Origin of the sequence: Neobacillus vireti (genome assembly GCF_036962345.1) — a bacterium.
GTDB lineage: Bacteria > Bacillota > Bacilli > Bacillales > Cytobacillaceae > Neobacillus > Neobacillus vireti_A.
Map to the genome: position 1 here is coordinate 230,686 of NZ_JBALNB010000009.1, position 57,671 is coordinate 288,356.

Consider the following 57,671-nt stretch of genomic DNA (forward strand, 5'->3'; position numbering starts at 1 on the left):
CGAAGGAGCATTATAATACGGATGCTCCGAAAGAAGATATTAACTGCGTCTTCCCTATCGACCGCCTGCGGGAAATGGTAGAGGATGGGGATCTTGGCGGGGTGGCTGAGAAACATATGACCATGATGGGTTATTCCATGCGATTAAATATTATTAATAAAGAAACAATCCCTGCGCTGGTAAAAGAAGTGGTTCGTTCCAAAGCAGACGCTGTTCTTTTAACTGCCGGCTGACCTCTCTGTCATCGCACTGTAGTTACAGTGCAGCGCGGCATTGAATCACAGGGAATTCCAACAGTATTAATTACGTTGGATGTTGAACAATCAAGCTTGATGAGGCCGCCACGGGCTATCCATCCTGTGGGATTCGAATTCGGACATTCGCTAGGAAAGCCTCATGATAAAACAACACAAATGAAAGTATTAATGGCAGCACTGGCAGAACTAAGTGAAAGACAAGAGCCAGGAAACATCCATGATGCTCATTTTCCATCTTATTAAGGAATTAAAAGGGACGGCTTGATGGCCGTCCCTTTTTTATGTCGAAATTTCTTGGATTGAGGACTAATCATATGTTGCGCAAGATGGATTTGTTCTTTATCCAGGTGATTGAGTCTAATCCACATGAGTTGCGAGCTGGTTTTGTCCTTAATCCGGGGGATTAAGGACTAATCTTCACGGGCCACTAGATGATTTTGTCCTTAATCCGGGGGATTAAGGACTAATCTTCACGAGCCACTAGATGATTTTGTCCTTAATCCGGGGGATTGAGGACTAATCTTCACGAGCCACTAGATGGTTTTGTCCTCAATACAGGAGATTGAGGACTAATCTTCACGAGCCACTAGATGGTTTTGTCCTTAATCCTGGGGAGTGAGGACTAATCTTCACGAGCCACTAGATGGTTTTGTCCTTAATCCTGGGGAGTGAGGACTAATCTTCACGAGCCATTAGATGGTTTTGTCCTCAATCCAAGGGAGTGAGGACTAATCTTCACGGGCCACTAGATGGTTTTGTCCTTAATCCGGGGGATTGAGGACTAATCGTAAGAGCCACCTACATAAAAAACGCTCTGTTAAGTTATAAAAAATAAAGGCTGTCGAGACTTTCTCGACAGCCTGAGAAGGGATGGCTTGGTCACCATCCCTTTTTGTATGTTACTTTTCAGGAATTTCACAGCCATCGTCATCGCAGATAACTCCGTCTTGGCTGTTTAGTACAGTGATTTTATTTTCTGCAATGACCTTATTCAACGCCTGAACAAACGTCTCCGTTGGCTGGGCACCGGTAAGGGCATATTTTTTATTAATCAAGAAGAATGGCACACCTGTAACCCCATATTGTTTTGCCGTCTGTTCATCGGAACGAACCGCATCTGCCATTCCCCCGCTTGCAAGCATGTTAGCTACATCTTCCCTGTTCAATCCTACTTCTACTGCAAGATCCGTTAAGGTTTCGTGATCGCCAATATGTTTGGATTCGGTAAAATAGGCACGGAGAATTCGCTCTGTCATCTCTTTCATTTTTCCCTGAGTTTTTGCATACAACGTTAAACGGTGTGCATCAAAGGTGTTCGTTTGGATGAGAGTATCCATGTGATAATCCAATCCAACTTCCTTCGCCATTTGTACTACTCTGTCAGTATTTGCCTTCGCCTGCGCAATACTCATGCCATATTTCTTGGCTAGCATTTCGTACATCGTTTCTTTTACATCCCGTCCCATTGTCGGATCCAATTCATAGCTTCGATACGTCACTTCAATGGGGTGGTCAATCTGTTTAAGAGCGTCCTCCAGACGCTTCTTGCCAATATAGCAAAATGGTCAAGCAAAATCCGTCCACATTTCAATTTGCATAATCTTTCCCTCCTAATCCAATGTTCTCGTTTAGTATAGGGGAAATGCGGAAATTTTACACGTTATTGGACTTATACCAATAAAAAACAGTTATTGAATTGAACCTTTAGGTTCTAATGAAAAAATTATAGGTAGCCTTTTGAACACCTCAAAATCTAGATTATTTCTTAACCCCTCCCAAAGCATTTCAGGAGCAGCTACTCCTGCATACTGACAACAATCGAAAAATTTCTTTTTAACTTCATCAACAGGTGTTTCAGGAAGAATCCGTTCTATCAGTCGTTTAGTTTCATGGGCGGTTACGACGGTAATATCACCTAAAGGAATTCCTGGTGTATTTGATTGGGTTTTCTCTATTTTTATACGATTAGCAAGTTCTAGAACCTGAGTATCCGCAAGGGCTACCTCCGTCAGATTATTCAAGTGAACGCTCCCGTGAACAAAGGCAAAGGCAACCATAAAAGGAATACTAAATTTAGCATCTTGTAATGTTTTAGGATGACAACGTTCCACGAGTGGCTGACATAACATACCTGCTGTATCATTAACACCTATCACAATTTGGTCAATTTCATTAAGCCCAAAATGGTTTCGAAGAACAAAGGCTGATTTAATAAATGAATGTGAGTAACGGCAACTAGGAAAAAGTTTAATAGATGTATCGGAAAAAGCCCATGTTTCAGTGTCTAATAAGACACTTCGTTGTTTTTCGTTTAAATTTATTCCAAAATAATTGAGAAAAAGACCTGTTTTACCATCCAAACAACTTGCAGGAGCAGTAACCCCTTCTCGCGCTAAAAAAGCTGCTTGAACACCACCCATGGATGAAAAGGCTGGATAAATGGATCTTGCTTGGGAACCAGTTCCCACTCCCGGCTCTTTACCGCCAGCAGCTTGCATATAGGCCAGCCCTAGCGCATGTTCTAACTCCTTATCATTTAACCCCAGTACAAGTCCTGTTGTGATTGCGGCACCTAAATAACCAAATAGTTGACTTAAAAACCATTTGGAATCCGCACCCGTGCCCTTGGGCTCAATTGCATAACCTAGCCGGCACAATAACTCGTTTCCTAGTCCAACAGCTGTAATAAGGTCCGTACTCCTTGTATCACAAGCGTCAGCAGCTGCTAATGCGGCCGCTAATGTAACAGGAGTTGGATGAATTCTAGCCCAATCATTGATATCATCATAGTCTAAGGCATGTGCTAGAGCTGTGTTCGCGAATGCTGCATAAGCGGGAGGTAATCGCCGCTCACTTCCTATTACTCGGCCTGTCCCACCTTTTACACCTATAGATAGACCCGCGATAGATTGTAAAGCGATCGGTGCTCCTTTATAAGCAGCTAAGGAAATGCCAATCGTATCACAAATATGGAGAATCACCTTTCCACGAATTTCCTCTGGTAATCCTCGTTTCTGTCTTAGACGGATAGCTTGGACAATCTCATGGCTTAATGACAAAAGAGCTCCCCTCCTAGAGTTAAATTAGAATTTATAATATTCAAAAAAATATATGTATACTTATTCATACTCTTTTACTAGAATCCGTTATTAGCATTTTATTGGTATACATTTTTTGATTAGTTATATTTTATCATAAAAACTAGGACTAAAAATCGCTAACATCCTAGTTTAGAACTCTTAATGCATGCTGTCCGAACATCCCATTTGACAAGTCTAGTGGACGTCGCCTTTTTTCCAAATCCCCTTAATGAAAACGATACAGAGTTGTGTTAACCTTTAGATATTAAAGGAGAGGAGTGTTAGTTTATGGAAATTAGTATTCCAGAGATTACCTTAAATGATGGATTAACTTTGCCCGTGATTGGTTTTGGTACATACCCCCTTAAAGGAAAGGATGGAGTAAATGCCATCGTAAGTGCGATCAATAATGGCTATCGCCTTATTGACTCAGCTTATAATTACGAAAACGAAGGAACGGTTGGGGAAGCTGTTCGCCGCAGTTCTGTACCAAGACATGAATTACTCATTACCTCCAAACTTCCAGGTCGCTATCAGGAATACGACAAAGCGGTAGCAACCATTCAAGAATCTCTATACCGAGCTAACCAAGATTACTATGATTTATACCTCATACACTGGCCGAACCCTAACCAGGATAAATATGTAGAAGCTTGGCAGGCTTTAATTGACGCTAAAAAATGGGGACTCATTCGTTCAATCGGGGTTTGTAATTTCTTACCTGAACACCTGGATCGTTTGGAAAAAGAAACCGGCGTCAAACCAAGCATAAATCAAATTGAGTTACATCCATTCTTTAACCAGGCTGAACAAAGAAAATATCATGAAGAGAAAAATATTACGACAGAATCTTGGAGCCCTTTCACTCGCGGATTCAAAGACTTAGAAATTGATACACTACAAACAATTGCTGTCCATCATAACAAAACGATTCCACAAATCGTTTTACGTTGGCACTATCAGCTTGGAGCGATTTCAATTCCTAAATCAGCATCACCAGTCCGCCAATTAGAGAACATTTCCATTTTTGACTTCTCACTGAATGAAGCAGAAATGGCTATGATTTCAGCCTTAAGCACCCCTGATGGAAGGATTGCTAATCAGGATCCTGCGGTTTATGAGGAATTTTAATTAGGTTCGCTGAGTTCACTCTCATCTCATTCATCTTACATTGAGTCAATCACGCAATTAATATAATTGTAACCTGGTATTTACAGTAATACTCAGGTTGCGTCACTCCAGCACCTATGAAAAAATTTAACCTCCTAGCCATCATTGACTAGGAGGTATTTTATGATATAAAACATCAACCCTACAAATTTTCTTGATTGCATGGGAATTGAATTCATAAACCTGAAAAAAGATTGACTTTTGACAGCTAGTAAACAGCCACACTCTTAAATTCTTCTATTAATAATGGAATCACTTCATATAAGTCTCCAACGATTCCATAATCAGCAATGCTGAAAATATTTGCTTCAGGATCCTTGTTAATCGCAACAATCACCTTTGAATTGGACATCCCGGCTACATGCTGGATTGCCCCTGATATACCACAGGCAATGTATAAATCTGGTGTAACAACTTTACCTGTTTGACCGATTTGAATGGAGTAATCACAGTATTCAGCGTCACAAGCACCGCGTGAGGCACCCAAGGCCCCACCCAACAAGTCTGCGAGCTCTTGTAGTGGCTTAAAACCATCTTTACTCTTAACCCCACGGCCTCCAGCAACAACAATTTTTGCTTCTGAAAGATCAACCCCAGTTGTCGCTTTACGGACAACATCCTTAACAATAGTTCGTAAATCCTTTATATCAACATCCATGGTGATCACTTCACCAGAACGTGTTTCATTCTTTTGCAGGGATGAAATATTATTTGGCCGAATGGTGGCCATTATCAATCCATCCGTAATCATTTTCTTTTCAAAAGCTTTCCCGGAATAGATGGGACGAGTAAAAACAACCTGTTCTCCAATCATTTCAAAACTTGTAGTGTCTGAAATAAGTCCAGATTTTAGTTTCGCGGCAATTCGTGGTGAAATATCTTTACCTATTGATGTATGGCCTAATATAATTCCCTTCGGATTTTCATTCTCAATCACTTGCATAACCGCCTGTGAGTAAGCATCAGATGTGTAGGATTCTAAATTGCTGTGGTGTGCGATTATGACACGGTCTGCACCATAATGAATCATGGAGTCGGCAAGGCTTTGTGATACATTGCCAAGCAATAATCCCACCACTTCTCCTCCATCTGAAATTTGCTTGGCCGCTGCAATGGCTTCAAAAGAAACATTTCTAAGTTCACCTTGACGAACTTCACCTAATACCAACACTTTTTTTCCCACGTTGTTCAGCCCCCTTTAAATGACCTTTGCTTCAGATTTTAATAGAGAAATAAGTTCTTTTGCTTGCCGTTCGATGTCGCCTTCAAGAATTTTCCCAGCCCCTTTAACCGGCGGTAGAAATATATCAATTGTCTTTAATTTTGCCTCAACTTCCTCCTCATCTATATCTAAATCATCCAATTCCAAGATCTCCAGTGGCTTTTTCTTAGCTTTCATGATTCCAGGTAAGGAAGGATAACGAGGCTCGTTTAGTCCTTGCTGACACGTGACAACCAAAGGAAGTTTTGCTTCAATCACTTCCAAATCACCTTCTGCATCCCGTTCAATTGTTGCATTCTCACCATCAACGACAAGCTTAGTAATGGCAGTAACTACATCCATGCCTAGTTCTTCTGCAAGTCTTGGGCCGACCTGACCGGTACTGCCATCAACGGTTACATTTCCTGCCAAGACGATATCAGGATCTTTTTCTTTTAAAAATGCTGCTAATATAGTGGCTGTAGTGAATGGATCTCCCGCTACTACATCTTCATTATTAATGAGAACAGCTTTATCTGCCCCCATAGCAAGTGCCGTTCGCAGTTGTTTTTCAGCCTCGTCCTCACCGATTGTCACAACGGTTACTTCACCACCATGCTCTTCACGCAATTTAATGGCTTCTTCAATCGCATATTCATCATAAGGATTAATAATGAATTCTGCCCCATCCTCACTTACCTTGCCATCTTTTATCACAATTTTTTCTTCGGTATCAAACGTTCTTTTCATAACCACAAAAATATTCAAGAAATATTCCTCCTGTCTCTTTTAATATGGAAGGAAGCAAAGGAATCTGTCCCTTGCTTCCTAGCAATCTACTTTATTTCGCTTGGTACGACTGTATTTAATCGGTCAACTGCTTCAATAAATTCTTCCAGCATTTCTTCAATAACACGCTTCACGGTTTTCTCTTTTGTCATCATTCCGACAACCTGTCCAACGATTGGTGTCATCAGTTCCTTCGCTTTTGCCCGCTCGATTCGAATGTTTGGTTCTCTCCAAAGCATCATCTGCCTTGGTGCCCCAAGCGTTTTTGGCGCGTCAGGATCTGCCCAGGCATCGGTAATACTATTACGAATCATACGAACTGGCTTTCCTGACATATGTTTGGATTGGACAGTGTCACTTGCACTTGCTCGAAACATAATTTCCTTCTCCTCTGGTGTCGCTTCACTTTCCCTCGTTCCCAGCCAAATTGATCCACACCATACACCGGCAGCCCCCATTGCAAGTGCAGCTGCCATTTGATTCCCACGCCCAACCCCACCTGCTGCCAATACCGGGATATCTAGTGCTTCAGCTAGTTCTGGCCATAAAACCATGGAAGTTATTTGGCCGGTATGTCCTCCTGCTTCATAGCCTTGAGCAACGATCATATCCACTCCTGCTTCTCTACTTTTTAAGGCATGTTTGAGACTTCCCGCCAACGCCCCCACTTTAATTCCAAGCGAATGTGCACGCTCGATGTGATGCTTTGCAGGTGCTCCTAATGCACTTACAATCAACTTTACTTGTGGGTGACGATAGGTGACTTCCAATAATTCTGCGATAACTTCCGGTTCCATCTGTACCATACCAAGAATTCTTTGTCGAACTTCACCTTTTACATCATCTGGAAGTTCTGGTATATTTGCTTGTTCAAGAAGCTTATTAGCAAAGTCAACTTGCTCTTTTGGCAGTATATCTTCCAGTTTAATGTCCTTTCTAATAACATTCTTTTCATATGTGGCAGGCATAAGAAGGTCTACACCGTACGGCTTTCCACCAGTATGTTCATCAATCCACCTTAATTCTTGTTCCAACAATTCTGGTGAAAAACCAGTTCCACCAAGTACACCAAAGCCCCCTGCTTTTGAAACTTCCGCAACAACATCGCGGCAATGACTGAATGCAAAAATCGGTAATTCCATTCCTAGCATTTCTGTAGCTTTTGTTCTCATAAGATTCTCCTTTCAATTGTTAAATCTTCAACCTTATTCTGATTAAACTAACATAATAACGGAATAAGGTAGACACATAACTGTGTTTTAATATGAAAATAGCAGTTGACAATTGTAAACGCTTAACTATTTTCTTGATATTATCTTATTGAATTTTCAGATAACCTTCAATCATCACTTTTTCTACTAAAGTTTATTAATAGACAACTTGAATTAGAAAGTATATGAAAAGAAAGGATATAATAACAAAAAGGAGTATGATGATTACAGCCAATAAAATGTACCACCTCTGCCATGTTTTTCCGGCAATTGCCATGAAATGGACCGCTTGCTGCCAACGCGTTTACCAATAGGATAAATTCAATACAGTTTGTGCCTTCATACTGTCCCAGTATGGACTTGAGTCTGGTTTGCTACCCGGTCGCCTGGCTTAAAGTCTTTTACGGCGCTGCAGACTTCCTGTACGATTCCCACTGCTTCATGACCGATGAAGTTTCCAAACATGCTCTGAAAGCTGCCGTGTTCGACTAGATGCACGCCAGAAGTACAGGGAGCAACTGCTGTTACCTTGATGATTGCATCGGTTGGGTTCATAATAATGGGATCTGGCTTTTCAATGATTCCCGTTTGGCCTTTTCCAAGCATTGCAAATCCACGCATAATAATAACTCCTTTTTAAATTGATTTATTCGAACGTTTAAAGCAAAAGGAAGTGCTTTCCTCTATAACAACACTAGTGCCTTGAATTCAATTTATAAAAAGAAATTATGAGATGCGGTACAATTTGTAGATCTAACCATTTACAACAAAAAGAAAGCAGTCGACCTGTGGCCGGCTGCACTCCTGACTTAAAATTCATTTACTTGCAAACACCGGTGTTTTTTGTTTTGAAAGACCTTAGAATAAATAGTAACAAGCAAAGGGAAATTAATAACGTACTTAATATTACTTTAAGATAGTATTCTCAGATTCACGCTTTACATTAATGCCCTTGTTATTCAAAAAATGCATAACGAAAAAGAAAATCCCATTCATTATCGTAATTAATGCCATCAAAAAGAAAAGATTGCTATATACATTCCCAGATACGCTACTTTGTGCAAAAGGGTTAAATAAAATCTCAGCATGTTGATAGTCTAAAAATTTACCGATAATGGAGCCACTAAAAGCACCCGCAATAAAATTAGTAAGATTATAGATTCCCATGCCGGTCCCCAAGTGCTCTCCTTGAATTTCATTAGATATGATACTTGTCATTGAAGTTTGAATAAACGGAAAAGCAATCAAGCAAAAGATAAAAACACTACTTATTACAATGGGTGACAATCCAATAAATGAGGACAAAAACATGGTGCCTACGATAATCAATGATAAACCAATAAAGGTAATACGTTTCGGGCCAAAGTGATCTGTAGACCTGCCAGCGAGTCCCCCAATTAATGCACTTGCCATTGCACCAGGAAATAAAACGACACCAATTTGAATCGTATCTAAATGATTAACATCTCGAAGCATTTGCGGGAGAGCGAACATATTCCCGAACATAATAAACGAACATAGGAAACCTGAAATAATAGCTGCCGTGAACTGCCTGTTTTTAAACATGGCGGGATTAATGAATGGTGCTGTCCTTCTCTTTATCCACCAAACAAACAATACAATAAAGACAAGACTAATCATTAGGAGATTCCAATTAAACGAGGTGTTAAACAAGATAAATGCAACGATTGATACAGCTAAAATAATAGCCCCAATAAAATCAACACGTCCAGCTTTCTTTTTTTCTTTAGGAAGCAGAAATACCAATAGTGGAAGTGTACATGCTGCAAACGAAGAAAATAAAAAGATAAATTGCCAATTTAAAAACCCTGCAATTACGCCGCCCAAAACGGGACCTAACCCAGACCCGAATGCCAGTGTAGAAGAGAATAAACCTAACATTCTCCCTTTTTCCTTAGGAAATAAGCGCGCAGGAATGGTAAAAACAATGGCCGGAAATGAAGATGCTCCACAGGCTTGAATGATTCTTGCCAGCACAATCAAATAGAATTCTGACGCAAAAAAACCTAGCAGTGAACCTATTACAAACAAACTATTACCTATAATTAATAAAGTTCGTATTGAGTAAATATCACTTAAATTTCCATACAACATGGACCCAATTGCATAAAATATTATATAAGACGTTACCACCCAACTAACTTTAGATGGCCGGATTCCGAAGGATTCTGAAATATCAGGAATAGATACCATAAACATCGTAGCATTCATTACAGAAAACAATAATAAAATGCATAAAATAAGGACTAGCCGTTTTTTTTCAGAAATAGAAATATCATAACGATAGCCCTCCGTTGTACCTTCCACCAGATTATCCTCCTTTTTCGGCTTGCTTTCCATTAAAAAAAGTAAACATAAGAACCGTCCCCCTGTTTCTTGTAAATAGAAGGAAGCAAGGGAATCGGCCCCTAGCTTCCCGGCAAACTACTTTATTTCGCTGGGTACTACTGTATTTAAACGTTCGACCGCCTCAATGAACTCTTCCAACATTTCTTCGATTACACGTTTCACCGTTTTCTCTTTCTTCATCATTCCGACAACCTGTCCGACAATTGGTGTCAATAGTTCCTTCGCTTTTGCCCTTTCAATCCGAATTTGAGGTTCTCTCCAGAGGAGCACTTGTCGTGGAGCCCCAATTGTCTTTGGTGCATCTGGTGCTGCCCAGGCATCTGTAACACTGTTCCGAATCATCCGAACTGGTTTTCCTGTCATATGTTTTGACTGAACAGTATCCGCTGAACTTGCTTTGAACATAATCTCCTTCTCCTCTGGTGTTGTTTCACTTTCCCTAGTTCCCAGCCAAATCGAGCCACACCACACTCCTGCAGCCCCCATCGCGAGTGCCGCAGCCATTTGATTTCCACGGCCAACCCCTCCTGCAGCCAATACTGGGACATCTAGAGCTTCCGCGAGTTCTGGCCATAAAATCATAGAGGTAATTTGTCCGGTATGCCCCCCAGCTTCATAGCCCTGGGCAACAATTAGATCCACTCCTGCTTCTCTACTTTTCAAGGCATGTTTGAGACTACCTGCCAACGCCCCCACTTTAATGCCAAGAGAATGTGCACGCTCGACATGGTGTTTAGCAGGTGCCCCAAGAGCACTAACGATTAACTTTACTTGAGGGTGACTATATGTTACTTCTAATAATTGTTCGATTACTGCTGGTTCCATACTCATCATACCAAGAATTTCTTTTCGAACTTCTTCTCTTACATCCTCTGGCAATTCAGGGATATTTGCTTGATCAAGTAGCTTATTTGCAAAACCTACCTGCTCTTTTGGCAAAATATCTTCCAGTTTAATATCCTTTTTAAACACATTCTTTTCATATGTTGTAGGCATAACAAGATCTACGCCGTAAGGTCTTCCACCAGAATGTTCATCAATCCATCTTAACTCTTGTTCCAACTGTTCTGGTGTGAAGCTAGATCCACCAAGGACACCAAAGCCGCCAGCTTTTGAAACCTCCGCAACAACATCTCTGCAATGACTAAACGCAAAAATCGGTAGTTCCATTCCCAACATCTCTGTAGCCTTCGTTTTCATAACATTCCCCTTCCTTTGTTCAATTCGGAACCTTATTTCGCTTATAGTCCGCATCAAATAAGGCTACAAATGAAATAAATTTAGTTTGAAAATAGCAGCCAGGACTTGTAAGCGCTTAACTATCTTCTTGATTTAATAGTATTGAATATTCAGACAGCTATCAATCATCACTTTTTCTCCTAAAGTTGATTAATAAACAAGGTGGAATAGAATGTATTAGAAAAGAATGGATGTTATAACAAAAAGGTAAAGAATGATACAAATCATCGAACCCATTGTAAACGCTATCAATATGTGTTATATTATTAATTGTTATAATTTTTGAAATTTTCATTCTAAATAATAGGAGTTGCATTTAATGTCTAAAGAAATGTTAAAATCTCAAATTGACCTAATGAATGCACTTTTAAAAATCATGGCACAAACAGAATATCCCTCAATCACTGTATCACAAATATGTCATGTCGCTGGATATAATCGAGGAACTTTTTATCAAAATTATTCCAGTAAAGATGAGCTATTGCATGATACAATCGATACAAAACTCCAAGATATGTTTAAAATACTCAAAAAACCTACATATTCAATAAGTAAACAAGGTCTTAATAACACATATGAGCACTTATCACTCTATAACTTACTGATTTATGTGAAGGAAAATTATACATTTTTTAAAACGGTAATCGAAGACAAGCATATTATCGGTTTTCGTGCCAAAATATTTTTAAACTATCAAAATTATTTACAAGAAATGTTACTTAATCCCATTGAAAATCCTAATAAGGACTCCGACCTTGATAAAATTTATTATGTTTATTCAGCTGCTGCATCTATGGGCATTATTACATTTTGGATTAATCAAGGTTTGAAACAATCACCTGAATATTTAATTAGCCAGTTTTTAGCCATTGTTTATCAAAGACCACATGATTTAATTATCGGGAACTTTCCATTTAAACATATAAAAACAAAAGGTCGAAAAGAAAAAGACCCTAGAATTCTCCGCACACAAAAATCTCTTTCGAATTCACTTATCCAATTAATGGATGACTATAAATATAGTGAAATAAAAGTAAACGGGATCTTGGAGCATGCACATTATAACCGGTCCACCTTTTATTCTCATTACAAAAGTAAAGATGATCTATTTTTGGAAACGGTAATGGATTTCGTTGAAGAAATGATTAAATCGATTCGTAAGGTAAACGATGACCAATCCATCGGTTACAACAGCCCTTTAATCAATTTTTTTACATATATATATGAAAACTCAAAACTACTAGAAGTAATCGGTAAAAATAATCAAGTCCCTGGATTTTATCATAAAATCTATCAGGGATTAGTAGATTTTTTATGCGAGGAATTGAATGGCCGATTTGACTATGATATCGAAATTTATTCCAACTATCTTGCATCCACGTTATTAGGCGTCATCAGTTTGTGGGTTTACGAAGATTTGAAATATTCTCCCCGATTTATGGCAAAAGTATTTAAGCTTTACTTAAGTAAACTTCCAAAGGAATCGGACGTAAATCTTAGCATGATAAAGGCTTACACCAAAGTGTAAGCCTTTATTAGTCATTTCTATTTTAATTATTTGAAAGGATATCTCTACTTATTGGCGTTATCCTAAACAGCACGATAATAAATCTTCCCATCATGAACCTCTTTTATTAATTGGCCAATTGTCTCTAAATAAATTAATCTCGTAATGATCGCCATAAACTGTTCAAATAGGAAACCTTTGTTGCGATTTTCATACATATGCTCAAAAATCTGAGCCGCTGACATGCTCTCTTTTGTCAAAATATCCAAGATTTGGCCGAGTCGACGTTGGTGCCTTGATTTAATATCATCGATTCTAGTTGGTAAATTAGTAATTAATTGGCCATGTCCTGTTAAGGCTAGTTTTACCGGATAGATATTCATCTTGTCAAGGGAGGTAAAATAGTCTTTTAACGGATTTTCTCCTTCTTCTCCTCTAAGCTCAATCATTGGTGTGACAGCAGCCAAAACATGATCACTCACAATCATAATTTGTAGCTCACGATTATAGAAACAGAATTGATCTCGCGAATGTCCTGGCGTCCAGATTGCTTCAAACCAGGAATTTCCCAGCTTGATCTTTTCACCATCTTCATAAAAGTCACTTGGTATGAAATCATATGGAGAAGAGTGAATATCAATACTTTTGGGTAATTTTGGTCCACTATGTTGGTTTAGAATCGATTGAAGTGGACTATCTTCTATATATCTATGCTTCATACGGTTTAACTCTTCAAAACTATGGTTAGAAACCGTGATTGGAACATTGCACTTTCCCTGAAACCAACCGGCCAGTCCACAATGATCAGGATGCGTATGAGTCAACACTACCTTTTCGATAGCCGCACCTGATTGTAGAAACTTCTCCCATACATAGATGGATTCTTTCGTATCTCCTGTATCAATAACAGTAAAGCCCTTCTCCCCTTGAATTAGATAGGAATTGACAGATTTTAAGCTATAAGGTAAGGGGAGGACCATCTGAAAAATTCCATCAGCCACTTCATTTAACATTTTCTACAGGCCTAAATAATGGAATCCTTTTCCCTTCTTGCTCTTTATAAAAAACTTCTACCTCTTGACCAATAAAAACATCTTGAGGATTTTCTATTTCTATTCTTGTATTCATTAGCGGCCCTTCCGCTAGTTCGACGATAGCGGCCACATATGGTACCAGGTCTTTGAATCTCGGCATCCCATCCATCATGACAACAGAATAAGTCAATATTTTTGCCTTGCCAGATGCGTTTACAAATGATAGATTCCCTAAATCTTTCGGACAGAACGCTCTTGGATAAAATACATACTCCCCACAGCTATCACATTTTTGAATAAGCAATTCAGATCGTTCGAGACCCTCATAAAATTCCTTTGTTTCTTTGTTGATATATTTCATACTCACGCTTATCCCCTCCTTAAGACGAGTGTACATTCATTGGAAAATAGTCCGCCATTTGTATTGGTCACTCCAAATTCCAAATCTTGAACCTGCCGAACTCCTGCTTTCCCCATTAACTGACGAACCACTTCAACAACATTCACCATTCCCCCGGCATCTCCAGGCTGTCCGGCTGATAACTGTCCACCGCTTGTGTTAACAGGAAAATTCCCTTTAAAAGTTAAATCATGCTCCTCGACAAAACGGGCACCTTCGCCTTTTTTACAAAAGCCCATATCTTCAATGGTTAAAAGGACAGCAATGGTGTAACAATCATAAAACCCGCATATACCAATGTTGTCAGTTGACACGCCGGCCATTTCAAAGGCAATGGATGAAGCTTTCTTAATTGGTGTCACTACGCCATTCTTTAACAAATCTGCATCTGATAATAAGAAGTGGGTACTATAAAACCCTGCACCATCTATATAGACGGGTGTGTTTGTAATCGATTTTGCCTCTTCCCCTCTGCTGACAATGAAAGCAATGGCACCATCACAAGGTGAAACAATTTCAAATAGACGTAGAGGCGAACTAATAACTGGAGATTGAAGAACTCCCTCAATGGTCAATTCTTTGTGCCCAAATAATGCATTATCAGTGTGGTTTGCATTATATCGTTGTTGAACCGCAATTTTTGCCCGTTGCCATTGGGTATCCCCATATAAATGTTCATATAAATTTGTGACCATGGCATAATTTGACGTTGCCCCGCCTCCATAAAATAGAGCATTATAATTTTCCATTAAATCATGAGGTTCTGTCGAAAAATGCTTCAAAAAGTTCTGATCTGCGCCAACGACAAGAACATTTCTAGCTGCACCGCTTGCCACCGCTTCAGCAGCTTGTTTTAAAGCATATCCTCCTGAAGCACCGTATACAGAAACTTCATCACTATATGTCGGTTTTATTCCTAAATAATTTGCTAAAGTATTATTTAAACGGGCGGCTGTTGATAATGGGCTTAATGTAATAATTCCATCAATATCGGAAATGGACAGATTGGCATCTTTTATTGCTGAAATAGAAGCCTCACTAGCCAACTCAAAAATGGTTTTCCCGCTATCTTTCAAAAATTCTGTTTCCCCAAATCCAACAATTGCCGATTTTCCGCGGATACTCATGTCGTTCCCCCTCCTACAACTTTCGTTAAAAGACTATGAATCTTTTAACGCCCTACCCATTGAGGCTTTCTCTTCTCTGCAAATGCTCTAGGACCTTCTTTACTGTCTTCAGATTCCATAAGTCTCTTTGTGTATTCATTATTAATTTCCCAGGCTTTTGACGGATGGTCCAGTGGTACATCTAACCCGCGATAGATAACGTCTTTACTGACACTTACAGCCACCGGAGCATTGGCAATAATTTCATCAGCAAGTTCAATCGCCTTATCTAATAGCTGTTCATGAGGAACCACCCGGTTCACCAATCCCCACTCCTTTGCTTCTTCCGGGGACATTGGTCTGCCTGTTAAGATCACTTCTGTTGCTACTTTTAAAGGTAACTGCCTTGGTAAACGAAGCAGCCCTCCCGCTCCGGCTACGATCCCTCTTTTTACTTCAGGGAGCCCAAATGTTGCTTTTTCTGAAGCAACAATTAAGTCACATGACAAAGCAATTTCTGTTCCGCCCCCTAATGCAAAACCGTTTACTGCGGCAATAATCGGTTTATTGATATAATGTTGGGCGATACCGGCAAATCCCCATCTTTCTGCGTCTTTCGGAAATATACTTTCCCCTCTAGCGACCGCTTTCAAATCCGCACCTGCACAAAAAGCCCGATCCCCTGCACCTGTAATAATGGCACACCATAGATTTGTATCTTCCGCATAGTCATCTAATGCCGTTCCGATTCCTTGCCAGACGTCAGCATTCACTGCGTTCATCGCTTCTGGACGGTTAATCGTAATAATGGCAATTCTTCCTCTTTTTTCATATAAAACTGCTTCATTACTCATATTTGTCATCTACCTTTCTTGTTATCGATTATTTTTAAAGAGGCTGTCTAATAAGGAGGCTGCACTACAATTTGGCACTTTCGATTTAGACAGCCCCTTAAGCAATTTATTGCTCGACTATGGCTTTTTCTCTTTCTGCAAGTGTGATTAATCCATCAAGAGCGACAACGCCTTTTCCTTCTTCCCGAACAATTAACGGATTAATTTCAATTTCCGACCAGCCTTCACCAAGACTGAATGCCAGATTAGAAATATCGGCTAATACTTTCGCAAGTGCAGGAACATCATATGTTGCACCGTTTCGGAAACCATCAAAGAGCGGATAGCTTTTCAATTCCTTTACCATTTCCAATGCATCTTTTTCAGTAATTGGCAATAACCGTTGGGAGACATCCTTTAATAACTCTACATACACCCCGCCTAAGCCGCACATGATAATCGGACCAAAAACAAGATCACGATTGACACCAACGATGGTTTCAAGAAATGGTCCTTCAACAAGTTCTTCCACTAAAATTCCTTCGATTTTTGCATTTGGCACATGTTTGCTTACATTTTCTGTAATGGATTGATAAGCTTGGATCAATTCCTCTTCGTTTTTAATCGGCAACACAACCCCACCCACATCACTTTTATGAGTGATCTCCGGAGATACAATTTTAGCAACTAACGGATAATGTAATCCAGCTGTCTTATTTAATAAATCTTCTATATTCTTCCCGACTATCCCAACAGGTACTGGAATATTTGAGTCCTTTAATATTTGCTTCACTTCAGGCTCAGTTACAGTTGCTTCATTTGGAAGATAAAACTTCAACTCATTTTCATCTGCTGAAACGGTGTTAATTCGATCTCGTTCTGCACAGATTTTTTCATAGCTTAAGAGATAATCTAATGCTTTTGTAGCACTCACTACATTACTGAATGCCGGAACTTTATTTTCATTTAAATACTCCCTAACTGGGCTTATTTCCTCTTCAGAGCCAGTTGTTAAAACAATAATTGGTTTATCTGTTGTTTTAGCAACATCCAAAACGTCTTTGGCAAAATTTAACCCTCCGTTTGATTTTCCTAATGGTAAATGGATAATCAGGGAGTCCACTTCTTCCGCTTCTGCTAAAGTTTGAATACAATGCTTATAAATTGCCGGATTCATCATTAAAGTACTGGCAATATCAACCGGATTATCAACAGGAAGATAGTCAGCCACAACTTCTCTTAATCTATTTTTTGTTTGGTCTGTTAATGGAACTAAATCTTGATTATATTGGGCTAAATTATCAGCAATCATGATCCCGGTTGCTCCGGAAATGACAACGGTAGCTACCCGATTTCCTTTCGGATATTTTTTTCCATTGAAGGCTTTTAAGGCATCGATGATTTCTTCGATAGTATCCACTGAAACCAATCCATATTTATTTGCAACGAGTTCAAATGATTTACTTGAACCTGTTAATGATGCAGTATGTGACAGAGCCGCTTTCTGACCTGCTTCAGATCGTCCTGATTTATATACGACAATTGGTTTCCGATTTAGTAATGCCTTGGCCCCAATATCTTTTAATTGTCCCCCGCTCGGAACCGCTTCCATATAGGCGGCGATTACGTCCGTTTTTTCATCCTCAAGCAAAAACTCCATCACATCAAGTGTGGTTGTGTTTAGTTGATTTCCAGTGGTAATCATATAGGCAAAGCCTAATTTTTCGTCTTCCCCTTTATTGAGAATGGTATGACCTGTAGCTCCGCTTTGTGATACTAAGCCAATACTTCCATCTAACCACTTCAAGGCACCTTTATTGGTAAAGGACAGGTTAATCTTGTCGATTACATTTGTAATGCCCATTGTATTCGGTCCAATGACCCGGATGTCATGATCCTTACAAATCTTTTTAATCTCCTCTTGTTTTTGCTTACCTTCATCTCCCATCTCAGCAAACCCGGCACTAAAGATAACCACATAGGAAACTTTCTTTTCCGCGCATTCTCTAATGGCATTCTCTACAAAAGCTACAGGAACGGCAATAATGGCTACATCAATTTCACCAGGAACTTCAACTACAGATGGAAAACATGGAAAACCTTCTATCTCTTGATATCGGGGATTTACACAATAAACATTCCCTTTAAAATCCAAATCAATAAAATTTCGTACAGCACTATTTCCAATCGCCCCCCTTTTTTGTGATGCCCCCACAATCACAACAGACCTCGGTCTTAATAAATACTCCATTTTATTTTCTCCCATATTCCCATCCTCTTCCTAATAGTAGTTAAATAGAATATGTCACATCCATATTCGTTTTTTGTTTCATTACATCATTAGAGCCAATGAATCTTATTAATTGATTTAAATGAAAATCTCTCGTTCCAAAGGATAGTTCAGCTGCCTTAGCACGGTTTGACCACAAGAATAAATCCGATTCAGTCGCATAGCCCATCCCTCCCCATAATTGGTGAGCCATGACAGTAATCGTTTTATAGGATTCACTTGCATATGCCTTTGCGATGGAAACTTCACGTTCCGCATCAAAACCTTCAGCCAAATTGGATATGGCTTGATAGGCAGCTAACTCCGATCCATCCCGATAAGTAGCTAAATTTGCCAAGTGATGTTGGACAGCTTGGAAACTTCCAATTGGCACGCCAAACTGTTTCCGCTGGGAAACATAATCAACGGTCATTTGAACGACTTTTTTCATTCCCCCGACCATTTCGAGTGTTTGTAAAGCTGTCGCCTTTTTGATGGCTAACTCCAGTCCTTCTCTCGCCTGTTGTGGTTCTCCTAATATATGTTCTTGTCCCAATTCGACTTCTGAAAAAGTGACTAGACTTTGTCTGTCTTTTCCAAAAGTATGATGTTGTTTTATATTTACCCCTGACTGGCCAGGCTCGACTAAAAAGGCTGTTAACCCCTTATTTGCCTGTGCATCTTCTGTCCGTGCGATAACGATCATCAAATGGGCAAGATGTGCGTTTTGAACAAAGCTTTTCGTACCCGTTAAGTAATAACGATTCTTATATTTACGAGCCATCGTCTGATAGCAATCTGGATTATGGATTGCCTGTGGTTCCATATAAGCGATTGTAGAAATGATATTACCATTGGCAATATCTGATAAATACTTGGCTTTCTGTGCCTCCGTACCGATTGCTTCTATTAAAAATGAGGCAAATAATGTGCTATAAAAGGTGGTTGGCAATAGGACTTTTCCCGATTCTTCATAGACAATTCCCAAGTCTAAAAGCGTCCCGCCAGCCCCATTATATTTTTCAGGGATGGCTATTGATAACCATCCAGCACGTCCCATTTTCCTCCATAATTCTTCTGAATGGCCAGTCGAATCAAGAGTTTGTAATTTTCTTATTAGTTCAGTCGTAACTTCCTTTTCAAAAAACTTCCGAACAGAACTTTGCAACATTTCCTGCTCTTCTGTATGTGTCATTCTCATAAGCAACACCCCCATTATTATTTTCTTGGCAATCCAAGCCCGCGTACCGCAATAATATTTCTTTGTACCTCATTCGTTCCTCCACCAAAGCGATGGAATGGTGCCAGTCGATACAAATGCTCTAAAGCCCCTACAAGTGGTGCCGCTTCATCTTCCTTGTTTAATTGACCGTACATATTCACAATCTGCATGCCATAATCAGCGACTTTTGTGTACAACTCAGTAGCAAATACCTTCATCATGGATGCTTCCGAGGAAATCTCTCTACCAGAATCTAGTAAACTCGCCCCACGATAGCCAAATAGTTTCGCAATCTCCAATTCCACATGAAGCTCTGCTAATTTATTTTTTACGTCAGGACGGTTAATGAGCAGTTCTCCATCAATGATTGTATGTTTACAAAATTCCACTAAATCATCATAAACTCTGTGAAGTTCAGCAGAGCCTCCCATCAGCACCCTTTCACTATCAAGGGCACCCGTTAAGATTCTCCAACCCTGATTGACCTCTCCAATAAGATTGTTTTTTGGAACTCTTACATTTTCAAAGAACACATCATTCGTTGTATGGTTTCCCCATGTTCTTTGTTTCACTAGTGTGACTCCCGGCGCATTATTCGGGATAATGATGACGGAAATCCCTTTATGTTTTGGCAGAGTAGGATCTGTCCGTACGGCAGTCCATTGATGAGTTACCTGGTGTCCAAGTGTATTCCAGGTCTTTTGTCCATTAATGACCCATTCTTCACCATCCAAGACGGCTATCGTCGTAAGGCCTGCTAAATCCGTACCAGCATTCGGTTCAGAGTAGCCAAGAGCAAAACTCGCTTCACCTGCCATGATTTTAGGAAGCCATTCCTTTTTATTCTCCTCTGTGCCAAACATAAAAATTGCCGGTGCTACAATGGAGAATGCAGCTCCTGATGGATGAGGCGCATTCATATAGGAAAATTCTTCATTGAAGATAAACTTTTCCATATTTGTGAGGCCTAATCCGCCCATTTCCTTTGGCCAGTTTATGGCTGCCCATCCTTTTTCAATAAGTTTTCTACGATACTCTCTTTCTAAAGGACCTATGGTTTTATCTTCGTTTTCTTCTGCTTCATGAAGTAACTCTGGTGTGACTGTTTCTTGTAGGAATTCCCTGACTTCCTGCTGCCACTCTAGTTGTTTCTCTGTTAATTGGAACTTCATCCATTTCCCTCCTCATCCCTGTAAGCGTTTTCTATATCAATTCTATTTTTAATAATCAAAATACTCAATAAACAAAAAAAGCATTATTAATGTTTAATAAACAAATACTACAAAATTATTAAACTATCTTATAGATAATCAACCAGAGGGACGGTTCTGTCGGCTCTTTTTGTGTAAATTTAAAAATGAAAAAGGCCATGAGAACCGTCCCTGTGGTACATATTAACAAAATCCTTGATTTATATAGAATAATCAAGAAATCCCAACAAATCGTCATGTCTTGTTTATAAAACAACTTCTAAATTCGTTTTGTTTATTGAATATTCGGATAATTGAAATTACACTTTTATAAGCAGCTCACTTCTTTAAAGAAATAGGATTTAATCGCTCTGGTATCAGATTTCTAGAGTTGCGAAATTACTTTTTATACTGGTAATCCTGAATTTTTAATAAAAACTTCAGAGACTATTAAAAGAAAAGGAATGGAGGTGATCGAAGATGTAAAATGATAGCAAACAAAAGCAATGTATGAAAGCGCTTTCCACATCTCTCAACTTTTCATCTGGTGCTTTTGAAATGGTAGTCCCAAGTAGAAACCAAAAAGAAAAACCACACGCATTTTTCACCATCAAATCCACATGGTCGATAGGAGGAAAAGAAATGAATAAGGAAATGACGAAACAAAGATCACCTTGGGTACCTTTTCTTTCATTGCTGTTTGCCGCATTTGTTGTTGTTGAGGCAATGGCCTTTCAAATGCCTGTATTACCCGTTATCACTAGAGAATTTGGCATTCCTGTTGCTTTATCAGGTTTAATCGCCTTATGTTATTATTTAGCCCATACAGTATTTGGACCAGTTTTTGGACATATTGCCGATCAGATTGGTCGTAAAAAAATCGTTTTAATTGGGTTTTCCATCTTTGCTTTTGCTGAGTTTATGGCAGCGCTGTCCCCAAATTTCGGCTTTTTCTTATTCGCCCGATTTATTCAAGGTGTTGGGGCAGCATGTATCATACCTGCTGCACTCTCTTATGCATCCTATCTTTTCCCTGCTCAAAAACGAGGTACAGCATTTGGAGTTTATTCTGGTATTAGCGCACTAGGTGCAGCAGCTGGTGGGATATTTGGTGGTATGCTTGTTGGCAATTTGGGATGGCATAGTGTCTACTACTTTACAGGAACTATATCCATTATTGGGCTCATTTTAGTTTGGGCTACCCTTCCTGAAACAGAATCCAAAGAAAGGACTCCATTTGATTTCATTGGTTCATTATTATTATTAACTTCTATAGGGTCGTTGTTATCAGTTACCTTGCTTATAGCAAATGTTGGTCTAACTTCTCCATTGACCATCGGAGTATTTGCTCTAGGTATACTGCTAGCGATATTGTTTTGGTTTTATGAATCCAAGACTAAACACCCGTTTTTAGATGTATCATTCCTCAAAAATCGAAAATTCATTGTCCCTTTGTTGATAGTGTTTATGTTGTCTATTTACTTTCAAGGGATTATTTACTCTACGGTATTCTTCACCACCCTAAAACCGGGAGGTGGACCAGAAATAACAGGAATGTTAACCAGCTTTATCTATCTTTCTTCCACACTTGCAGGATTTATAGGTGGCAAAATCATTGATACCTTTAGGATAAAACGTGTAATCGTAACTTGTGTCATTGGTTATATTTTTGGCTTAATTATGTTCTCTCAATTTAGTATTAATACAGCCTTTTGGTATATTACCTTAACCATTTCAATAATGGCGCTAACAAACGGGATTATCGTTGTTGCCGCAATGAAAATGGCCATGACAACGGTTCCAGAAGAAAAGTTAGGTTCTGGTTCCGGGACGTTTATTATGATTCGTGATATAGGGACTCCTACAGGACAAACAGCGGGCTTATCTCTTTTTGGGGCGATATCTGCTTCTTCTTTATCTTTGGCTATTGCTGATCAATCAAAGAATGCAGGGATAGATGAACGGTTCCTTCCAGCTATACAAGATGCTGCAGTAACATCTGGCAAGACGGTGGACCCTTCTTTAACAGAACATTTAAATCAGCTTGGAATAAAATTTATGGATATATTTAATTCAGCACAACTGGATGGAATGATCTTAGCATTAAATAAAATGGGAATCATCGTGTTAGTTTTAGCAGCCATTCCTCTGATCCTAACGTTCTTCCTTCCAAACCTGCCTAATGAAAAAGCCAACAAAACTAAAGAGGAGATCATCCCGCAAGATATGTCTGGAAGCCCATTAAATACATCGAAATAACATTATTAAGAAATACCGGGCAAAAACCAGTAACGGATTCGGTTTCCTGTCACAAAAATTAAAAATGTATATTAAAATGCCATCGAATTGTAATAGAATTTGATGGTCTTTTTTGTTGGTATTAAACGGTTTTTTGCAATATTTGGATTGAATATGTTATGTAAATTGCTCACTAAAACTTTTTATCATAAATTCCTCGATCCGATTGATTCAAATTGTTGTTTGACAAAAATAACGGACAATATAGCGAAGTTGCTCTTTTATTAAACCGAATGAGTATCATTGTACTAATTGTTTCAATTGGTATGGTAGTGTTAGCAATAGTTCTACCTAATCCGCCTAATGAGAGATCAGCTAAAAAGGACAAGAAAAGTAAAAATATTACGATCGAAGAAGTTATAGAACAGTAGTATTACAATTTTAGCAAGAAAAGTTTTGAGGTATCTCCATAATAATGGGGATACCTCAGTTTGACTTCCCTGCCAGTAAAAATTTCTATTTGCTATTAAACAAAAAAAAGCTGCCAAAAATTATCGCAACTTTATACATGGTACAAAATTTCTTTATTTATATTTCATTAAGCGATTGGTCTAATTGATTTTTTGTTAAATCCCTTTTTAGTTTTGTCAGAATGGCTGCTACCTGTACCATTTTTTCAAAAGTGCTTTTAGATTGTATTTCACCAAGCTTTTGTTTTGCTTCATTAATCGAATTCATAATACCACACCCGCTCATTCAAATATTTTACCTTTCCTTCCTCCTCAGCCTTTTTCCACCGTTTTATACATAATTCATCTAATATCTTTGCCTCATCTTTGTCTCGAGGTCGTGTTCTTAATAATCTTTCAGAAGATTTAGTTCGTAAAATGGTACGCTCAACTTCGCTTTTTTTTTCAAAAATTTGTTTATTAAGCTCTGAGAAATCCACTTTTCTCATACTAACAGCCCTTCCAATTCATTTTACACCGAGTATATCACGCAATTCATATCAATGTATCCAAGTATTTACATTAATTTCTTTAATAAAAACTTTAAATTAAATATTTTCAATCAAACTTTACTCGTTTGGCTTCACTTCTTTTGATCATCTGCTATCCCATTTTCCAGCAGTTTTAACACTTCTCTCAATGCAAAGCTATGATAGGTATCCTTTTTGGTGATAATACCAAGTCGCCAATACAAGGTTGGCTCCGTTATTGGAACGATTCGAAGATTACTGTTGTTTTGTTTTTGGTAAATAGACCTTGGCAGTAACGCAATACCGAATTCTGAAGAAACAAGTTCTGTGATGAGATCCCACTGTGAACTTTGATAGGAGACCTCAGGAATAAATCCTGCATTTATACAAACATCTTTAATATATTCATGAAGTCTAAACTCTTCAGAAAAAAGGATAAACTTTTCCTTTTTTAACTCACGAATCGTAACCGAACTCTGCCTAGCAAGTGGATGGTCTTTATGTACATAAAGAACAAATTCATCCGTGATAAATGGACGAATCGTAAATTTTTCATCGTCTACCGGAAGTACCACTACGCCGAAGTCAACCTGGCCATTTTCAACAAGCTGGCCAATTAATTTTGCTCCACGTTCAATTAACTGCAGGGAAACGTTCGGGTATTTTTCCTGGATTTGCTTTGCTAAAATGGGGAAAAACAAAGTGCCAATTAGCGGCGGTATCCCAATTTTGATTTCACCAAATACCACGTTCCTTAAATCGTCCAACAGATTGCTGATCTCAGAAAGTGCAGCCAATGATTTTTGCGCTTGTTCATAAACAATTTGTCCGGCATCGGTCAATTGTAACTGGCGGGTGGTGCGATTGAACAATTCTACATTCAGTTCTACTTCTAGCTTTTTCACGGCTTTACTGAAAGATGGCTGTGAAAGGTAGGAATGAGCGGCAGCTTTTGTAAAGCTTTGATGATTAACGACTTCAATAAAAGATTTTAAATCCCGAAGTTCCATGTTGGTCCCTCCATTTATTCCATATATGCATAGAATTTATTCTATTTATGTATTTTACTTATAAGTCAACAGGATGTAAACTATTTTATATAGAATATTCTGACTTAGGGGTGGAAAAAGAAATGAAAAATAGTAAAATACTAACTTCATTTTCGGAAGCGGTTTCAGATATCCAGGATGGTGCAACGATAATTGTCGGTGGATTTGGTTTATCCGGCATTCCGGAGAAAGCGATTCAAGCCTTGAAAGAACAAGGTACAAAAAATTTAACAGTGGTAAGTAACAATTGCGGCGTGGATGACTGGGGATTAGGTCTCCTACTCGCAAATAAGCAAATTAAAAAAATGATTTCTTCCTATGTGGGAGAAAATAAAATTTTTGAACAACAATTTCTTAGCGGAGAACTAGAAGTTGAATTGACTCCACAAGGAACCCTTGCAGAACGCATTCGTGCTGGCGGTGCAGGTATTCCTGGTTTTTATACAGCTACAGGCATAGGAACACCGATTGCAGAAGGAAAAGAAGTAAAAGAATTTGACGGAAAAACCTATCTACTTGAACGCGGGATTGTTGGAGACTTCGCACTCGTAAAAGCTTGGAAAGCCGATACTCTTGGTAACCTTGTCTTCCGTAAAACAGCGAGAAATTTCAATCCTTTGGCAGCAATGGCTGGTAAAATCACGATTGCTGAAGTAGAGGAAATTGTTGAGGCGGGCGAGCTTGATCCAGATGAAATCCATACACCAAGTATTTATGTCCAGAGGATCCTGTTAGGAACCAACTATCAAAAACGCATTGAGCGACGCACTGTTGTCCAAGCGTAATTAATAAAAGGAGCTGATCAATATGAAAGACATACGTTTATCAATCGTAAAAAGAGCAGTACAAGAAATTGAAGATGGGATGAATGTTAACCTTGGCATCGGCTTGCCAACGTTGGTAGCGAATGAAATTCCAAATGATATAAATGTATTATTACAATCAGAAAATGGTCTCCTAGGCATTGGACCCTACCCGTTCGATGGTGAGGAAGATCCAGATTTAATAAATGCAGGAAAAGAAACAATCACCACCGTGCCTGGTGCTTCGATTTTTGACAGCGCTGAATCATTCGCCATGATTCGTGGCGGACATATTGACGTAGCCATCCTCGGCGGCATGGAAGTTTCCGAAAATGGTGACCTTGCGAATTGGATGATTCCAGGTAAGATGGTCAAAGGAATGGGTGGCGCCATGGACCTCGTTAACGGTGCCAAACGGGTTGTCGTGATTATGGAACATGTAAATAAGTATGGTGAGTCCAAGATAAAGAAAGAGTGTACGCTGCCGTTAACCGGAAAGAGTGTTGTCCACCGTTTAATCACAGATTTAGCTGTATTTGATTTTACACCATCAGGCATGGTACTCATTGAAACAGCAAGCGGTGTGACGGTTACAGAGGTACAAGAAAAAACAGAAGCCTCATTTACAGTTTCTCCAGAGCTTTTGGAAGTTTAAGTTTATTGGGGCTTTTGTTCTGTTTGCAGTAACTACAAGCTTTACTCAAAAAAAGTTGTAGCCAGGTACAATGCCTGGCTACAACTTTTTTTATGGCACTTTTTCACTAACCCCTTTAAATCTTCTGCTTAAATTCTAACCACCATTCTAATCAAAATGGGACGCTTGTGGACATCCCTTTCCGAATTATTAAAAAATTCGAAATATGTTCATTATTATCCATAAAATGGAGAAAGATTGGGCGTATAATATAGAAAAGGGATTTTGATCATTTCTAAACCCCTTATCCTATTTGGAAGGAGGTCCTGAATCATGTCATTCGCTGATTTTGAAGATATTTACCAGATTTGTACAAATTACAACGAAGATGGACATTCAGTAAATATCGGTAGACTAGGAATCGATATGACACCAGGCACACCGGGTTCCGATATTCCTTTAACTAGTTCCGAACGATGGTGGGAGCTTGCAGAGAAGGAAATTCAACATGACAAGAGTGAAAATGTACTTGTATAACGTTTCTTTTGAAAATTCGTTTATTAATTAATTCTAATACCTAATTCTTAAATTTTTGGCATCCCTTGTTTATTCATAACAGAGTAATCAAGGGATGTTTATTTTGCTACATTATTCGAACTAAAAAATAATGGAGGAAGAAAAAATTTGAAAAGTGATGCATTTAAATTAGAAGTTAATCCTAAAGATAATTCTCAGGATTTTTTTCATAAATATAGAAAATTCTATGATTCTGAATGTTTTTTGGAGGCATTAGAGATTCTGAAACATTTACTAAATAAAGGATTACCCAATGCGGAGTTTGAAATGGGTCAGCACTACTATTACGGAAATGAAAAGTTAGAGGTTCCACAAGATTACTTTAAGGCTTTTCGCTGCTTTTCTTTAGCCGCAGAAAGTGGACATGCGGACGCTCTCTATTTCCAAGGTCAAATGCTTCTATATGGTATTGGTGTTGTTTTAGACATTAATCAAGGATTAGCTTCACTAAATATTGCCGCAAATGAAGGAGAAAACAAAGCTTTAGATATATTGGGTAAAATTTATCACTTCGGATATTCTGATATTTTACCAGATTATAAAAAGGCGGAAGGCTACTATCGGATGGAGGTTAACAAGGGATACCCCTCTTCGATGTTCAACCTTTCATTATTACTGGAAAATCAATTTAGGTTTCAAGAAGCTTATGAATTAATGATCCAATCAGCAAAATACGGCTTTTTGGATGCTATTTATTACAGTATGACTACATATAAATAATTTTCGCAGAACCGCGTGGGAATCGACCCCCACCAAGTCTTGGCACGCATGGCCCAGGGAGTTTTCTAGACTAGATGTCCTTTTTTGGGCAAGCCAGCACTAGTAAAAAGTACAACTCTTGATATCGAACGTAATAACCTACCATTTAATCAAAAAAATTGACTTTTAAACTCCTATTTATTTAAATTAAACTAGCATATGTCAACGTTTACAAATCGTCATTAAATCAGCATGGGGAGTAGATAAACATGAAATATCGGCATCTTGGAAACAGTGGATTACGTGTTTCCGCACTGGGACTTGGGGGGAACTCATTTGGCTCACGTGCCGACCAGTCCACATCGAATCGCATCATCCATCAAGCGCTTGATCAGGGTATCAATTTTATTGATACGGCCAATGTCTATTCAGGTACGAAGTCTGAGCAAATCATCGGTGAAGCATTGGCTGACCGCAGACATGATGTGATCATTGCAACAAAAGGAGGATCGCCTATCGGTGAAGGTCCAAATGATAAAGGCGCTTCCAGGCTGCATATTCAACGTGAAGTTGAGAATAGCCTAAAACGCCTCCGTACCGACTATATCGATCTTTACCAGATTCATAGATTTGACCCGAATACACCATTAGAGGAAACACTAAGAACGCTTGATGATCTTGTACGAGCTGGTAAGATCCGCTATATTGGGGCTTCTAACTATGCAGCATGGGAATTAATGAAGGCGCTTGGTATTAGTGAACGGCAAGGGCTTTCTCGATTTATATCCATTCAAAACTCCTACTCCCTAGCGGACCGTACACCCGAACAAGAATTGGTTCCATGCTGTCTGGATCAAGGGGTTGGCATTATTCCATTTTTCCCGCTCGCAGGCGGCCTTTTAACCGGAAAGTATGGCGATGGGACTCAAATTCCTGCAGGTTCCAGGTTAGATAAAGATCCCAACTCGATTATCGGCCAACGGCTGGATGCCAAACATCTGCAGCTTGTGAAACAAGTTTCAGCGTTGGCAAATGCACACGACACATCACCTGCAGGATTATCGCTGGCATGGTTATTGAGCCGTCCGATGGTTTCTACCATTATTGTCGGAGCAACACGAGAAGATCAGGTTATTGAAAATTTAAAATGTCTGTCACTAAACTTAGAACCATCAACAACCGAGGCACTTGATTGTGCAAGCATGCCTTTCCTTAATGGGGAACCTTTTGCCTCATATCGTTTCGAAAAAAAACGCCAATAAAAAAATGCCTGTCACCACCAGATTTCCGTTGAATTAGAATCTACAAAATCTGAGTAGTGACAGGCACTGTAATATTCCCATGAGAGAAGCAATTTTACCAACCCAATAAATGCCTATTTACTAAAACCTCGCTTGACCATGGATCATATGGCATAATTCCATTGTAATTTATATCTGCCCGGTAAAAATATTTACATTTTTCATTAAGCATGCTCGCTGTGAACGAAAAAGTACTATTAGAAATTGCCAGGACATCACTCTTTGATAATATAAAAAAATCTGGGTAAAACATGGCAGGCAGAAAATCATCAAATAAATCCCTTGACGTAACTGGATTAAACTCTTTGAAATCCGGCAATACACTGTCAAGGTCATCACTAGCAATATACAATATAGGATTATCCAATGTTGACCATATATCTTCCAGCCATTTTTTATACCATGTAGTTCATTTTGTCCAAATAAATACTGCCCAATCCATTTTGGTGTTAGAACCTCTAAATTATATACTTTTGCATAAATCTTTAGAAAACCATATTGCAATAATTGATTACCAAATCGCCCATTTACGCCAAGTGTGCTCATGGTAATAATGGGCTGTTCATTTACCATAAGTGTTTTCTCCTCTTACATTTTTTCTAATAATTACCTTTCATAGAGTAAAAAGGAAAACATTTTTTGATACTCGGGCTCTTTGAACGCTTATTTTTTTAATTTCTCTAAATCAGCATCCACCATCATTTGAATTAATTCTTTAAAACTCACCTCTGTTTTCCAAGCTAACTTTTCTTTTGCTTTTGTACAATCCCCTAACAGAAGGTCTACTTCAGCAGGACGAATAAGATTCCTATCAATGATTACGTAGTTTCTCCAATCTAATCCTACATACGAAAACGCAATATTAACTAATTCTTCCACAGAATGGGTTTCTCCAGTAGAAATTATATAATCATCTGGAGTATTTTGTTGGAGCATTAGCCACATCGCTTTTACATAGTCACCGGCAAATCCCCAATCGCGCCTTGCATCCAAGTTACCCAGGCGCAGCTCGTCCACTAAACCTAATTTAATCTTTGCTACTGTATTTGTTACTTTTCTGGTAACAAACTCTAATCCGCGGCGAGGTGACTCATGATTAAACAAAATCCCAGAACAAGCAAACATATTGAAACTTTCGCGATAATTAACCGTAATCCAATGTCCGTACACTTTTGAAACTCCATATGGGCTTCGGGGATAGAAGGGCGTTTTCTCATTTTGAGGTGTTTCTACTACTTTACCAAACATTTCTGAACTCGAAGCTTGATAGAAACGTGCATCTGGTTTTACAATACGAACCGCTTCTAACATATTCGTTACCCCTAGAGCTGTAATTTGGCCGGTTGATATGGGCTGTGGCCAAGAAGTTGCAACAAAAGACTGAGCTGCAAGGTTATAAACCTCATCAGGTTGTGCAATTTGGACTGCTGTTATAAGAGAGGCAAGGTCAGTTAGGTCCCCATCAATCCACTGTAATTTGTCTTTGATATTCTCTACATTTTCGTAGTTTTGTGTACTAGTTCTTCGACGAAGAGCAAATACTTTATATCCCTTTTCTAATAATAGTTCTGCCAAGTATGATCCGTCTTGTCCTGTGACGCCAGTAATAAGCGCTCTTTTCATTTTATCCACCCATATTCTAAAAACCAGCTGTACAATTTTTGTAAGCCTTCTTCTAAAGAAGTAGTTGCTTTCCATCCTAAAGAATGAATACGGGAAACATCTACTAACTTACGGGGTGTTCCATCAGGTTTAGTGGAATCAAAACGAATTTCACCTTTAAACCCTACAATGTGCTTTATTTTTTCAGTTAGCTCTCCAATTGTTAAATCCTCACCTACACCAATATTGACAATTTCATTACTTTCATAGGTATTCATTAAGAATAAGCATGCATCTGCTAAATCATCTGAATATAAGAACTCGCGTTTAGGTATTCCAGTTCCCCATACTTCAACATACTTTAAATTATTTTTATGGGCCTCATGGAATTTGCGGATAAGCGCGGGGATTACGTGAGAAGATTGTAAATTGAAGTTATCATTTTCACCGTATAAGTTTGTGGGCATTACACAAATGTACTTTGTGCCATATTGACGGTTATAGGCTTGGCACAATTTAATACCGGCAATTTTTGCTATTGCATATGGTTCGTTCGTTGGTTCAAGCTCTCCAGTAAGGAGGTACTCTTCTTTCAACGGCTGAGGGGCCATTTTAGGATATACACAAGTGCTTCCCAAAAAAAGAAGCTTTTTCACTCCATACCGATATGAAGCATCAATTACGTTTGTTTGAATCATTAAATTATCTCGGATAAAATCAGCAGGACATTCATTATTTGCAACGATTCCGCCTACTTTTGCAGCAGCAAGAAAAACATACTCAATCATTTCATCCTTAAAGAAAGTCTCTACTAGTTGTTGATTACGTAAATCTAATTCTTTACTAGTCTTATATACAAGATTCGTATACCCTTGTTTTTGTAAATTTCTTAAAATTGCAGACCCCACTAATCCGCTATGACCCGCAACATAAATTTTGGAGTCCTTTTTCATCTACATCTCCCTCTTAATTGGACAAATTTTGTTCGATTTCTTCCCAGGTCATAAAAATTCGTACAATATCTTCTTCGATTAAATTACTCCCAAGTTGTACCTCAATAAATTCCAAATCTGTAATTGCCTTTATTGCATGTTTACTTGCAAATGGGATCATAAGATTATCACCTGGTCCTACATGGACGAAATTTCCATCTAACACAAAAATTCCTTCTCCTGCAGTTATTGACCATATTTCTTTTCTTTGTTGATGGAATTGGTAACTTAGATTTTTTCCGGATAAAACCTTAATTTTTTTGGTTAAAACTTCTTCCTTGTTTTCATTAACTGTGTAATCTAATACCTTATAGCTCCCCCAACGACGTTCCTCATACATTGGTCTTTGTTTAATATTTTTCATTACATCTTTTAGTTTCGAACTCATCGCTTTCTCACTAATTAAAATACCATCTGGGCTGCACGCTACAACTATATCTAATAAACCTAAGGCAATAACTGGAATATCCAATTCATTGATTATGTGTGTATTTATCGAATTACTGATAATACCCCTGCCTAATAAATGTAAATCCATCTCCTCGGTTAAGGTATTCCAAGTACCCAGATCCTTCCAGGAACTATTATAACTAAGGACGACAGCACGATTTACGTTTTCTACCACTTCATAGTCGAAACTTATCATAGGTAGTTTATCATACTGCTTTACTAATTCTTCATATTGAATTGGCATGCCCTTTTCTTTTAGGATCGAAGTCATATAGCCCAGCGTAAATGCAAAGACTCCACAATTCCACAGTGCATTTTCTTGAATCAGTTGTTTCGCCAGTTCTTCGTCTGGCTTCTCAACAAACCTCTTGACTGTCCTAAATAGATTATTCGTTTCTCCTTCTTTATTTTCATTTGGAATAATATATCCATACTTTTCAGATGGATAGCTTGGAGGTGTCCCTATTAATGCTAAATCTGCGCCTGATTGGGAAAGAGAGGTTTCCATTTCTTTTATTCTCAGGAAAAATGAATCTTCTACAAAAGAGTCTACTGGAAGTACACAGATCATCTCATTTAACGGGACCTTCATCTTTGAATTTAAATAAACAGCAGCTAAAGCAATAGCCGGAAATGTATCACGCCTAACTGGTTCTACGATAAGCGGTATATTGGAACCTATTTGACTCTGTAATATATCTACTTGTGTGCTAGAAGTGGATATAAATGTGTCATCTGCTAAACCTGACGATTTTATTTGGCTCCATATTCTTTGAACCATAGATTCTACCTGCTTGTCTTTATTTCTTAACACTTTTAAAAATTGCTTTGATCTTGAACTATTAGATAAGGGCCACAACCTGTTTCCAGACCCTCCAGACAATAGAATTAATTTCATCCTGTACCTCCTTTCTAAGAAATTGTTATGTGTCATTTTTTAATTATTTTTAGTTTCCATAAATGAGACAAGCTCTTTTTAAATAGTATGTTGCTGGATTTCATTATGTTAATAAAATGATAAATAAGCGGAGTATTAACTTGGTAAAAGTGAACAAAGGTTACTGAGGCAACACTTATTACGAAAAAACATTACTCTTGGTTCCAACATAAAAAGAGCAAACAGTATTTCGCATTGTTTGCCCTTAAATAAATATTTTTCTAAAATAAACAAAGATAAGAGATGGTCTAGAAATTTCTAAATAACGCGAATTTTTCCAACTCTTCTATTTCGATTGCGATCCTTTATATTTAGTTCTCTTCGAGATTGAGGAATACCTTGAAATGATATGAGGCCAGCCTTAAACAAAACATACCCGATAAAGGCAGCAAAGATCGAACTTCCAATCAGAAACAAGATGAATCTTCTGACGAGATAACGTAACATTTTTTCACCTCTTTATCCTCTCATTGCTGATAAATATGATGATATCATCTTATTTATGTCGTCTTATTCAACTTCGCAATCCATCCCTTCCAAGAATTCTAAAGTTATGACGTTAATCTCTTGGTAATATATTTACTTAGGATTGCTTGTGAATCAATACACTATGTTAACCGTTATGAATACCTGCTCTTGTTTTCCAATATCGCTAAACGAATTAGTTTCAGTTTTATTTCTTTGCTTAATGAAAGCCATTCCGGTTTAAAGATTTTCATTTTCCATTCCCCCATTAGAGTATTGTTTGGTCTCAATAGTTTAGAAACAACTTATTCTGCAACAATATTCAACTGAGATGTATTTGATTTTTACATTCCCGTTCCCTCAAACTCTATAACATTTTTCGTTTTCCATATTTATTCAATTTTCAACATTTTTTTCGCGATTAGAAGATGCTTGAGACCTTTCACGCTAAACAGTTTGTTAACTTATTTCAAAGAATTATTAAACAAGAATTGAAGAATATATCAATTTTTATAATAACAAGGGTATAAAGCAAAAATTGGCAAGCATGAGCCCAGTTCAATACCGGGTCTATACTAGCCAATTAGCTGCTTAACATAAAAATCAAACTCTTGGGGGTCACATCAATTAGAGTTCCTAGCACTTTTAATTTTCATTATTAATGGATCAATCTGATATCGTTATTTCCCTACATAATAAGTTTCAGTCGGTCCCAGATAGCTATTTGCAGGTTTCCCCCCTTCCGGACTAATGACAAGCTTTTCTAAAACAAATCCTGGGCTCACTGCATAAATCCTAAGGGTATTGAATCCTTCCTTACAATTTATGGTGCTAATATGCCTGCGGATGTTATCAAGCACTCCTGCTGCCCAATTAGAGTCATCAACGCGGTATCCTTCCGGAAGTGTATTTTCAATGTTAATATCATCCTCATTCGCCTGTATTCCACAAAATAACGTATAATCGGTTGTGACCGTATTCGATGGTTGCATATATAATTCTAACTCATACACTCCAGCTTCCTGTACGACGAATTGATATTCCAGATAAGGTGCGTCTTTACCTGCAGTAAAATATTCGTTTGTAGGAAACGCCTTCATAGCAGATAAAGTCTTGCCGTATCCCTGAAGCACTTCAAATCTATTAACCTCACCATACTGATTACTTACTTCCTTTTTAAGAGAATAATGTTCTGCTTCTATGGAAATATATCCATTCGTTTTGACAAAAGTCATTTCAGGAAATTCACTGTAATCAGTCTTCGATGCGTTTACAATGATTGTACAGGTACCACATGGCATTTCGACTACGATACTGCCTTCTGTCTCATCATTCATCAGACTACGATCAATCTTTACCTTGATTACTTCCATGGTTTTTTCTATGCCATCTAAGCTGCCGCTGAGCATTGAACATGTCAGCCACTGATTTTCGCAGGTAATCTTAAAATCCGCAGCCACATCACTTAAACTGAAAATCGTAAAGGAAGCTTCCTCGCTATCCGGTTGCAGGAAGTTATTCAAATAGACTTTATTATTATGCCATGCTGGACCTTCATTATGTTGTTCCGTCCCATCCACAGTTACCATGAGTCTTGGCTTACTAGTAGGTAATACATTCATTAGAATGGGATACTTGCAACCTTCTTCATTCCAGTTGATAAAACCGATATGCTCAGAAAGCCCCATTCCGTACCACTTACCATCATCAATCGTATGATACTGCTCCACCAGCTCTCTATCTCTTTTCAAGCATTCTCTTATCTGATCCGCCAGTTTGTTTGCTTCCAGTAAACCCAACTTAGCGTAATAATGATTTTTCCCAGTAAGCAGCCACATCTTCTGCAAATTCAGATTTCCTACAGCAGGGTAATAAACGAGTGAAAAATAAGCTGAATAGTTCTCAATATCGACATTCCAATATAGATTCTCAGCAATATCCAAAATGGTATCGATTTGCTGTAATAAATTTTCCGTTTCCTTGTAATTCACCGGATGATATACATCTGCATGCATGTGCTCAGGTCTGCGATTATGAGCAATCTTTGTGTAACCAGTGAGCAGCTCAAACACTTTTTTCCTATCATCCCTAGAGAATACACCCTTGAACTGTTTTTCAATCCATTGCATGGTATAAAGATCCGTCTTATTAATCGCATGAGTTCCCCATTTTTCAAAATCATATGCCAAATCCATGAAATAAGTTAACGGGAATTCCTGTGTAGCAATATCGCCTACATTCACAATCCACAAATCCCGAATGCCAAAGTCATAAGCCATACTCATCTGTTCCCATATCTTCGGAAGGTAAGAACTATTAATCCACTCATACGATATCGGCCCGCCATGATAATCGAAATGATAATACATACCATAACCGCCTTTATGGTTACGCATTTCTTCTGTTGGCAATGTCCGCAGGTTGCCATGATTATCATCACAGAGCATTAGAATGACATCTTCAAGCTCCTCTGAATTCATTAATCCTGGTGTATCCTTATCTCCATAGAAGAAGGGTTCCACTTCTTTATATAAGGCCAGCATTCTTGGTACTTCAGAAAGATTAGGATTGATATTTTCACGAATCAGCTGGTTTTGTGTCTGTAGTACATCTCGTAACAAATTGATATTGTCAGCTAGTGTGGCTTCTTTGCCCATGATTGAAGTATCGGCCTCTCCACGCATACCGACAGTAACGACACTTTCAAATTTGCCGCTGCGCTTCAAACCATCTTCCCAGAACTTGGTAATCCCTTCTCTATTCGTAATAAAATTCCAAGCATCTCCATAAATGGATTCCTTTCCACGCAAATATTTATATTCCTCACCATTACGCAAACAAGGCTCATGATGAGATGCCCCCATAACAATTCCATACTCGTCTGCTAGTTCAGCATTTGCTAAGCCTGGTCCGTCTACACTAAAACGAGCGGACCACATGGCTGGCCAAAGATAATTTCCTTTCAATCTTAGCAGCAGTTCAAATACGTGATCGTACATTTCTGCATTAAAGCCGCCAAAATTCTTCATCGTCCAGTTACCATAGGCAGGCCATTCATCATTGATAAAGAAGCCACGGTAACGAACAGAGGGCTCTTTAGAAATATATTTCAAGTCTCCGCTCAAGGAAATGGACTCTTGTCGCTGCGGCTTCACACCACTCCAATCTACCAACGGAGAAACACCAAGCAGTTCTGATAGATGAAAAAGGCCGTAAATCGTACCGCGTTTATCACTTCCAGCAATGACCAATGCCTTTTCAACGTCCTCAAATGGATGATCAATCACTTGAAATAAATAGACTTCTCTTTTTCCGTTTATTTCTGACAGGTCAATTTTCTTTTTCTCTTCAAGCTCATGAAGCATGGGGCTGTTATCTACCGTTCCATATAAAACAACATTCTTTCCAAGCCTTTTTCTGTCCGTGGTTGCTTGCGGGGCATATCCGAAAACCATCTCCACATCATGCATAACCTTTTTGGCGATTTTATTGACACCGCTATATGCCTCTTTTTCCTGATAAAATAATGAAATATAACCTTTTAACGTTTCTTGGTTGATTACAAATTCCATAAACAAATCCTTTCTTTATAGCCCAGATTTTTTATTTACTTTGCAGTAAAGTAGGCAAATTCACAAGGTATATCCGAATCCCAAAATCGTAAAACATTTATCTTCATGATTGGAAGCCATTTTGATTTCTACCTGGTGTTCCCGGCAGACATTCTCTTGATACACGATTACTGCATTGCAGTGAGTCCAGTTTACTTCATGCGGGTCAGCAGTTATTTTAAGTTTGCCATCCACATAAATCTCTGCAGTTCCAAACTCACTACTTCCTGAATCCTTAAAAACAAGAATGAGACTTTTGCTGTTTATCGTCATTTTGAAACTTTCATTTCCCGATACAGCTGTATGCATCCAGTTATTCGGGAATTGTGGGGTAACAAAAGGGTTCGCATCCATCTCTACCATCTGCAAATCGACATCTGTTTCTCTAAAACTGCCGATATTTATCCTTGCATTAATGGTGTTATCTTTCCTATCAAGTAACTGAACATCCTTAAAACCATTACCTATAACCGGTGTTTTATCGATTTCGATGTCAACCCGATCTTTACTAGATTTCTTTGTTTCCGAAAATAAATAGGCAAGGCAATCACCCATTACGGTATGACCGTCATTTGTTGGATGATAAATATCGTAAAAAAATTGCCTCTTGGTAATGATGTTTCCTTCTTCCCTAGTAAGCCTAAACTGCTCTACCACTGCTTCCTTTACACTTACCATTGGAAGTTCATAGTGAGCACCAACGGGAGAAAGCCTATCCTGGAGATTCCAGTCATTTTCAAACACGCTGAATAATAAAATAACAGCTGGTTTGTTTTCCGATGAAAGTATTTTTAAACATAAGCTCTCATAACAAATTCCCTCTGTTTCGTCACCTGCATCATTTACAGCAAACTCAACAATTACTATATCCGGCGCTACTTCTCCATCCCTTAAAATATCCCGTTCATATCGGATCATGCCGAGTTCAGATGGTGTACCACCTACCCCGGCCTTTATAAAATGAACATTCTTCCCATTATCTTTTCCAAACATTTCTCTGAATCTCAAATAAGATTGATTGGCATAGCTATGAGTATGGATTGGTTTTGCTCCAGCACCCTGAGTAATGGAGCCCCCAATATAAGCGATGGTAACATCTTCGCCTCTTTCTGCTTTTTCAATGGCTGCTTTTAATCGGTGATTGTTTCCTTTGCTTAAAAGGGATTTTCTAATCATCGCCTGGTAACCTTCTGAGCCAAATGGAACCGGTGGGTCCAACGTAATCTCAGGTACCTTATAGTCATCATGCAGATAGAATTTAACAGTTGCAGTTGCTAGTCCTCCAGGTTGGTCGAATTCAAAGGCAAATTTACCTGGAACATCATCATCTTGGGACCATTCAAAATCCTCAAGTTCTACCTGCATCTCTGTTCCATCTGTTGGACAGGGTATTCTTAATAGTGTTCCAGTTTCATATTTACTTCGTTTTCCATAATTGTGTACTACAAAATTGATCCACCCGGTATTTTCATTGCCTGTTTTTATAACGAGTCCTATACTGTGAACGAGCTTGCGAAATCCCTTACAATCGTCAAGGAGAGTCAAAATTTCCTCATCACTCACGCCACCGACAAGTCTTGCAATACTTTTTAATCGTTCTCCATCTAAATAGACTTCCTGTGAAGGCTTACCTTCATTACGTGGAGATGCCTCAATCACTTTCTCTAACATTACGAAAAAGCTATCTCGTTTTACCACTGGGTCTTTTGGTGCCTTGAAATCAACTTTGGTATCGCCATTTTCTATTAATCTGCTTTTTCCAGTCATTTTTAGCTTTCTCTCCTTTGAATGATCAATATTTTTTTGACACTTCCTAGTGAATCTACATAATTGACACCTGTGGCCAATCCAATGGAGCTTCTTGGTTGATTTAGAGGTAATAACCACCTTGAGTATCCTTGATTCTAGATTCACAAAGTTTATTCAATCAACAAACAAAGTATATATGTATTCATTTTATTATTTTTTTCAGAAAGGTCAATGCATTTTTGAAATCGCTTTATATTATTTTAAATTAGGATGCCCGGCAGTTTTACCCTTAAGTACTGATAAATCAAGATTTATTCTTTACTAATGTTTTCTTGTGATTTGAATATCAAAAAAAGTGGCACCAAGCATGGCACCACTTAGACCTTAATATATAACTTGAAATCCGCAATTTAAATTAATTTTACTCCATGGCGCTCAAATGCCGCCGCTTCTAGTATAGACATACCCTGTTCCTCGGCAGCCTTAGCCACTTTATCCGAAACTTGTGGTGCAAGATTCGCAGGAGCAGCATAGGACATTTCTCTTGCACGAGCAGTGTTTCTGCGTTGGAACGGTCCCCAAATAGCAAAAGTTTGACCCGGTTCTTGAATATTGACAAACAGCGTGTTTCCATCAGGCGAGAAGGTTGGTCCCGCCAATTCAGATCCACTTTGACGGTTGGCTGCAAAAGGATAGACTTTACCTTCTGGGGTAATTCCCATAAGTCGGTCTTGGCCTGAACCGTCTTCTGCATACCAAAGGTCCCCCCATGGAGTCATGCAGATATTATCTGGATATTCCATTTCTCGTGCATCATTTCCCTCATAGAATAGCTCCAATGTATTCGTGTGAGGAATATAACGGTATAGACGTCCAAGTTTTTTCTCACCGGCAGAGGTGTCATCAAACCAGAAAACTCCCTCTTGGAAGAATGCTCCTTCTAATCTGCTGAACTCAATACAGTTTTGTGCCTTGGCATCTTCGCGGCACAAATGAGGATCTACTTCCTTCCAAACGATCTCAAATTTTTGTCCTGTTTTAAAGGTGCTAGCTGCTGGACGTTGTACCGCTTCAATAGCCGCCGCATATAGCTTTCCGCCTTTATGTAATGCACCTGGCTCCTGGCTGGTGTCAGTTGGGATAAAACGGTAAAGGTAACTTGGGCTTGCATCCTCAGTTAAGTATACATATCCTGTCGCTGGGTCAATCGCACAGGCTTCGTGTGCAAAGCGGCCCATTTCCTTGATTGGAGTTCTGGACATCTCGTTCTCCGGCTGTGACGGATCTACTTCGAATACATAACCGTGTGTTTCGGAACGTGTTTCTTCACAAGTTAACCAAGTACCCCATGGTGTCGCTCCACCGGCACAATTTCGGATTGTACCTGAAGAGGTTACATATTCTTTGATAACTTCTTGATTTGGTCCTACAACTAGAGCCGTTGTACCACCCTTAGCTGCCGCATCAAAAGGATTGCTTCCAAATGCTGCGCCTGCACCTAATTCATGGTTACGAACAAGAATGGTCGTATTGTTAGGTCCCTCAAAAGCTGCCATCCCATCAAAGGCTCCCGGGATTTTTGCCCCGTTTGACATCAGATCTCCCTCTTTGGAGATAATTTTGTAATGGAACCCCTGTGGAAGATCGAGAATTCCATTTGGATCCGGAACCAAAGGACCATAGCCGCCAAAACCGCTGGCAGGATTATTAGCCGTATCGGCAAATGCTTTCGAACCGAGTGCTAACACACCAGTTGAGCCAAGAGTAAGAGCAAGTGTACTCATTCCTCCAGCTTTTAAAAAGTCTCTTCTGTTAAAGCCATTTTTAGAAATTTCATTACTCATAGACTATCTCTCCTCAATATGTATATTTTGAATCTAGTAATAGATTAAATGAGAAGTTTTAAGAGAAGGTAGGGTTTATGTAAATATTCAGTAAACTATTGATAAAGGATTGTAAATAGTAGAAAAATACCCTGAATGCGTATGATTCAGGGTACTTTTTTTGTCACAAATTTCTTATTAAATTGGCATTGGGCTTCCTTTATGATCGATAAAAACATATTTACTTTCTATCCGACGTTTATTCTCAATAAGTTCTAGTATTCCATTTGCTGTATCATTAGGATCTCCTGGGGCACTTTCCCCACCCATATCTGTCTTTATCCAGCCAGGATGGACAGCATAAACTTGAATATTATTTCCATTAACGTATTTACTCAATTGCTGGGAAAACATGTTTAGGGCCGTTTTAGATCCAGCATAAGCATAATCGCCGCCATAAGCGTTATCAAAGCTGCCTGCTTCAGAAGAAATATTAATAATCGTGGTACTATCACCCATTAATAATAATGGAAGAAAATACTTAACAACTCTCATTGGACCAAAAAGATTTACATCAAATGATACCTGTACCTGATCTAAATTCAATTCCTCAATTGTTTTATCACGTTCTAATAGAATTCCTGCATTATTAACAATCGCGTCAATCGAACCAAATTGCTCCTTTACAAAATTCGCAGCCCGTATGACAGATTCCTCATTTGTTACATCTAACGGAACGATAGAAACAGACTTTGAGAATTCAAAATCAGATAATTTATTCTCTCCTTGCCGAACATCGCGAACCCCAGCAACAATATGATGTCCTCTTTCTGCCCCCGTTTGGGCAAGTGCTAGTCCTAAACCTCTATTTGCTCCTGTAACTAAAATCCTCATATCCCTTTCACCTACTTAGACAACTCAATTTTATTAATAGAAGAGGAATGAACGACTATATTATTTTTCATTTTCCAGCAACCTCTACCCAATGTTAAACCTTTGACAAAATATTTGCAGGAATGGATATACCACAATTATCGGTAAGCTTGGCACCATCGTTATAGTGGCATACTTTGTGTCCTTGTTAATTATTTATGATAAATAAATCTTTCACCAGGAACCATCATATGGAATTTCTGGTTAGGATAACGCTGAAATAGGTAATCGACAAAATAAGCTGGATTCTCGCGGTTATTCGGAAACATATCATAATGAATCGGAACTATGAGGTCAACCCCGACCGCTGCAGAAAAGTCTGCCGCTTCTCTGGAATTCATGTTTCCGATAATACCTCGTGAAGTGCGGAAATAGTCCGATCCATTTATTGGCAAAAAAGCAACATGAGGTCTGAACTTTTTTACTTTATTAATCAGTTCAGGTGTAACGATTGTATCCCCGCTGTGAAATAGACGAATGCCGTTTACCTCTATTAAATAGCCTAAAAAAACATGATTGCCTAAAGAATCTGTTTCATAATCCGTATGAGCAGCAGGAATAGGTGTAATCTTAAATCCCTTGATAAAAAACGATTCGCCATCTTTGGCTGAATGTATATTTTTATTATCCACGTGTTCTTGTACTATCGGGACAAGTGATGCTGGGATTCCAAACATAGAGTCAGAGACTCTTGAAACCTCTTTAATACTTGATAAATCTAAATGATCATCGTGTCCGTGTGTAACCAATACACCGTCTAAGTCTCGGAGCATTCCCGGGTCAATAACCGGTGGAAAAGCTCTTATAAATTCAGTCTCAGGGTTCTTTTCCTCAATACTTCGGGTTAAATAAGGATCAATGCAAAGTAGCCCATCCTCTTCTGTTCCTTTTAAGAGGACGCCCGCTTGTCCTAAATTCCAAAACGAAACAGCCTCTCTTAAAATTCTTGTCTGTCTTACCTCATTCATTAATTCTTTCCCACTTTTATAAATAGTCCCCATTGATTCCACCTGTTTCTTTTAATTGAATTATATCATTGGCTTTTGTACCTTCTAACCAGAAAAGCCAAACTAAGAAAAAACCCGCACGAGTGAAGGAATCACAGTGCGGTTATGGGGATAAGAGACCAACCATCGATCCTCTAGGTTTTATCATTTATTGGTTTTGGAAATCAGTTCACATGCTTCAAAAAGCAGAAGATCTGACCATCAAATCATTTAACTCGGTTAGATAAGATAACCGTCCCCATTCTTTATTTTCAAAGCTTCTTCTCCTGCTTTTAATACCTCAATGATGCGGTCGACGTCGTAGATGCTGCCGCTCCATGTACCGCCGCTGACAGCTTGCAACGCTGCCCATAATCTTGTATCATCGGGAAGTTGTGGCGATGGCTTTACATCTGGATTAACTGGTCTCTTGGCAAGGATTACACTTCCTTCTTCAGGTGTAACCTCGTTGTAAGGTGTTCCAAGAAAGTGAAGATGGCCTTCCAATTCTTTCGTATTAATATAAACCTCGATTAAATCACCGGTTCTTAACTTTCCGATTGGTCCATTAGCAAGACCTTCAGGACCGATATGTCCGATACAAGCGCCGGTTGAAACACCTGAAAAACGGGCGTCGGTTAACAATGTTACATGTTTTCCATACGATAAATGCTTTAAAGCAGAGGTCAGTTGATACGTTTCCTCCATACCCGTTCCAAGCGGACCGCATCCAGTGACAACCATGATATCCCCTGCAAAAACTTCGCCATTTTTTATCGCTTTCATTGCTTCGCGTTCACTTGTATACACTTTCGCAGTATTTCTATGATAGAACACGCCATTTTCGTCTATTTTTTCAGGATCGATCGAAGCTGATTTAATAATAGAGCCTTCTGGTGCAATATTTCCAGTTGGGAAAGTCAAGGTAGAGTGCATGCCACGTTCAAGGGCAGCACTTGGGGACATGATAACGTCACTTGCATCAACATTGTCCTGTTCTTTAAGAATTTGTTTCATTCTTTCCCGCCGCTCAGAATTTTCCCACCAATCGAGATTTTCCCGCAGTGTCCTTCCTGTTACCGTCATTACATCCTCATCCAATAAACCCAAGGAACGTAAATGCAGCATCACTTCAGGAACTCCTCCGGCTAAAAAGGCACGGATGGTTGGATGATGGACCGGTCCATTTGGCAGCACACTGACAAGTCGAGGAGTTGTTTTGTTTATTTCAATCCAGTCCTCAACAGTTGGAATATTACATCCCGCTGCATAGGCAATGGCTGGGATATGTAAAAGCAGATTGGTTGATCCACCAAATGCGGCATGTACTACCATAGCATTTCGAATCGCTGCGTTTGTCACGATGTCTTTTGTCGTAATTCCTTGTTCTTCAAGATGAATGACCGCACGGGCTGATTGTCTTGCCATTTCTCTCCAAATATTCTGACCAGACGGAGCCAGGGCTGAGTGTGGTACAGATAGTCCTAATGCTTCACTAACAACCTGGGCTGTGGCCGCTGTACCCAAGAATTGACAGCCTCCACCAGGTGTAGCGCAAGCCCGGCAGCCAAGGTCAGCGGCCTCTAAAAGGCTTAATTCATTATTGGAATACCGTGCACTAATGGTCTGGACTTTTCCAGCGTCCTCCCCATAGACAGGGGGAAGTGTAACCCCCCCTGGAATGACAACCGTTGGCAATTCTTGCATGGATGCCATTGCAATCATCATCGCAGGAAGCCCTTTATCACAAGTAGCGATCCCAATCGCTGCCTGCCTTGTTGGCAGAGAGCGAATTAACCGGCGAAAAACGATGGCCGCGTCGTTTCGGTATGCCAGGGAGTCAAACATTCCGGTCGTTCCCTGGGATCTTCCATCACAAGGATCACTAACATATCCTGCAAATGGAATTCCTCCATGTTCACTTACTTCACGTGCAGCTTCCTTCATTAATAAATCAACTTCCCAGTGACCTGTGTGATAGCCGAGAGCAATTGGATCACCGTTTATATCTTTCATTCCGCCTTGCGTACTCAGGAGGAGGACTTGTTTGCCGTTTAATTTAGTTGGCTTCCATCCCATTCCAACATTTTGCGTCATCCCAAATAAATTACCACTCGGCTCTTCGCGCAACATTTGATCTGTTAGCGGAAGCTTACCTTGTGGACCAAGTGCTTTCGTTTTGATGGAATAAATGTCAGGGTTATTTGAATTCATTAGCTCATTAACTGAGTTAGCCAATAATAGGACCCCTTTCTAATAACGTATATATTCTATTACACTCAAACTCTTAGCCATTTTGGAATTTCATTCTCCATGATTCGCACGAAACAGATAAATACCTAATTGGTTGATTTGGAGGGAAGAACACTTTCCCGTGTCTCCCTTAGCCTTTGATAAAAACTGTTTTGGTAGTTGTAAAGAATTCTTTGGCTGCTTCGCCTTGTTCGCGGGAATGCGAGCTGGATGCTTTCATTCCGCCGAATGGAGCTTGCAGTTCTACTCCGGCTGTTTCGTAGTTGACACGAACAAGACCTGCTTCAATATCATCAATGAAAGTAAGGATTTTGCCGATATCTTTTGTAAAAATAGAAGCGCTCAGACCAAATTCGGTATCATTAGCCACTTCAATCGCTTCTTCAATCGTTTCTACTTTCATCAGAGCCAGGACAGGACCAAAAATTTCCTCTTTGGCAATCGTCATGCTGGACGTTACATTTTCAAATACCGTTGGATTCACATAAAATCCCTGTTCCAACTCGGGAAATTCTGGAGCTTCGCCACCAATTAAAAGTTGCGCACCTTCTTCGATACCCTTTTGTATGTAATATCTAACTGTTTTGTACTGTTCTTCAGAAGCACAAGGTCCCATCCATGTCTCTGGGTCCAAACCATTCCCGACTTTAATCCTTTTCACTTCGGCAACCAATTTATCTTTAAATTGATTATAAACACCGCTTTGAATAATGACACGGCTGCTGCAGGTACATTTTTGACCAGTAGATTTAAGTCCCCCGCTTAAAACCGCAGCTACAGCCTGATCCAAATCAGCATCATTTGCTATGATAATTGGATTCTTCCCGCCCATTTCAAGCTGATATTTTGCTCCGCGTGCAGAAGCTGTTTGACCAATTTGTTTTCCAACTGAGTTTGAACCTGTAAATGTTACTGCTGCAACGTCTGGATGTTCAGCAAGTCCTTGACCAACAACCGAACCTTTGCCTGTAATTAGGTTAATAACACCTTTCGGGAAACCTGCCTGTTCGAAGCACTCAATCATTTTAGCAGCCGTTACCGCTGCTTCCGTTGCCGGTTTCAGAACCACTGTATTTCCGTAAATTAGAGCAGGGGCTGCTTTCCAAATTGGAATCGCAACAGGGAAATTCCATGGTGTAATCGCACCAACGACACCCAATGGAACACGTTTGCTAAACTGAAGAGCTTCACTATCTGATGCTGGAATAATATCCCCCATTTTTCTTGCACCTTCACCAGCATAAAATCGTAAAATAGCGACACCTCTGGCGGTTTCTCCCTTTGCTTCAGGCAAAGTTTTTCCCATTTCCTTAGTCATTGTTTCGGCCACTTCATCCAGATTTTTTTCAAGAATATCAGCCGCTTTATACAAGAGATTTCCTCTCTCAATTCCAGATAACTTTTTCCAAGCTTTTTGTGCTTGATTCGCAGCTAGAACCGCTTCATTTAAGTCTTCTCTAGTTGAGCTTTGGACATAACCTACCACTTCCCGGTTGGCTGGATTAATACTTGCCAATGTTTCATTGGAAGAACCAACCTGCCAATGACCATTGATATAGTTTAAAAATGTTTTAGTTTGAGATAAAGTTGCCATGTTCATACTCCTCCTAGTTTGCTATTTTTACACTTTTATTAACTTGAACAGGGTTTCGTAAAACACCAATTCCACTAATCTCAATCTCAATGACATCACCCTCTGCCAGGGTGAAGTCCTCGTCAGGGACAATGCAGGTACCGGTTAACAATACTGTTCCATTAAACACCACATTATCACGGCACAAAAAAGAAACTAATTCATCATATTTTCTTTTTAACTGTGATGTATTTGCACTTTCTTCAAAAATTAATTCACTGTTACGATGAATTCTGCATGTAATTAAGAGATTATAAGGATCATCGACCGTCTCAGCTAATCGAATACTAGGGCCAATCGAACATGAGTTTTTCCAAACTTTTGCCTGTGGCAGATATAATGGATTTTCACCCTCAATATCACGACTGCTCATGTCATTTCCTATCGTATATCCAACAATTTCACCCTTACTGCTCAGCACCAGGCCAAGTTCTGGTTCCGGGATCTGCCAATTCGAATCAGTCCTTATATAAACAGGCGTATCCGGTCCTATTGTTCTATTTAAAGTTGATTTCAAAAATAATTCCGGTCTTTCAGCTTCATAAACTTTGTCATAGATTGATTGATTCGTTGCCGCTTTTGATTCCAAGTTTCTTGCTTCCCGGCTTTTTAAATAAGTAACTCCAGAAGCCCAAACTTCTTCCGGGCGGATTGGTAACGTCAATTGTAGTTCTTCTAGTTTTTCGTCGATTGGAAGTGAATTCTGAATAACCTGTTGAACTAAAGATAAACATCTCTGATTTTTAGTTTCTGCTTCCTCCATAAGATGTTGGAAACTATTATAAGGTATGACATAAATTTGACCGCTGTCCGTTAGGGCAGCCAGTTGGTCTGATTTTTGTTCAGACTTATAACATATAATTCTCATAAAACATTTCCCCTTCAATTTAAAATATGAAACTATTTTGAAATTACTCTAAATGAATATTACCTAAAATAAGGTCACACCAATGGAAAATACTCTCAGTAATCCAATTAGAACTTCTCCGTTTCATGTCATGCTTAGTAATATAATTTTTCTATTAAGCGTTTTCAAAAATGGAATCATGAAAGAATTTAAACCGTTTTACAAAGCAATTCACATGTTTTAATTTTTCAAAAAATAAAAGTATTGCAAATAAATTATAACATCGAAATCTTAGTTTGTACATTAAATAAACTAAGAACTGTTCATCTAGTATATATTTTCATTTGATATTATCATTTATGGAAAAATAAAACCTGTCGCAGATTAGCCTCATTAGAGAACCTTTTGCGTCAACCCCTCTTACACCAATATTTTCAGTACATATGTATTGATTAGATTACCAACCGTACTGATTCAGCATCTTTATCTAAAATGAAGCTTACTTTTTTATCTCCACAAACCAAATCATATTCACCAAGGAATCCTTCAAATGAAACCATTCCGTTGTCATCTGTCTTACATGTTACATTTGTATACCAGTCACCTTTGATCAGTTTCTTTAAAACTTCATAAGCAGGTTTTGGACTATTATCTTTTCTGATAAATCCAGCAGGAGCACCAAGCCATGCACCATCATCGCTCAAGGACCAGGATGTAATGGCTTCTACCTGAGGATGTTTAAACAGAATCGAATACATTTCTTCTACTTCATTTGCCTGACGTTCTTCGAATTCTGGTGTAGATGGCCATTCTGGAATTTGATAATCATTCAGATCTTCAATTTCAGTTGGCATAAGATGTCCAGATGTCAATGTGTTTTCTGTAAAGTGAATGGGAAGACCAAAGTGTGAGAAACGGTCTAATACTTCTTCTAATTTCTCACGTCCCCAATATCCCTGATGCTGATGTGATTGAATACCAATAGCATCAATTGGAATACCAGCATTTAAACATCCATCAATTAAGATTTCATAATTAATAGATGTATTAAAGTCATTTAATAATAGGGTCGCACCAGGATTAAATTCACGTGTTTTTGCAAACATTTCTTTAATGATTCCAACTCGGCCAAGGTCTTTACTAATCCTTGTAACCCCATTGTCATACTTATCAAAGATTGGCATAATGACAACTTCATTGATCACATCCCACATATCTATTAATCCTTTAAAGTCTGATACTTCACGCTCGATTCTAGCAAACTGTGCTTTCAGGATTTCTTCATTACTCATATCCAAAAGCCATGGTGCAGTTACTGTGTGCCAGCAAAGAGGATGTCCTTTCACAGCTACGTTTCTTTCTTTTAACCACTGTGCAGCAGCCTTTAATTCTTTTGTCTTTGGTTTTCCTTTTTCAGGCTCGAATGTTCCCCAATAGAAGGGCAAGGTTGCAAAGTTAAATACATCTAAGAACTTAACCAGTTTCTGTTCCAAAAATGGAAGTCTGTCAGCTGATACACTTTTGTTTGCAACTTGGACTGCATCAAATATGCCGCTACCAAATAGGAACTTATGGTTTGTCTGTTTAAGTTCCACTTCCTTTCTTCCAACAGGATAACCTGATGAATCCACAAGTTTGATTGTCTTGCTCGCCATACGGTGTGCAAATTCATTTGTCTGCCCCATTATGATACCTCCATTTTCATTTTGAGTTTCGCACAGCTCTATTAAAGAAAACGTTTTCCTATCTTCAATTAAATTATACTAAACTTACTTTGTTCAGAAAACAAACCAAGTAATTTTTTCAATAAAATGGGTTGATATTTCTATCATTCCACTTGGTTAATGTTTTTGTGACAGCAATATAATGTAACTTACTCATTTCCTTACATAATAAGTTTCCGTCGGTCCTAGATTTGGAGAATTCTGACTCGCCTATGCGGCCTGCAAAGGTTACGACTAGTAATTCTTTGGCTTCTTCAAAGGTGTGGGCAATTGGCTTCTCAAAAAAAAAACGTCCAAATTGGATGCCAAGGCATCAAGAGCCCGGAAGGATATCGTGTTGATGATCCAAATTGGGCAGCAGGGGTACTTATTAAAATTCGCAGGCACTGAAGCAGCATAAATTGTAAAAAAGGATTAAATACCATTGGTTATATGCAGTGGTGCCCAGGATTTGTTTTAGAAAAGCTTCTAATCAGTCCGGAAGGGAAGAAACCTGCAAATAGCTGCCAATTTTTTATGCGTTTGGGGAGGAGTGATGATGACGGCAATGTCCGCTTCTACCTTTGAAAAGGCTTCCAAATGATTAGTAAAAAACTCCACTGAATTATTATTTTTTATAATTCCTTTGGCATTTTCAAGATTTATAGGATCTATATCCACTCCTGCGACCAGCTCGAGTTCATGAAATTGATCTAAGATTTCCAGCCATAATGCGCCAAATCCACCTTTTCCTACTTGAATCGCTTTTAATTTACTCAAGTAGGTTTTTCACCTTTTCACCTATTCATCCCATTCTTATCTACCTCGCATCTGTCCCGGTTATTTAGCTATTCCTTTGTAGTTACCACCTAATTCGCCCGATGCATTGAGTCCTTGAATTGGAAAAGTTGGCGTACCCGTTCAGCTTGATGTGAAAATTCCGGTCTGTCCGACATCTGTACAGGGATATTTTTAGATGTAATATTCCAACGGTTTCTTTTGTGTGCTACCGAAGACACAGAACAATCGTATATTTCTGCAATCATTCGATCTGACCACCCCTGAATCCAGAACAGCTCCATGAGCTGCTTATGGGAAATCTTTTGGAATTCGAATACTTCTCCATCTTGTTTTCGTTTTTTTAATTCATTATAAAACCATAAAGACCTCATGATCATCACCTTTTTAAAATGCTAAGCAAGGAACGCTCAAATTGTGCCTTAATTGGAAATATTTTATTATATTTCTTCCCTTGTATTATACTCATTTTTAATCAATCAGACCTTCCTGCCAGTCACTTTGATAGGCAGGAATCAATTTATACTCCGTTGTAAATGAAATATAAATTTCATTGTTAATAAATACTTTTAGGTGGGTTAAACAAAGATTATGCCTGATAAAAATTCCGGATCCACCTATGAGCTTTCAGCTTCTCAATCATTTCTTGAAAAAGCCCTTTTCCGTCCCCAACCTTACAGTTTCTTTCGACATTTTTGATGGAACGCATCCCGGGAATAACGGTAGAAACTGCTGTCTGGCTTAAAATATATCTTAATGAAGTTTCTGCCATATCCTCGATAGAAATGTTAAGATCTGTTACGATTTTTTGTACCCGGTTGTAGACTTCAAATTTTCTTTCCGCTCTAAAATAATGGTTTCTAAAATCTCCCTCATTGAACGTACTTTCAGGGGTGACTTTGCCGGTTAGGCCCCCTTCATCCAAAGGTACACGAGCAATTACACCGACATTATGTTTTTCACAAGCTGGGAAAAGCTTATCTTCCGGGCTTTGCTCAAAAATATTGTAGATGACTTGAACGGTATCAACCAGGCCTGTCTCAATCAGTTTGATGGCATTTTCTGTCTGGTGATCATTAATGGAAACACCAAAATATTTAATTTTCCCCTGATTTTTCAGTTTTTCAATCGCTTCAAGCCAGTCCCCCTGATTTACCCAGTCGTCAGACCAAACGTGAAACTGTTGGACATCGATTGTATCGACACCAAGATTGCGCAAGCTATCTTCCGTGCAGGATATAATATGATCGGCCGGGAAGGTTTCTTCCACTGGAATACCAGATGGAGCAGGCCATTTTAAATTTTTCGGAGGAATCTTGGTTGATACATAGATTGTTTCCGGACGTTCTCTTAATACTTGTCCAATCAAGTGCTCACTGTGACCATTTCCATACCCTAAGGCCGTATCAATAAAATTCAGGCCAAGATCAATTGCTTTGTTTAGTGCCTTTATGGATTCTTCATCATTTGCTCCCCGCCATCCGGTATTCCCTATGCCCCAGGCACCATACCCAATCTCGGAAACTTTTAAACCTGTTTTTCCAAGTAATCTGTAATTCATTTTGTACCCTCCAGTTCTTTAATATTATTTTTACACTTCAATAAATGCATTTTCCAATGAGCTATAACCTTAACAAAATATATGAAAATGATTTAAAACAATTTACGTTTTGCTAGGCGGATTACATTCCAGGATAATTTCGGCAATACAGCTGAAACCAAACCATCTTTAATCATTGCATTACCTTTTGAATGCGGAGCTACAGGTGTGCCTTTAGCTGAATTGGTTTGTTTTAAGTCATCGTTTTCAAGCACGATATGTTCCACAACCTCATATCCATCAAAATTACGAATATCGCACTCTAGTTCCAAGCCTTCCTTTAAATGGCGGTTTACCGCAAAAATCGTTAACTGTTCATTTTCTTCATTATACACAGCTGCTGATTCTAAATAAGGCACATCTGTAAAATCCTTACTATCATATTTTGGACTTGAAACAATTGGATTCAGAGACACCCCGCGTCCAAAAACGGATGCGTGCATATATGGATAGAAAATTGTCTGCTTCCAAGCTGGTCCATTTTCTTCCGTCATAATTGGTGCAATAACATTTATTAATTGGGCAAGACAAGCAATTTTTATGCGGTCAGCATGCTTTAATAACGTTATCAGCATACATCCAACCAATAGGGCATCCTCAAAATTATAATGATCTTCCAGTTGTGGAGGTGCAATGCTCCAAGGTTCAATTTTCTTATCTGCTTCATTACTGTGGTACCAAACATTCCATTCATCAAAAGAAAGATTGATATTCTTTTTTCCTCGTTTTTTCGCTTTTATATAGTCAGCTATGGATATGACTGAAGTTATAAAGTCATCCATTTCAAGAGACATAGCCAAGTAGTTAGAAATGTCATTATCACGATTACCGTAATATTGATGAAGCGAAATAAACTCAACATGATCATAGGTGTGATCCAAAACAGTTGCTTCCCATTCTGCAAAGGTCGGCATGCCCCGGCCGGAGCTTCCGCATGCAACAAGTTCAATAGTTGGGTCAACCCACTTCATGACTTTGGCCGCTTCCGAAGCAATCCTTCCGTATTCTTCAGCCGTTTTATGACCGATTTGCCAAGGACCATCCATTTCATTTCCCAAACACCAGGTTTTAATTTTATGAGGCTCTTTATAACCATGGGAAACACGTAAATCACTATAATAAGAACCTCCTGGATGATTGCAATATTCTACCAGACTTCTTGCAGCATCAATCCCGCGTGTTCCTAAGTTAACGGCCATGTTTACATCCGCATTTACCAACTTTGCCCATTTCATGAACTCATTTGTACCAATTTCATTGGTTTCTGTCGTGCGCCATGCTAAATCAAGCCTGCGTGGACGATTTTCAATCGGTCCTACGCCATCCTCCCAGTTGTAACCAGAAACAAAGTTTCCACCTGGATATCGAATGATAGGAACCTGAATCTCTTTTACCATTTCCATCACATCCTGACGGAAACCATTTTCATCTGCTTGCGGATGACCAGGATCATAAATCCCGCCGTAGACGGCTCGTCCTAGATGTTCAATAAAAGAACCGTATATACGATTATCAATCTCTGAAATTTTATAATCCTTTTCAAGAACCATTTTTGCCTTATTGCCCATATTTCTCATCCTCTCAATTGTTGTTTTTTGTGACTGCTTTTTCGATAATGCTCCAATTTCTTCAGGTAATAGCAAGCAGCATAAAATCATCACCGGGGCTATTTAATATTCGTCATTCAAAAAGATTATTCCACACTATTCATTTTGCTAACTGCCCAGCATCTAATATAAATCCATAACTAGTTTTATGCAGAGTGCATCAATGGATATATTTGCAAACTCCTAATTCAAGTCATTATCCTCTGTCAAATCAAGTTCTAGATCCCCAATGATATCAAACTATTTTGAAAACTAGAGGTAAATTTAAGCGTAATAAATATATAAGTTCTGACAATTGTAAAAAAACTGCTAGATAATAAGTTATTAATGTTATATTCTAAGATTGAAATGTAAAATTTGACTTCTTATATGAGACTCTTAGAACTATTTGTCCCATGTGAATTTGAAGCAACATGATGATTAGGAGAATAACTATGACAAATATTTACTATGTAGAAACTGATGCTACACACACAAATAGTTTTGTTTTTGATATTCCCGAAGGTCATGACTGCTGGCTTCTTGTCATCACACAAACTCCAGCTCTTTTCTTGGTCAATGGTGAAATCAAGGAATATCCTGCCCACAGTGCCATTTTTTATCAACCACACCAGAAAATTTACTACAGGGCTTGTGGTGAGAAATACATAAATGACTGGCTACGCTTTGACTCAAATGAACCTTTTGTTACAGAAACAATGATTCCACGTGGCATCCCTTTTTCAATTGCAGAACCGGAATATTGCCACAACTTATTTCAATTGCTTGTAACAGAGCACTCTTTTAATAAAGGCTATAGCGATTCATCAATAGACTATTTGTTAAGAATTCTATTTAACAAACTTCTGGAATCTTACTTCCAGACTGAGATTTCCCCACATTATTATAACCTTATAAAACTTCGTACGGAAATTTACACCAACCCTAGTTATAATTGGAATGTTTCTAAAATGTCAGAATATATCCACCTTAGCCCCGGCTATCTTCAGACACTTTATAAAAACACCTTTGGTATCTCCTGTATTGATGACGTTATCATAAGCAGAATCCGGCTAGCAAAAGAATATCTGATGCATGGTACCTATACAATTGCTGAAATAGCATTTCGCTGTGGATACAACAATGTAGAACACTTTTGCCGGCAATTTAAACAAAAGACAGGATTAACTCCTGGTAGGTTTCGTAACCGTCTTGCCAGCCCTATCTATGAACTACAAACCACCAGCCAATAATTTTACAATTAATCTATCAATCTGAATTATTGATTAATCAATTGTAAAACTGTAAAAATCAATGAATTTATAGCATTTTACTTTTCACTTATCAACCCTTGAATAATCAAGGGTTGAGTTTAAAATAAAGAGAGATAAAGTCTTTGATCAAATCTGCAGAAAACATTTTTGATTAGAACTACTTTTAACTTTATTTCCAAAAATGAGATTCATCGGATAAATTTATACTTTATTGTCTTGTTTAATACTAATCATTATCTCCACCATATTTTATCCAGTCAAAAATAGCCTCTCATTTACACAGTACATGCCAAAGAAAATATCTGTAAAAGTCATTGTATGAGTTCCCTCGATTCCGACTTTCACTTCTACAAATGCGTTGGAACAGTAATAACCGTTCCGTGATCATAAAAAAATAACGATGTGTTTATCCCTCCCTGATCCACCCATACAGGTTCTGACCTAGGTCCCCTTGGATCTTAATAAAATTACCATCATGGGATATGTTAGTTGTTGTCATATAGTACATTCCAATATAGTATCGTATGGTGGTGCATAGATTCCTTCAGATTTACCCGCATTTATTAGTTCATCCTGTGATCTTCTCGTTAGTCACTATCCAATAAGATTCCAATTTACTAAATTTCTACTATGATATATCGGGACACCTGGAAAGGATTCAAAACTTGAATTTACAATATAATAATCATTTTCCACACTGCAAATGCTTGGATCCGCATTAGAGCCTGGTAGTATAGGGTTTTTTGTCTCTCTCTATTACCTTTTTATTAGTAACTATATATAAATAGATCATCCCTTAAGACCAGACATAGTAATCCCTTGAACAAAATATTTTTGCCCTATGAAGAAAAGTATGAGTAAGGGAATTACCGTTATTAGGGAAACTGCCATAAGCATCTGAACTTGAGAGGAACCATATGAATTCTTAAAAAACTGCAAACCAAGAGCGAGCGTAAAATTTTGGTCACTATTTAAATAAATCAATGGTGTCATAAAGTCATTCCAATGGAAAGCAACTGACATAACTGCAACCGCCATCAAAGCTGGTTTTATTATCGGTAACAAAATTTTATAATAGATTTGGAATGAATTAGCACCATCAATTTTAGCAGCTTGATCTAACTCTATTGGTATTGTCTTAAAAAATTGTCTCAGAAGAAAAATATTAAAAGCCCCACCGCCAAAATATGAGGGGATTATTAGAGGCTTTAATGTATCTAGCCAACCTAGTTTTGAAAATAAAATATAAGTTGGAATTAGAAGAACCTGATTAGGAAGCATCATTGTTCCAAGCACGATTGTAAACAATAAGTTATTGTAGCGTGATTTAAACCTTGCAAATCCATATGCAACAAAGGATGCTGAAAAAACAGCTCCAATGGTTGTTAAAACAGTCACTAAAATAGTATTCCATGTGTAAATTGTAAAATCTGCATACTGCCATCCCTGAATAAAATTATCCAATGTGAATGTTTCTGGTAACAATTTCGGAGGCATTATGTATGCCTCAGAGGGTAATTTAAAGGCAGTTGAAATCATCCATAAAAATGGAAAAACAAACACTAATGCCAATATAATCAATATAATATAACTTATAGTAAGATTAACTGTTTCAACTTTTCTTTTATTCTTATAATTTATTGTTGGTTCATTCATTACCACATCTGCCTTCATTTTTCCACCTCCAAAATTAATTATCGTAATGTACCCAATACTTGGAAGTACGGTTCACAATTAAAGTTATAATCATGATTACAAGGAATAAGATCCATGCTAATGTTGATGCATAACCCATCTCACCATATTTGAATGCGTTGTTATATATATGCATCATATATGTATATGTAGCATAATTTGGACCACCCTCAGTTAAAACAAAAGGTTGCATGAATACTTGAAAACCACCTATTATTCCCATTACTAAATTAAAAAATAATGTTGGTGTTGCCAATGGGAGGGTAATTTTTGTTATCATTGTAAGTCGGCTTGCACCATCTATTGCAGCACTTTCATATAATTGTTCCGGTATATCCTGCAATCCAGCAAGTGTAATAATAATGGAGTTACCAATCGTCCATAACCCCATAATAATAATCGCAGGCATCGCCCATTTAACATCACTTAGCCAATTCGGTCCCGTGATTCCAAAAAAGGAAAGAACATAGTTTATGAGCCCATATTGTGCGTTAAAAATCCATCCCCATAATAAAGTAACAGCAACACCTGCAGTTATATAGGGGATATAAAAAGTGGTTCTAAATATACCCATTCCTTTTATTTTTTTGTTATTTAGCAACAGTGCAACTATAAACGAGAGGATTAAACTTAATGGGACAGAAACTACAACAAAATATATTGTATTCTTTAGAGATTTATAGAAAAGAGGATCTTGAGTAAAAGCCTTTTTAATATTGTCCAAGCCAATAAATTCACCGATTCCAGTCATATCAGCATTTGTAAAGATTAAAACAATTGAATATATTACTGGATATAATGTAAAAATTAAAAAACCCAAAATAAACGGAGATGTATATAAATAAAATTGCCGAGCTTCCCTTTTTTCACTACTAATATACTTCTTATTCATTTTTTCACCCCTCAAGAAACAATTTATAAAAAGGGAGGATCTTTCCTTTTAGAATCCTCCCATTTATTTCTATTACACAAACTAATTATTTTTTTTGATGAATTTCGTCAAGTGCAGCTTGTATTTGTGGAATAAATTTTTCTATAGCATCTTTAGCCGAACTTCCTTGAGTTGTAATTTGTTGCCATATTTGTTCATATAAGTCTCCAGCTTTATTAATGGATCCACCCCAAGGAAACGTAGTTGCATCTGCCAACCCATTGAGATAGTCAGTCTGTTTTATATCTGTATTCGGAATATTCAGTTCACTAAAAGTAGTGTCAGCTGATTCCTTTAATGCAGGAATTCCTACTTTGGCATAGATATCATTTACTTCTTTATTCATAGATATCGTCTTTATGTACGCCCAGGCAGCCTCCTTATTCTTCGATGCCTTATTCATAGCAAACCCTGTTTGAAATTTAATATTTGTATGTTTCCCACTCGGATCTTTTGGAGGCAAAACAACACCCCATTTAAAGTTATTCCCAATTTTTTTTGCTACTTCTCCAGCTTCAAACAATCCAAGTGGGTATATGGCAGCTTTTCCGGATACAAACATCTGATCCATAGGGATACTTTTAGCAGCAGCGTCATCAGGCAACGATTTTGATTTTACCAGATCTGCAAACAACTCCAACGCCTT

The 57,671-nt window shown here is 38.4% G+C and carries 52 protein-coding genes (2 of these 52 only partly in view); 12 read left to right on the top strand and 40 right to left on the bottom strand.

Annotated features, from left to right (window positions below):
• Together V7108_RS11805 and V7108_RS11810 are read left to right on the top strand one after the other, a co-directional pair.
• On the top strand, positions 1 to 233 hold the 3' portion of the coding sequence (locus V7108_RS11805; RefSeq protein WP_335518086.1) for a glycine/sarcosine/betaine reductase selenoprotein B family protein. Its footprint begins 202 nt before the window's first position; the window shows 233 of its 435 coding nt (coding positions 203-435); the start codon falls outside the window, past its left edge; its stop codon occupies positions 231 to 233.
• Positions 234 to 260: 27 nt separating this feature from the next.
• Positions 261 to 500, top strand: coding sequence for a hypothetical protein (locus V7108_RS11810; RefSeq protein WP_335518083.1), 240 nt, complete (start codon positions 261 to 263; stop codon positions 498 to 500).
• 656 nt (positions 501 to 1,156) lie between these two features.
• Here V7108_RS11810 and V7108_RS11815 read toward each other — a convergent pair.
• Both V7108_RS11815 and V7108_RS11820 read right to left on the bottom strand, forming a co-directional pair.
• Positions 1,157 to 1,810 carry a DsbA family oxidoreductase gene (locus V7108_RS11815; protein WP_335519237.1) on the bottom strand — a complete coding sequence of 218 codons (654 nt, stop codon included), beginning with the start codon at positions 1,808 to 1,810 and terminating at the stop codon, positions 1,157 to 1,159.
• 135 nt (positions 1,811 to 1,945) lie between these two features.
• The gene (locus tag V7108_RS11820) at positions 1,946 to 3,316 is read right to left on the bottom strand and encodes an MmgE/PrpD family protein (RefSeq protein WP_335568336.1); all 1,371 of its coding nucleotides are present in this window, start codon (positions 3,314 to 3,316) and stop codon (positions 1,946 to 1,948) included.
• A 309-nt stretch (positions 3,317 to 3,625) separates the two neighbouring features.
• On the opposite strand from V7108_RS11820, the gene V7108_RS11825 reads away from it, so the two are divergent.
• Positions 3,626 to 4,468 (top strand): aldo/keto reductase, encoded by an 843-nt coding sequence (locus V7108_RS11825; RefSeq protein WP_335568337.1) that lies wholly within the window; start codon positions 3,626 to 3,628, stop codon positions 4,466 to 4,468.
• 247 nt (positions 4,469 to 4,715) lie between these two features.
• Here the strand turns inward: V7108_RS11825 and V7108_RS11830 are convergent, their stop codons facing one another.
• The 6 genes from V7108_RS11830 to V7108_RS11855 form a co-directional block, all read right to left on the bottom strand.
• Positions 4,716 to 5,690, bottom strand: coding sequence for an electron transfer flavoprotein subunit alpha/FixB family protein (locus V7108_RS11830; RefSeq protein ID WP_335568338.1), 975 nt, complete (start codon positions 5,688 to 5,690; stop codon positions 4,716 to 4,718).
• A gap of 15 nt (positions 5,691 to 5,705) precedes the next feature.
• Positions 5,706 to 6,476: an electron transfer flavoprotein subunit beta/FixA family protein gene (locus tag V7108_RS11835; RefSeq protein WP_335568339.1), complete on the bottom strand. Its 771-nt coding sequence runs from the start codon at positions 6,474 to 6,476 to the stop codon at positions 5,706 to 5,708.
• Between the two features lie 68 nt (positions 6,477 to 6,544).
• Complete coding sequence (locus V7108_RS11840; protein ID WP_335568340.1) at positions 6,545 to 7,669, bottom strand: NAD(P)H-dependent flavin oxidoreductase; 1,125 nt, start codon at positions 7,667 to 7,669, stop codon at positions 6,545 to 6,547.
• 378 nt (positions 7,670 to 8,047) lie between these two features.
• The gene (locus tag V7108_RS11845) at positions 8,048 to 8,329 is read right to left on the bottom strand and encodes an alcohol dehydrogenase catalytic domain-containing protein (RefSeq protein ID WP_335568341.1); all 282 of its coding nucleotides are present in this window, start codon (positions 8,327 to 8,329) and stop codon (positions 8,048 to 8,050) included.
• 285 nt (positions 8,330 to 8,614) lie between these two features.
• Positions 8,615 to 10,036 (bottom strand): MFS transporter, encoded by a 1,422-nt coding sequence (locus V7108_RS11850; protein WP_335568342.1) that lies wholly within the window; start codon positions 10,034 to 10,036, stop codon positions 8,615 to 8,617.
• Positions 10,037 to 10,153: 117 nt separating this feature from the next.
• Positions 10,154 to 11,278 carry an NAD(P)H-dependent flavin oxidoreductase gene (locus tag V7108_RS11855; RefSeq protein ID WP_335568343.1) on the bottom strand — a complete coding sequence of 375 codons (1,125 nt, stop codon included), beginning with the start codon at positions 11,276 to 11,278 and terminating at the stop codon, positions 10,154 to 10,156.
• A 358-nt stretch (positions 11,279 to 11,636) separates the two neighbouring features.
• Between V7108_RS11855 and V7108_RS11860 the strand changes: the two genes are divergently transcribed.
• Positions 11,637 to 12,845 carry a TetR/AcrR family transcriptional regulator C-terminal domain-containing protein gene (locus tag V7108_RS11860; protein ID WP_335568344.1) on the top strand — a complete coding sequence of 403 codons (1,209 nt, stop codon included), beginning with the start codon at positions 11,637 to 11,639 and terminating at the stop codon, positions 12,843 to 12,845.
• A 62-nt stretch (positions 12,846 to 12,907) separates the two neighbouring features.
• Here V7108_RS11860 and V7108_RS11865 read toward each other — a convergent pair whose 3' ends face one another.
• The 7 genes from V7108_RS11865 to V7108_RS11895 all read right to left on the bottom strand — a co-directional run bounded on the left by V7108_RS11865 (position 12,908) and on the right by V7108_RS11895 (position 20,860).
• Entirely contained in the window at positions 12,908 to 13,837 is a 930-nt protein-coding gene (locus tag V7108_RS11865) for an MBL fold metallo-hydrolase (protein ID WP_335568345.1), read from the bottom strand.
• A complete protein-coding gene (locus V7108_RS11870) occupies positions 13,827 to 14,219 on the bottom strand; it encodes a Zn-ribbon domain-containing OB-fold protein (protein ID WP_335568389.1) in 393 nt (130 codons plus the stop codon). The genes V7108_RS11865 and V7108_RS11870 overlap by 11 nt, the downstream gene beginning before the upstream one ends.
• A gap of 8 nt (positions 14,220 to 14,227) precedes the next feature.
• Positions 14,228 to 15,385: a thiolase family protein gene (locus V7108_RS11875; RefSeq protein ID WP_335568346.1), complete on the bottom strand. Its 1,158-nt coding sequence runs from the start codon at positions 15,383 to 15,385 to the stop codon at positions 14,228 to 14,230.
• A 44-nt stretch (positions 15,386 to 15,429) separates the two neighbouring features.
• Positions 15,430 to 16,218: a crotonase/enoyl-CoA hydratase family protein gene (locus V7108_RS11880; RefSeq protein ID WP_335568347.1), complete on the bottom strand. Its 789-nt coding sequence runs from the start codon at positions 16,216 to 16,218 to the stop codon at positions 15,430 to 15,432.
• 106 nt (positions 16,219 to 16,324) lie between these two features.
• The gene (locus V7108_RS11885) at positions 16,325 to 18,448 is read right to left on the bottom strand and encodes an acetate--CoA ligase family protein (protein ID WP_335568348.1); all 2,124 of its coding nucleotides are present in this window, start codon (positions 18,446 to 18,448) and stop codon (positions 16,325 to 16,327) included.
• Positions 18,449 to 18,488: 40 nt separating this feature from the next.
• Positions 18,489 to 19,667 (bottom strand): acyl-CoA dehydrogenase family protein, encoded by a 1,179-nt coding sequence (locus tag V7108_RS11890; protein WP_335568349.1) that lies wholly within the window; start codon positions 19,665 to 19,667, stop codon positions 18,489 to 18,491.
• A gap of 17 nt (positions 19,668 to 19,684) precedes the next feature.
• Positions 19,685 to 20,860 carry an acyl-CoA dehydrogenase family protein gene (locus V7108_RS11895; RefSeq protein WP_335568350.1) on the bottom strand — a complete coding sequence of 392 codons (1,176 nt, stop codon included), beginning with the start codon at positions 20,858 to 20,860 and terminating at the stop codon, positions 19,685 to 19,687.
• Between the two features lie 660 nt (positions 20,861 to 21,520).
• Between V7108_RS11895 and V7108_RS11900 the strand changes: the two genes are divergently transcribed.
• On the top strand, positions 21,521 to 23,137 hold the full coding sequence (locus V7108_RS11900; protein WP_335568351.1) for an MFS transporter: 1,617 nt from the start codon (positions 21,521 to 21,523) through the stop codon (positions 23,135 to 23,137).
• A gap of 567 nt (positions 23,138 to 23,704) precedes the next feature.
• Here V7108_RS11900 and V7108_RS11905 read toward each other — a convergent pair.
• The 3 genes from V7108_RS11905 to V7108_RS11915 all read right to left on the bottom strand — a co-directional run bounded on the left by V7108_RS11905 (position 23,705) and on the right by V7108_RS11915 (position 25,105).
• Positions 23,705 to 23,854 carry a hypothetical protein gene (locus V7108_RS11905; protein ID WP_335568352.1) on the bottom strand — a complete coding sequence of 50 codons (150 nt, stop codon included), beginning with the start codon at positions 23,852 to 23,854 and terminating at the stop codon, positions 23,705 to 23,707.
• Complete coding sequence (locus V7108_RS11910) at positions 23,841 to 24,074, bottom strand: hypothetical protein (RefSeq protein WP_335568353.1); 234 nt, start codon at positions 24,072 to 24,074, stop codon at positions 23,841 to 23,843. The genes V7108_RS11905 and V7108_RS11910 overlap by 14 nt, the downstream gene beginning before the upstream one ends.
• Positions 24,075 to 24,208: 134 nt before the next feature.
• Entirely contained in the window at positions 24,209 to 25,105 is an 897-nt protein-coding gene (locus V7108_RS11915) for a LysR family transcriptional regulator (protein WP_335568354.1), read from the bottom strand.
• A 122-nt stretch (positions 25,106 to 25,227) separates the two neighbouring features.
• On the opposite strand from V7108_RS11915, the gene V7108_RS11920 reads away from it, so the two are divergent.
• From V7108_RS11920 to V7108_RS11940, 5 genes are all read left to right on the top strand, one after another.
• On the top strand, positions 25,228 to 25,929 hold the full coding sequence (locus V7108_RS11920) for a CoA transferase subunit A (protein ID WP_335568355.1): 702 nt from the start codon (positions 25,228 to 25,230) through the stop codon (positions 25,927 to 25,929).
• A 22-nt stretch (positions 25,930 to 25,951) separates the two neighbouring features.
• The gene (locus V7108_RS11925) at positions 25,952 to 26,602 is read left to right on the top strand and encodes a CoA transferase subunit B (protein WP_335519222.1); all 651 of its coding nucleotides are present in this window, start codon (positions 25,952 to 25,954) and stop codon (positions 26,600 to 26,602) included.
• 312 nt (positions 26,603 to 26,914) lie between these two features.
• Complete coding sequence (locus tag V7108_RS11930; protein ID WP_335568356.1) at positions 26,915 to 27,118, top strand: hypothetical protein; 204 nt, start codon at positions 26,915 to 26,917, stop codon at positions 27,116 to 27,118.
• Between the two features lie 147 nt (positions 27,119 to 27,265).
• Positions 27,266 to 27,877 (top strand): tetratricopeptide repeat protein, encoded by a 612-nt coding sequence (locus tag V7108_RS11935; RefSeq protein WP_335568357.1) that lies wholly within the window; start codon positions 27,266 to 27,268, stop codon positions 27,875 to 27,877.
• 248 nt (positions 27,878 to 28,125) lie between these two features.
• Positions 28,126 to 29,118: an aldo/keto reductase gene (locus V7108_RS11940; protein WP_335568358.1), complete on the top strand. Its 993-nt coding sequence runs from the start codon at positions 28,126 to 28,128 to the stop codon at positions 29,116 to 29,118.
• Between the two features lie 168 nt (positions 29,119 to 29,286).
• Here V7108_RS11940 and V7108_RS11945 read toward each other — a convergent pair whose 3' ends face one another.
• The 5 genes from V7108_RS11945 to V7108_RS11965 all read right to left on the bottom strand — a co-directional run bounded on the left by V7108_RS11945 (position 29,287) and on the right by V7108_RS11965 (position 33,585).
• On the bottom strand, positions 29,287 to 29,730 hold the full coding sequence (locus V7108_RS11945) for a hypothetical protein (RefSeq protein WP_335568359.1): 444 nt from the start codon (positions 29,728 to 29,730) through the stop codon (positions 29,287 to 29,289).
• A gap of 90 nt (positions 29,731 to 29,820) precedes the next feature.
• On the bottom strand, positions 29,821 to 30,780 hold the full coding sequence (gmd, locus tag V7108_RS11950; protein ID WP_335568360.1) for a GDP-mannose 4,6-dehydratase: 960 nt from the start codon (positions 30,778 to 30,780) through the stop codon (positions 29,821 to 29,823).
• Entirely contained in the window at positions 30,777 to 31,712 is a 936-nt protein-coding gene (fcl, locus tag V7108_RS11955; protein WP_335568361.1) for a GDP-L-fucose synthase, read from the bottom strand. Before fcl ends, gmd begins: the two co-directional genes overlap by 4 nt.
• Positions 31,713 to 31,725: 13 nt before the next feature.
• Complete coding sequence (locus V7108_RS11960; protein WP_335568362.1) at positions 31,726 to 33,099, bottom strand: sugar phosphate nucleotidyltransferase; 1,374 nt, start codon at positions 33,097 to 33,099, stop codon at positions 31,726 to 31,728.
• Between the two features lie 297 nt (positions 33,100 to 33,396).
• Positions 33,397 to 33,585: a hypothetical protein gene (locus V7108_RS11965; RefSeq protein WP_335568363.1), complete on the bottom strand. Its 189-nt coding sequence runs from the start codon at positions 33,583 to 33,585 to the stop codon at positions 33,397 to 33,399.
• A 508-nt stretch (positions 33,586 to 34,093) separates the two neighbouring features.
• Between V7108_RS11965 and V7108_RS11970 the strand changes: the two genes are divergently transcribed.
• Positions 34,094 to 34,198 (top strand): IS3 family transposase, encoded by a 105-nt coding sequence (locus V7108_RS11970; protein ID WP_420489044.1) that lies wholly within the window; start codon positions 34,094 to 34,096, stop codon positions 34,196 to 34,198.
• An 85-nt stretch (positions 34,199 to 34,283) separates the two neighbouring features.
• Here V7108_RS11970 and V7108_RS11975 read toward each other — a convergent pair whose 3' ends face one another.
• The 13 genes from V7108_RS11975 to arfA form a co-directional block, all read right to left on the bottom strand.
• A complete protein-coding gene (locus V7108_RS11975; RefSeq protein ID WP_335568364.1) occupies positions 34,284 to 37,175 on the bottom strand; it encodes a glycosyl hydrolase 115 family protein in 2,892 nt (963 codons plus the stop codon).
• A gap of 60 nt (positions 37,176 to 37,235) precedes the next feature.
• Positions 37,236 to 38,981 (bottom strand): SGNH/GDSL hydrolase family protein, encoded by a 1,746-nt coding sequence (locus V7108_RS11980; RefSeq protein ID WP_335568365.1) that lies wholly within the window; start codon positions 38,979 to 38,981, stop codon positions 37,236 to 37,238.
• Between the two features lie 392 nt (positions 38,982 to 39,373).
• Positions 39,374 to 40,807 (bottom strand): alkaline phosphatase PhoX, encoded by a 1,434-nt coding sequence (locus tag V7108_RS11985; protein ID WP_335568366.1) that lies wholly within the window; start codon positions 40,805 to 40,807, stop codon positions 39,374 to 39,376.
• Between the two features lie 177 nt (positions 40,808 to 40,984).
• A complete protein-coding gene (locus tag V7108_RS11990) occupies positions 40,985 to 41,680 on the bottom strand; it encodes an SDR family oxidoreductase (protein ID WP_335568367.1) in 696 nt (231 codons plus the stop codon).
• A 191-nt stretch (positions 41,681 to 41,871) separates the two neighbouring features.
• The gene (locus V7108_RS11995; RefSeq protein ID WP_335568368.1) at positions 41,872 to 42,720 is read right to left on the bottom strand and encodes an MBL fold metallo-hydrolase; all 849 of its coding nucleotides are present in this window, start codon (positions 42,718 to 42,720) and stop codon (positions 41,872 to 41,874) included.
• A gap of 225 nt (positions 42,721 to 42,945) precedes the next feature.
• Positions 42,946 to 44,943, bottom strand: a complete 1,998-nt coding sequence (locus tag V7108_RS12000) for a YjhG/YagF family D-xylonate dehydratase (RefSeq protein ID WP_420489188.1) — start codon at positions 44,941 to 44,943, stop codon at positions 42,946 to 42,948.
• Between the two features lie 145 nt (positions 44,944 to 45,088).
• The gene (gucD, locus tag V7108_RS12005) at positions 45,089 to 46,552 is read right to left on the bottom strand and encodes an alpha-ketoglutaric semialdehyde dehydrogenase GucD (RefSeq protein WP_335568369.1); all 1,464 of its coding nucleotides are present in this window, start codon (positions 46,550 to 46,552) and stop codon (positions 45,089 to 45,091) included.
• A 13-nt stretch (positions 46,553 to 46,565) separates the two neighbouring features.
• On the bottom strand, positions 46,566 to 47,459 hold the full coding sequence (locus V7108_RS12010) for a fumarylacetoacetate hydrolase family protein (protein WP_335568370.1): 894 nt from the start codon (positions 47,457 to 47,459) through the stop codon (positions 46,566 to 46,568).
• A gap of 431 nt (positions 47,460 to 47,890) precedes the next feature.
• On the bottom strand, positions 47,891 to 49,123 hold the full coding sequence (locus V7108_RS12015; RefSeq protein WP_335568371.1) for an endo-1,4-beta-xylanase: 1,233 nt from the start codon (positions 49,121 to 49,123) through the stop codon (positions 47,891 to 47,893).
• Between the two features lie 507 nt (positions 49,124 to 49,630).
• The gene (locus V7108_RS12020) at positions 49,631 to 49,921 is read right to left on the bottom strand and encodes a Gfo/Idh/MocA family oxidoreductase (RefSeq protein ID WP_335568372.1); all 291 of its coding nucleotides are present in this window, start codon (positions 49,919 to 49,921) and stop codon (positions 49,631 to 49,633) included.
• An 89-nt stretch (positions 49,922 to 50,010) separates the two neighbouring features.
• Entirely contained in the window at positions 50,011 to 50,313 is a 303-nt protein-coding gene (locus tag V7108_RS12025) for a hypothetical protein (RefSeq protein ID WP_335568373.1), read from the bottom strand.
• A gap of 215 nt (positions 50,314 to 50,528) precedes the next feature.
• On the bottom strand, positions 50,529 to 51,500 hold the full coding sequence (locus V7108_RS12030) for an aldo/keto reductase (protein ID WP_335568374.1): 972 nt from the start codon (positions 51,498 to 51,500) through the stop codon (positions 50,529 to 50,531).
• Positions 51,501 to 51,592: 92 nt separating this feature from the next.
• On the bottom strand, positions 51,593 to 53,107 hold the full coding sequence (gene arfA, locus V7108_RS12035; RefSeq protein ID WP_335568375.1) for an arabinosylfuranosidase ArfA: 1,515 nt from the start codon (positions 53,105 to 53,107) through the stop codon (positions 51,593 to 51,595).
• A 473-nt stretch (positions 53,108 to 53,580) separates the two neighbouring features.
• Here arfA and V7108_RS12040 point away from each other — a divergent pair, with 473 nt between their 5' ends.
• Entirely contained in the window at positions 53,581 to 54,378 is a 798-nt protein-coding gene (locus V7108_RS12040) for an AraC family transcriptional regulator (RefSeq protein WP_335568376.1), read from the top strand.
• Between the two features lie 615 nt (positions 54,379 to 54,993).
• Here V7108_RS12040 and V7108_RS12045 read toward each other — a convergent pair.
• The 4 genes from V7108_RS12045 to V7108_RS12060 all read right to left on the bottom strand — a co-directional run.
• On the bottom strand, positions 54,994 to 55,095 hold the full coding sequence (locus V7108_RS12045) for a family 43 glycosylhydrolase (RefSeq protein ID WP_335568377.1): 102 nt from the start codon (positions 55,093 to 55,095) through the stop codon (positions 54,994 to 54,996).
• A 93-nt stretch (positions 55,096 to 55,188) separates the two neighbouring features.
• On the bottom strand, positions 55,189 to 56,073 hold the full coding sequence (locus V7108_RS12050; RefSeq protein WP_335568378.1) for a carbohydrate ABC transporter permease: 885 nt from the start codon (positions 56,071 to 56,073) through the stop codon (positions 55,189 to 55,191).
• A 16-nt stretch (positions 56,074 to 56,089) separates the two neighbouring features.
• A complete protein-coding gene (locus tag V7108_RS12055) occupies positions 56,090 to 56,986 on the bottom strand; it encodes a carbohydrate ABC transporter permease (RefSeq protein WP_335568379.1) in 897 nt (298 codons plus the stop codon).
• An 85-nt stretch (positions 56,987 to 57,071) separates the two neighbouring features.
• Positions 57,072 to 57,671: the 3' portion of an ABC transporter substrate-binding protein gene (locus tag V7108_RS12060; RefSeq protein ID WP_335568380.1), read on the bottom strand. Its footprint extends 696 nt past the window's final position; the window shows 600 of its 1,296 coding nt (coding positions 697-1,296); its start codon lies beyond the right edge, outside the window; its stop codon occupies positions 57,072 to 57,074.

What these genes read in the sequence shown, in the direction of transcription:
- V7108_RS11825 (WP_335568337.1), top strand. Translation starts at nt 3,626, where the DNA reads ATGGAAATTAGTATTCCAGAGATTACCTTAAATGATGGATTAACTTTG.
- V7108_RS11840 (WP_335568340.1), bottom strand. Translation starts at nt 7,669, where the DNA reads ATGAGAACAAAAGCTACAGAAATGCTAGGAATGGAATTACCGATTTTT.
- V7108_RS11845 (WP_335568341.1), bottom strand. Translation starts at nt 8,329, where the DNA reads ATGCGTGGATTTGCAATGCTTGGAAAAGGCCAAACGGGAATCATTGAA.
- V7108_RS11855 (WP_335568343.1), bottom strand. Translation starts at nt 11,278, where the DNA reads ATGAAAACGAAGGCTACAGAGATGTTGGGAATGGAACTACCGATTTTT.
- V7108_RS11860 (WP_335568344.1), top strand. Translation starts at nt 11,637, where the DNA reads ATGTCTAAAGAAATGTTAAAATCTCAAATTGACCTAATGAATGCACTT.
- V7108_RS11865 (WP_335568345.1), bottom strand. Translation starts at nt 13,837, where the DNA reads ATGTTAAATGAAGTGGCTGATGGAATTTTTCAGATGGTCCTCCCCTTA.
- V7108_RS11870 (WP_335568389.1), bottom strand. Translation starts at nt 14,219, where the DNA reads ATGAAATATATCAACAAAGAAACAAAGGAATTTTATGAGGGTCTCGAA.
- V7108_RS11875 (WP_335568346.1), bottom strand. Translation starts at nt 15,385, where the DNA reads ATGAGTATCCGCGGAAAATCGGCAATTGTTGGATTTGGGGAAACAGAA.
- V7108_RS11880 (WP_335568347.1), bottom strand. Translation starts at nt 16,218, where the DNA reads ATGAGTAATGAAGCAGTTTTATATGAAAAAAGAGGAAGAATTGCCATT.
- V7108_RS11885 (WP_335568348.1), bottom strand. Translation starts at nt 18,448, where the DNA reads ATGGAGTATTTATTAAGACCGAGGTCTGTTGTGATTGTGGGGGCATCA.
- V7108_RS11890 (WP_335568349.1), bottom strand. Translation starts at nt 19,667, where the DNA reads ATGAGAATGACACATACAGAAGAGCAGGAAATGTTGCAAAGTTCTGTT.
- V7108_RS11895 (WP_335568350.1), bottom strand. Translation starts at nt 20,860, where the DNA reads ATGAAGTTCCAATTAACAGAGAAACAACTAGAGTGGCAGCAGGAAGTC.
- V7108_RS11900 (WP_335568351.1), top strand. Translation starts at nt 21,521, where the DNA reads ATGAATAAGGAAATGACGAAACAAAGATCACCTTGGGTACCTTTTCTT.
- V7108_RS11905 (WP_335568352.1), bottom strand. Translation starts at nt 23,854, where the DNA reads ATGAATTCGATTAATGAAGCAAAACAAAAGCTTGGTGAAATACAATCT.
- V7108_RS11910 (WP_335568353.1), bottom strand. Translation starts at nt 24,074, where the DNA reads ATGAGAAAAGTGGATTTCTCAGAGCTTAATAAACAAATTTTTGAAAAA.
- V7108_RS11915 (WP_335568354.1), bottom strand. Translation starts at nt 25,105, where the DNA reads ATGGAACTTCGGGATTTAAAATCTTTTATTGAAGTCGTTAATCATCAA.
- V7108_RS11920 (WP_335568355.1), top strand. Translation starts at nt 25,228, where the DNA reads ATGAAAAATAGTAAAATACTAACTTCATTTTCGGAAGCGGTTTCAGAT.
- V7108_RS11925 (WP_335519222.1), top strand. Translation starts at nt 25,952, where the DNA reads ATGAAAGACATACGTTTATCAATCGTAAAAAGAGCAGTACAAGAAATT.
- V7108_RS11930 (WP_335568356.1), top strand. Translation starts at nt 26,915, where the DNA reads ATGTCATTCGCTGATTTTGAAGATATTTACCAGATTTGTACAAATTAC.
- V7108_RS11940 (WP_335568358.1), top strand. Translation starts at nt 28,126, where the DNA reads ATGAAATATCGGCATCTTGGAAACAGTGGATTACGTGTTTCCGCACTG.
- V7108_RS11945 (WP_335568359.1), bottom strand. Translation starts at nt 29,730, where the DNA reads ATGGTAAATGAACAGCCCATTATTACCATGAGCACACTTGGCGTAAAT.
- gmd (WP_335568360.1), bottom strand. Translation starts at nt 30,780, where the DNA reads ATGAAAAGAGCGCTTATTACTGGCGTCACAGGACAAGACGGATCATAC.
- fcl (WP_335568361.1), bottom strand. Translation starts at nt 31,712, where the DNA reads ATGAAAAAGGACTCCAAAATTTATGTTGCGGGTCATAGCGGATTAGTG.
- V7108_RS11960 (WP_335568362.1), bottom strand. Translation starts at nt 33,099, where the DNA reads ATGAAATTAATTCTATTGTCTGGAGGGTCTGGAAACAGGTTGTGGCCC.
- V7108_RS11965 (WP_335568363.1), bottom strand. Translation starts at nt 33,585, where the DNA reads ATGTTACGTTATCTCGTCAGAAGATTCATCTTGTTTCTGATTGGAAGT.
- V7108_RS11975 (WP_335568364.1), bottom strand. Translation starts at nt 37,175, where the DNA reads ATGGAATTTGTAATCAACCAAGAAACGTTAAAAGGTTATATTTCATTA.
- V7108_RS11980 (WP_335568365.1), bottom strand. Translation starts at nt 38,981, where the DNA reads ATGACTGGAAAAAGCAGATTAATAGAAAATGGCGATACCAAAGTTGAT.
- V7108_RS11985 (WP_335568366.1), bottom strand. Translation starts at nt 40,807, where the DNA reads ATGAGTAATGAAATTTCTAAAAATGGCTTTAACAGAAGAGACTTTTTA.
- V7108_RS11990 (WP_335568367.1), bottom strand. Translation starts at nt 41,680, where the DNA reads ATGAGGATTTTAGTTACAGGAGCAAATAGAGGTTTAGGACTAGCACTT.
- V7108_RS11995 (WP_335568368.1), bottom strand. Translation starts at nt 42,720, where the DNA reads ATGGGGACTATTTATAAAAGTGGGAAAGAATTAATGAATGAGGTAAGA.
- gucD (WP_335568369.1), bottom strand. Translation starts at nt 46,552, where the DNA reads ATGGCAACTTTATCTCAAACTAAAACATTTTTAAACTATATCAATGGT.
- V7108_RS12010 (WP_335568370.1), bottom strand. Translation starts at nt 47,459, where the DNA reads ATGAGAATTATATGTTATAAGTCTGAACAAAAATCAGACCAACTGGCT.
- V7108_RS12015 (WP_335568371.1), bottom strand. Translation starts at nt 49,123, where the DNA reads ATGGGGCAGACAAATGAATTTGCACACCGTATGGCGAGCAAGACAATC.
- V7108_RS12025 (WP_335568373.1), bottom strand. Translation starts at nt 50,313, where the DNA reads ATGAGGTCTTTATGGTTTTATAATGAATTAAAAAAACGAAAACAAGAT.
- V7108_RS12030 (WP_335568374.1), bottom strand. Translation starts at nt 51,500, where the DNA reads ATGAATTACAGATTACTTGGAAAAACAGGTTTAAAAGTTTCCGAGATT.
- arfA (WP_335568375.1), bottom strand. Translation starts at nt 53,107, where the DNA reads ATGGGCAATAAGGCAAAAATGGTTCTTGAAAAGGATTATAAAATTTCA.
- V7108_RS12040 (WP_335568376.1), top strand. Translation starts at nt 53,581, where the DNA reads ATGACAAATATTTACTATGTAGAAACTGATGCTACACACACAAATAGT.
- V7108_RS12050 (WP_335568378.1), bottom strand. Translation starts at nt 56,073, where the DNA reads ATGAAGGCAGATGTGGTAATGAATGAACCAACAATAAATTATAAGAAT.
- V7108_RS12055 (WP_335568379.1), bottom strand. Translation starts at nt 56,986, where the DNA reads ATGAATAAGAAGTATATTAGTAGTGAAAAAAGGGAAGCTCGGCAATTT.